The 56,137-nt window shown below is 59.6% G+C and carries 57 protein-coding genes (2 of these 57 running past the window's edge); 27 read left to right on the forward strand and 30 right to left on the reverse strand.

Annotation, left to right across the window (positions count from 1 at the left end; all coding sequences use genetic code 11):
* The 3 genes from M0412_RS23285 to M0412_RS23295 all read right to left on the reverse strand — a co-directional run.
* Window positions 1-1,014, reverse strand: the 5' portion of a protein-coding gene (locus M0412_RS23285) for an alpha-N-arabinofuranosidase (RefSeq protein WP_269702763.1). The gene continues 498 nt to the left of window position 1, outside the view; only the first 1,014 of its 1,512 coding nucleotides appear in the window; it begins with the start codon at window positions 1,012-1,014; its stop codon lies off the left edge, out of view.
* A gap of 120 nt (window positions 1,015-1,134) precedes the next feature.
* Window positions 1,135-2,064, reverse strand: a complete 930-nt coding sequence (locus tag M0412_RS23290; RefSeq protein WP_174029566.1) for a transcriptional regulator — start codon at window positions 2,062-2,064, stop codon at window positions 1,135-1,137.
* Between the two features lie 157 nt (window positions 2,065-2,221).
* Entirely contained in the window at window positions 2,222-3,514 is a 1,293-nt protein-coding gene (locus tag M0412_RS23295; RefSeq protein ID WP_269702759.1) for an ABC transporter substrate-binding protein, read from the reverse strand.
* Window positions 3,515-3,625: 111 nt separating this feature from the next.
* On the opposite strand from M0412_RS23295, the gene M0412_RS23300 reads away from it, so the two are divergent.
* The 4 genes from M0412_RS23300 to M0412_RS23315 are packed head-to-tail and all read left to right on the forward strand — an operon-like array spanning window position 3,626 to window position 8,352.
* Window positions 3,626-4,690: a LacI family DNA-binding transcriptional regulator gene (locus M0412_RS23300; RefSeq protein WP_269702757.1), complete on the forward strand. Its 1,065-nt coding sequence runs from the start codon at window positions 3,626-3,628 to the stop codon at window positions 4,688-4,690.
* The gene (locus M0412_RS23305) at window positions 4,683-6,560 is read left to right on the forward strand and encodes a DUF2264 domain-containing protein (protein WP_269702755.1); all 1,878 of its coding nucleotides are present in this window, start codon (window positions 4,683-4,685) and stop codon (window positions 6,558-6,560) included. The genes M0412_RS23300 and M0412_RS23305 overlap by 8 nt, the downstream gene beginning before the upstream one ends.
* Window positions 6,557-7,573, forward strand: coding sequence for a hydroxyacid dehydrogenase (locus M0412_RS23310; protein WP_269702753.1), 1,017 nt, complete (start codon window positions 6,557-6,559; stop codon window positions 7,571-7,573). Before M0412_RS23305 ends, M0412_RS23310 begins: the two co-directional genes overlap by 4 nt.
* On the forward strand, window positions 7,570-8,352 hold the full coding sequence (locus M0412_RS23315) for a sugar phosphate isomerase/epimerase (RefSeq protein WP_269702751.1): 783 nt from the start codon (window positions 7,570-7,572) through the stop codon (window positions 8,350-8,352). The genes M0412_RS23310 and M0412_RS23315 overlap by 4 nt, the downstream gene beginning before the upstream one ends.
* A 173-nt stretch (window positions 8,353-8,525) precedes the next feature.
* Here M0412_RS23315 and M0412_RS23320 read toward each other — a convergent pair whose 3' ends face one another.
* The 4 genes from M0412_RS23320 to M0412_RS23335 all read right to left on the reverse strand — a co-directional run bounded on the left by M0412_RS23320 (window position 8,526) and on the right by M0412_RS23335 (window position 12,794).
* Entirely contained in the window at window positions 8,526-9,599 is a 1,074-nt protein-coding gene (locus M0412_RS23320) for an ABC transporter ATP-binding protein (protein WP_065116511.1), read from the reverse strand.
* Window positions 9,600-9,676: 77 nt separating this feature from the next.
* A complete protein-coding gene (locus M0412_RS23325) occupies window positions 9,677-10,552 on the reverse strand; it encodes a carbohydrate ABC transporter permease (protein ID WP_142843209.1) in 876 nt (291 codons plus the stop codon).
* Window positions 10,545-11,423, reverse strand: a complete 879-nt coding sequence (locus tag M0412_RS23330; RefSeq protein ID WP_225245840.1) for a carbohydrate ABC transporter permease — start codon at window positions 11,421-11,423, stop codon at window positions 10,545-10,547. The genes M0412_RS23325 and M0412_RS23330 overlap by 8 nt, the downstream gene beginning before the upstream one ends.
* Before the next feature lie 81 nt (window positions 11,424-11,504).
* The gene (locus M0412_RS23335; RefSeq protein ID WP_137454782.1) at window positions 11,505-12,794 is read right to left on the reverse strand and encodes an ABC transporter substrate-binding protein; all 1,290 of its coding nucleotides are present in this window, start codon (window positions 12,792-12,794) and stop codon (window positions 11,505-11,507) included.
* A gap of 117 nt (window positions 12,795-12,911) precedes the next feature.
* Between M0412_RS23335 and M0412_RS23340 the strand changes: the two genes are divergently transcribed.
* From M0412_RS23340 to M0412_RS23395, 12 genes are all read left to right on the forward strand, one after another.
* Window positions 12,912-13,610: a TetR/AcrR family transcriptional regulator gene (locus tag M0412_RS23340; RefSeq protein WP_110760058.1), complete on the forward strand. Its 699-nt coding sequence runs from the start codon at window positions 12,912-12,914 to the stop codon at window positions 13,608-13,610.
* 244 nt (window positions 13,611-13,854) lie between these two features.
* Window positions 13,855-14,997 (forward strand): Gfo/Idh/MocA family protein, encoded by a 1,143-nt coding sequence (locus M0412_RS23345; protein WP_269702747.1) that lies wholly within the window; start codon window positions 13,855-13,857, stop codon window positions 14,995-14,997.
* Between the two features lie 10 nt (window positions 14,998-15,007).
* Window positions 15,008-16,171 carry a dihydrodipicolinate synthase family protein gene (locus M0412_RS23350; protein WP_269702745.1) on the forward strand — a complete coding sequence of 388 codons (1,164 nt, stop codon included), beginning with the start codon at window positions 15,008-15,010 and terminating at the stop codon, window positions 16,169-16,171.
* Between the two features lie 27 nt (window positions 16,172-16,198).
* Window positions 16,199-17,020 carry a sugar phosphate isomerase/epimerase gene (locus M0412_RS23355; protein WP_065116518.1) on the forward strand — a complete coding sequence of 274 codons (822 nt, stop codon included), beginning with the start codon at window positions 16,199-16,201 and terminating at the stop codon, window positions 17,018-17,020.
* A 19-nt stretch (window positions 17,021-17,039) separates the two neighbouring features.
* Window positions 17,040-18,275 (forward strand): Gfo/Idh/MocA family protein, encoded by a 1,236-nt coding sequence (locus M0412_RS23360; protein WP_142843213.1) that lies wholly within the window; start codon window positions 17,040-17,042, stop codon window positions 18,273-18,275.
* 333 nt (window positions 18,276-18,608) lie between these two features.
* On the forward strand, window positions 18,609-18,782 hold the full coding sequence (locus tag M0412_RS23365) for a hypothetical protein (RefSeq protein ID WP_269702742.1): 174 nt from the start codon (window positions 18,609-18,611) through the stop codon (window positions 18,780-18,782).
* Window positions 18,783-19,048: 266 nt separating this feature from the next.
* Complete coding sequence (locus M0412_RS23370; RefSeq protein WP_046800412.1) at window positions 19,049-19,258, forward strand: cold-shock protein; 210 nt, start codon at window positions 19,049-19,051, stop codon at window positions 19,256-19,258.
* Window positions 19,259-19,361: 103 nt separating this feature from the next.
* Window positions 19,362-19,649: a cold-shock protein gene (locus tag M0412_RS23375; protein ID WP_142843214.1), complete on the forward strand. Its 288-nt coding sequence runs from the start codon at window positions 19,362-19,364 to the stop codon at window positions 19,647-19,649.
* 28 nt (window positions 19,650-19,677) lie between these two features.
* Window positions 19,678-19,914 (forward strand): 30S ribosomal protein S21, encoded by a 237-nt coding sequence (rpsU, locus tag M0412_RS23380; RefSeq protein WP_046800410.1) that lies wholly within the window; start codon window positions 19,678-19,680, stop codon window positions 19,912-19,914.
* 34 nt (window positions 19,915-19,948) lie between these two features.
* Window positions 19,949-20,164 carry a hypothetical protein gene (locus M0412_RS23385; RefSeq protein WP_269702737.1) on the forward strand — a complete coding sequence of 72 codons (216 nt, stop codon included), beginning with the start codon at window positions 19,949-19,951 and terminating at the stop codon, window positions 20,162-20,164.
* 146 nt (window positions 20,165-20,310) lie between these two features.
* A complete protein-coding gene (locus M0412_RS23390) occupies window positions 20,311-20,583 on the forward strand; it encodes a hypothetical protein (protein ID WP_269702735.1) in 273 nt (90 codons plus the stop codon).
* A gap of 87 nt (window positions 20,584-20,670) precedes the next feature.
* Window positions 20,671-20,808: a hypothetical protein gene (locus M0412_RS23395; RefSeq protein ID WP_167379179.1), complete on the forward strand. Its 138-nt coding sequence runs from the start codon at window positions 20,671-20,673 to the stop codon at window positions 20,806-20,808.
* A 51-nt stretch (window positions 20,809-20,859) separates the two neighbouring features.
* Here the strand turns inward: M0412_RS23395 and M0412_RS23400 are convergent, their stop codons facing one another.
* Complete coding sequence (locus M0412_RS23400) at window positions 20,860-21,267, reverse strand: hypothetical protein (protein WP_269702732.1); 408 nt, start codon at window positions 21,265-21,267, stop codon at window positions 20,860-20,862.
* Window positions 21,268-21,408: 141 nt separating this feature from the next.
* Here M0412_RS23400 and M0412_RS23405 point away from each other — a divergent pair, with 141 nt between their 5' ends.
* Entirely contained in the window at window positions 21,409-21,696 is a 288-nt protein-coding gene (locus M0412_RS23405) for a hypothetical protein (RefSeq protein ID WP_269702730.1), read from the forward strand.
* 371 nt (window positions 21,697-22,067) lie between these two features.
* Here the strand turns inward: M0412_RS23405 and M0412_RS23410 are convergent, their stop codons facing one another.
* On the reverse strand, window positions 22,068-23,177 hold the full coding sequence (locus tag M0412_RS23410; protein WP_269702729.1) for an acyltransferase: 1,110 nt from the start codon (window positions 23,175-23,177) through the stop codon (window positions 22,068-22,070).
* Between the two features lie 312 nt (window positions 23,178-23,489).
* Here M0412_RS23410 and M0412_RS23415 point away from each other — a divergent pair, with 312 nt between their 5' ends.
* From M0412_RS23415 to M0412_RS23430, 4 genes are all read left to right on the forward strand, one after another.
* Window positions 23,490-23,726, forward strand: a complete 237-nt coding sequence (locus M0412_RS23415) for an acyl carrier protein (protein ID WP_046800405.1) — start codon at window positions 23,490-23,492, stop codon at window positions 23,724-23,726.
* Between the two features lie 278 nt (window positions 23,727-24,004).
* Window positions 24,005-24,529, forward strand: a complete 525-nt coding sequence (locus tag M0412_RS23420; RefSeq protein WP_046800404.1) for an RNA polymerase sigma factor — start codon at window positions 24,005-24,007, stop codon at window positions 24,527-24,529.
* Complete coding sequence (locus tag M0412_RS23425; protein ID WP_269702725.1) at window positions 24,526-25,476, forward strand: FecR family protein; 951 nt, start codon at window positions 24,526-24,528, stop codon at window positions 25,474-25,476. Before M0412_RS23420 ends, M0412_RS23425 begins: the two co-directional genes overlap by 4 nt.
* A 91-nt stretch (window positions 25,477-25,567) precedes the next feature.
* Entirely contained in the window at window positions 25,568-28,072 is a 2,505-nt protein-coding gene (locus M0412_RS23430; RefSeq protein WP_269702723.1) for a TonB-dependent receptor, read from the forward strand.
* A gap of 51 nt (window positions 28,073-28,123) precedes the next feature.
* Here M0412_RS23430 and M0412_RS23435 read toward each other — a convergent pair whose 3' ends face one another.
* The 6 genes from M0412_RS23435 to kduI all read right to left on the reverse strand — a co-directional run bounded on the left by M0412_RS23435 (window position 28,124) and on the right by kduI (window position 33,944).
* On the reverse strand, window positions 28,124-29,218 hold the full coding sequence (locus M0412_RS23435) for a glycoside hydrolase family 105 protein (RefSeq protein ID WP_269702721.1): 1,095 nt from the start codon (window positions 29,216-29,218) through the stop codon (window positions 28,124-28,126).
* A gap of 99 nt (window positions 29,219-29,317) precedes the next feature.
* Window positions 29,318-30,196 (reverse strand): amidohydrolase family protein, encoded by an 879-nt coding sequence (locus M0412_RS23440; RefSeq protein ID WP_269702719.1) that lies wholly within the window; start codon window positions 30,194-30,196, stop codon window positions 29,318-29,320.
* On the reverse strand, window positions 30,193-31,329 hold the full coding sequence (locus M0412_RS23445; protein WP_269702717.1) for a D-galactarolactone cycloisomerase: 1,137 nt from the start codon (window positions 31,327-31,329) through the stop codon (window positions 30,193-30,195). Before M0412_RS23445 ends, M0412_RS23440 begins: the two co-directional genes overlap by 4 nt.
* A gap of 24 nt (window positions 31,330-31,353) precedes the next feature.
* Complete coding sequence (gene kdgD, locus M0412_RS23450) at window positions 31,354-32,265, reverse strand: 5-dehydro-4-deoxyglucarate dehydratase (RefSeq protein ID WP_269702715.1); 912 nt, start codon at window positions 32,263-32,265, stop codon at window positions 31,354-31,356.
* 114 nt (window positions 32,266-32,379) lie between these two features.
* Window positions 32,380-33,123, reverse strand: a complete 744-nt coding sequence (gene kduD / locus M0412_RS23455; protein ID WP_269702713.1) for a 2-dehydro-3-deoxy-D-gluconate 5-dehydrogenase KduD — start codon at window positions 33,121-33,123, stop codon at window positions 32,380-32,382.
* A complete protein-coding gene (gene kduI / locus M0412_RS23460) occupies window positions 33,120-33,944 on the reverse strand; it encodes a 5-dehydro-4-deoxy-D-glucuronate isomerase (RefSeq protein WP_269702711.1) in 825 nt (274 codons plus the stop codon). The genes kduD and kduI overlap by 4 nt, the downstream gene beginning before the upstream one ends.
* 137 nt (window positions 33,945-34,081) lie before the next feature.
* On the opposite strand from kduI, the gene M0412_RS23465 reads away from it, so the two are divergent.
* The 3 genes from M0412_RS23465 to M0412_RS23475 all read left to right on the forward strand — a co-directional run bounded on the left by M0412_RS23465 (window position 34,082) and on the right by M0412_RS23475 (window position 36,055).
* Window positions 34,082-34,879, forward strand: a complete 798-nt coding sequence (locus M0412_RS23465) for an NAD(P)-dependent oxidoreductase (RefSeq protein ID WP_269702709.1) — start codon at window positions 34,082-34,084, stop codon at window positions 34,877-34,879.
* Window positions 34,880-34,968: 89 nt separating this feature from the next.
* Entirely contained in the window at window positions 34,969-35,706 is a 738-nt protein-coding gene (locus M0412_RS23470) for a FadR/GntR family transcriptional regulator (protein ID WP_142843225.1), read from the forward strand.
* Between the two features lie 31 nt (window positions 35,707-35,737).
* Window positions 35,738-36,055 carry a cupin domain-containing protein gene (locus M0412_RS23475; RefSeq protein WP_110760129.1) on the forward strand — a complete coding sequence of 106 codons (318 nt, stop codon included), beginning with the start codon at window positions 35,738-35,740 and terminating at the stop codon, window positions 36,053-36,055.
* A 22-nt stretch (window positions 36,056-36,077) separates the two neighbouring features.
* On the opposite strand, the gene M0412_RS23480 is transcribed toward M0412_RS23475, so the two are convergent.
* The 6 genes from M0412_RS23480 to M0412_RS23505 all read right to left on the reverse strand — a co-directional run bounded on the left by M0412_RS23480 (window position 36,078) and on the right by M0412_RS23505 (window position 43,995).
* Window positions 36,078-37,310, reverse strand: coding sequence for a Xaa-Pro peptidase family protein (locus tag M0412_RS23480; RefSeq protein ID WP_269702705.1), 1,233 nt, complete (start codon window positions 37,308-37,310; stop codon window positions 36,078-36,080).
* A 316-nt stretch (window positions 37,311-37,626) separates the two neighbouring features.
* Window positions 37,627-39,630, reverse strand: coding sequence for an aldo/keto reductase (locus M0412_RS23485; RefSeq protein WP_269702703.1), 2,004 nt, complete (start codon window positions 39,628-39,630; stop codon window positions 37,627-37,629).
* Between the two features lie 45 nt (window positions 39,631-39,675).
* Window positions 39,676-40,761: an ABC transporter ATP-binding protein gene (locus M0412_RS23490; RefSeq protein WP_137454760.1), complete on the reverse strand. Its 1,086-nt coding sequence runs from the start codon at window positions 40,759-40,761 to the stop codon at window positions 39,676-39,678.
* A gap of 9 nt (window positions 40,762-40,770) precedes the next feature.
* Window positions 40,771-41,607: a carbohydrate ABC transporter permease gene (locus M0412_RS23495; RefSeq protein WP_046800394.1), complete on the reverse strand. Its 837-nt coding sequence runs from the start codon at window positions 41,605-41,607 to the stop codon at window positions 40,771-40,773.
* Window positions 41,604-42,464 carry a carbohydrate ABC transporter permease gene (locus M0412_RS23500; RefSeq protein WP_003523586.1) on the reverse strand — a complete coding sequence of 287 codons (861 nt, stop codon included), beginning with the start codon at window positions 42,462-42,464 and terminating at the stop codon, window positions 41,604-41,606. Before M0412_RS23500 ends, M0412_RS23495 begins: the two co-directional genes overlap by 4 nt.
* Before the next feature lie 259 nt (window positions 42,465-42,723).
* Entirely contained in the window at window positions 42,724-43,995 is a 1,272-nt protein-coding gene (locus M0412_RS23505) for a sugar ABC transporter substrate-binding protein (protein ID WP_110760037.1), read from the reverse strand.
* 92 nt (window positions 43,996-44,087) lie between these two features.
* On the opposite strand from M0412_RS23505, the gene M0412_RS23510 reads away from it, so the two are divergent.
* Complete coding sequence (locus tag M0412_RS23510; protein WP_080820769.1) at window positions 44,088-44,978, forward strand: helix-turn-helix domain-containing protein; 891 nt, start codon at window positions 44,088-44,090, stop codon at window positions 44,976-44,978.
* Here the strand turns inward: M0412_RS23510 and M0412_RS23515 are convergent.
* Window positions 44,975-45,829: a helix-turn-helix domain-containing protein gene (locus M0412_RS23515; RefSeq protein WP_107327276.1), complete on the reverse strand. Its 855-nt coding sequence runs from the start codon at window positions 45,827-45,829 to the stop codon at window positions 44,975-44,977. The genes M0412_RS23510 and M0412_RS23515 overlap by 4 nt on opposite strands.
* A gap of 123 nt (window positions 45,830-45,952) precedes the next feature.
* Between M0412_RS23515 and M0412_RS23520 the strand changes: the two genes are divergently transcribed.
* Window positions 45,953-47,155 carry an MFS transporter gene (locus M0412_RS23520; protein ID WP_269702682.1) on the forward strand — a complete coding sequence of 401 codons (1,203 nt, stop codon included), beginning with the start codon at window positions 45,953-45,955 and terminating at the stop codon, window positions 47,153-47,155.
* A gap of 85 nt (window positions 47,156-47,240) precedes the next feature.
* A complete protein-coding gene (locus M0412_RS23525; protein ID WP_065116543.1) occupies window positions 47,241-48,137 on the forward strand; it encodes a LysR substrate-binding domain-containing protein in 897 nt (298 codons plus the stop codon).
* A 24-nt stretch (window positions 48,138-48,161) separates the two neighbouring features.
* Here M0412_RS23525 and M0412_RS23530 read toward each other — a convergent pair whose 3' ends face one another.
* From M0412_RS23530 to M0412_RS23565, 8 genes are all read right to left on the reverse strand, one after another.
* The gene (locus M0412_RS23530; protein WP_269702679.1) at window positions 48,162-49,442 is read right to left on the reverse strand and encodes a TRAP transporter large permease; all 1,281 of its coding nucleotides are present in this window, start codon (window positions 49,440-49,442) and stop codon (window positions 48,162-48,164) included.
* Window positions 49,443-49,445: 3 nt separating this feature from the next.
* Entirely contained in the window at window positions 49,446-49,997 is a 552-nt protein-coding gene (locus M0412_RS23535; protein ID WP_003522700.1) for a TRAP transporter small permease, read from the reverse strand.
* Window positions 49,998-50,139: 142 nt separating this feature from the next.
* Window positions 50,140-51,135, reverse strand: coding sequence for a DctP family TRAP transporter solute-binding subunit (locus M0412_RS23540; RefSeq protein ID WP_080820762.1), 996 nt, complete (start codon window positions 51,133-51,135; stop codon window positions 50,140-50,142).
* 100 nt (window positions 51,136-51,235) lie between these two features.
* Window positions 51,236-52,162: an NAD(P)-dependent oxidoreductase gene (locus M0412_RS23545; RefSeq protein ID WP_269702677.1), complete on the reverse strand. Its 927-nt coding sequence runs from the start codon at window positions 52,160-52,162 to the stop codon at window positions 51,236-51,238.
* A gap of 12 nt (window positions 52,163-52,174) precedes the next feature.
* Window positions 52,175-52,477 carry a putative quinol monooxygenase gene (locus tag M0412_RS23550; protein ID WP_127757480.1) on the reverse strand — a complete coding sequence of 101 codons (303 nt, stop codon included), beginning with the start codon at window positions 52,475-52,477 and terminating at the stop codon, window positions 52,175-52,177.
* 17 nt (window positions 52,478-52,494) lie between these two features.
* Entirely contained in the window at window positions 52,495-53,853 is a 1,359-nt protein-coding gene (locus M0412_RS23555) for an NAD(P)H-dependent oxidoreductase (RefSeq protein WP_269702673.1), read from the reverse strand.
* A 261-nt stretch (window positions 53,854-54,114) separates the two neighbouring features.
* Window positions 54,115-55,128: a LacI family DNA-binding transcriptional regulator gene (locus M0412_RS23560; protein WP_127757551.1), complete on the reverse strand. Its 1,014-nt coding sequence runs from the start codon at window positions 55,126-55,128 to the stop codon at window positions 54,115-54,117.
* 114 nt (window positions 55,129-55,242) lie between these two features.
* Window positions 55,243-56,137 carry the 3' portion of a D-altritol 5-dehydrogenase gene (locus M0412_RS23565; RefSeq protein WP_269702671.1) on the reverse strand. The gene runs 116 nt beyond the window's last position, so only the last 895 of its 1,011 coding nucleotides appear in the window; the start codon falls outside the window, past its right edge; the stop codon is at window positions 55,243-55,245.

The raw sequence follows: 56,137 nt of genomic DNA on the forward strand, positions 1-56,137 counted from the left end.
AATGAACTCATTCAGCAGACCGGCAACGAAAAGCGCATCCTCGAAATTATAGGTCTCTTCCAGCAGGGCCGGCGCTTCCGGCCAGTCCCAGCTCTTGATGCGTTTGCTGTCGTCTTCGCGGATGTGATACCAGACGTTCCATTCGTCAAAGCAGATGGAAACATCATTCTTGGCGCGCTTCTTGGCTTTCACATAATCGATGACGCCGGCAATCGTCTGGATATAACGGCCGGTCTCTTCGATCTTGCCGAAATAATTCAGCGTGTCGCGGCTGTTATTGCCGAAATATTTGTGCAGCGAGATATGATCGACATTCTCGTAGCATTCCTCCAGCACTTCGCGTTCCCATTCGGGATAGGTCGGCATGCCGTCATTCGAACTGCCGCAGACGATCGCTTCAATTGTCGGGTCGAAGCCTTTGAAAGCCTTGGCGGTTTCATTGGCGAGCCGGCCATATTCCACCGCCGTCTTGTGGCCGATCTGCCAGGGGCCGTCCATCTCGTTGCCGAGGCACCACATCTTGACGCCATGCGGTTTCTCGGTGCCGTGGCTGCGGCGCAGATCACTAAGCTCGGTGCCGCCAGGGAAATTCACATATTCAAGGAAGTTGCGGGCATCATCCAGACCACGGGAGCCGAGATTGACCGCAAGCATCATCTCGATGCCGGCCATAGAGGCCCAGTCTGCGAATTCATTGATGCCGATCTGGTTGGTTTCCTTCGACCGCCAGGCAAGGTCCAGACGAATAGGCCGCTTGTCGCGCGGGCCGATACCGTCTTCCCAGCGATAGGCCGAAACGAAATTGCCGCCGGGATAACGGATGGCGGGAATTTTCAGGTCCTGCACGAATTTCAGGACATCCCTGCGAAAGCCGTTCTCATCCGCCTGCGGATGGCCGGGCTCGTAAATCCCGCCATAGATCGCACGCCCCATATGTTCGATGAAGGCGGAATATAGGCGATCGTCGATACGCCCAATCCGGAAGTCCCGGTGGACTGAAACCCGCGCTTTCATAGGCTCTCCTCCCTGCGCATTTATATCATAAAATATGGTATAAACCATATTTGATAATATAGTTGCCGAGGGAATCCGCGCCTGTCAACCGCGAAAATCATACTTTTAAAATTTGAAGGCTCAGTCTGCCGTGCGCAGGCGCAGGACAATGTCCTGATCGTAATTTCCGAAACCCCGGCCGAAGATATTCAGCCCGCCCGGATGTTTCGCATCGGCCTTGACCTCGATGCGCAGACGGATGGAACGATGGCTCACCAGATCGATATCCGCCAGCGTCACATCCGAAATGCGGGTGCCATCGACATAGGTCCCCTGCGCCGTGATGCGCCAGGTTTTGAGCATGCCATATTGCGAACCGGAAAGTTTCCACCAATCGGGCGTAAACACACCCCGCTTGTCCCCGAAGTCGCCCGGAGAGGTCCACACGCCGATCTCCCTGCCGTTGACGGAAAGGGTTATGTCCGACGGCCAGTTGCTGTGCGTTCCCGGCACCTCGGAACTGACCTCCATGGAAAACTCGATTTCCTCGACGTTTCGGCCCTGAATCTTGGCATTATTGGGGAATTGATATTCCACGAAGCCCGACGTCAACCACAAGAGCGCCGTCTTCATGCGGTCAGGATCCATGAAGGTATCGGGCACATCCAGAAGCCCGATAATACCCTCAGGCGAACAGATGCCGCAGGGTGCCGTTACCGAACTCTGGGTATAAAGGCCAAGCGGCATGGCCACCGCAATGTAATTGGAGGCCGCCGGCGTCTCGGGTTTTCGGAAGGAAACGATGAGTTCGTCGCAGGTGGCAAAGCAGATTTTCTGGCTGCCCTTGCGCGCCTTGCGCGTCTCGGTTCGCAGCAGCCCCGCCTCTTCAAGAACAGCCACACCGGCGGATACCGTGGACTGAGGCAGATCAAGCCGCTGCGCGATCTCGTTGACATTCAGACCGCTCGTCTCATGCAGCAGCTTCAATATCTGCACGCGGATCAAAGATGCGGCCGCTTTCAGGACATCGAATTCTTTTTCAGCATCAACCAGGAGGAAATTGGGGGCCATTCTCTAATCTTCAGATTTATCGATCCAGATCAGGATTTCTGGCTTAAATACCCTATACTTGTCCAGTGTTGTTTATCGTTCGGGCATATCTGAAGGTTAAAGACATGAAAAAGGCATCGCCACGCAGCCTTGGCCACGTGGCGATGCCCCTTTGTCGTCAACCGCGCTTGCGCAGGGTCCGCGTGCCGGTGTCGACAAGATTCTGCGCCGCTTCATCCACGCTGGCGCGACCGAAGGCGAGCGAATCGGCAATCGGACGCATCACGCCGCGGTCGAACTCATTGGCGCCGATGGGGGCGGGCTCCGGATAGGGATCGAGTTTGCCGGACAGGCTCTCGATATAATCCACCGTCTTGCGTTCGGTCTCGTTGAGGCTTGGCAACACCGCCTCACGCACCTTCTTTGCCGGCGGCACGCCGCGCTCGACACCCAGCACCTTGCCGGCATCGAGATCATTGACGAAGAAGTTGATAAACTTCGCTGCTGCTTCCGGATTGGTGGAGGTGGACGAAATGCACCAGATGAGCCCCGGCCGGTAATAATGCCCGGTCGGCTTGCCAGCCCCCTCACCCGGCAGCATGCCGATGGACAGTGTCTTCTTGTTCAGCGCCTGATAACCCACAAGCTGGTTGGAATAGGCAAAACCGATGGCAGAATTGCCAAGCGTCAAGGCGTTGGATTCGATGGTGTTGTCATCACGCGTCTGGATATCGGCGGAAACGCAGAGCTTGTCCTCGCGCAGCTTCTCCCAATAGGCGAACCATTCCTTGGCGTCTTCCTTGTTGAAACCGATGGTGCCATCCTGAAACAAAAGCTTGCCGCGCTGGCGAAGCCAGACATCGAAGACATAGTGGTAACGCGCACCATAGGGCACCGCCCAGTAATTGCGCCGCGCCGGGCCGTTCTTCTTGAAATCGCGCGCCAGTTCCGCCAGCGCCGTCCAGGTGATCTGCCCTTCCGGCATGGAAACGCCGGCTTCCTTCACCGCTTCAGCATCATACATCATGCAGAAGGAATTGAGCCCGAGACCGACGCCGTAAAGCTTGCCGTCAATGCGGCAAAGATCGATCTCGCTCTTGCCGAAGCTGGAAAGATCAAGCGTCGAGCCGACGAACTTGTCCAGTTCCATGCAGGCGCCACGGCCGGAATAATCGGCGATGGTGGATGGTTCCAGCTGGAAGATATCGGCGACATTGCGTCCGGCCATCGAGGTCGCAAGCTTGGTCCAGTAGTCGGAGCCGGCGATCATTTCGCCGCTGACCACCGTTTGCGGATCGGCCTTCTGGTAAAGGGCGATAACGTCATTGGTGCGCTTGTTGCGATCGGCTGATCCCCACCACACGCAACGAAGCCGGGTCTCGGCCGCCAGCGCGCGAAAACCGCCCGCCGCAACCCCAAGACCGGCCAGCGCCGCCGTTACCAAAAATCCACGTCTGTCGATAGTTTGCATCTGCTCCTCCCGCGTTTTGCAAATTTTTCACTGACTACTTAATTCTTGCAAATTTTCTATATTTGCAATATTTGCATCATAATAGATTTTTTTGCAAGCGCAGGAGACGACATGAACGATACGCCCGACATCAGCCGCCCGCGCCAGTCGGATATCGCCCAGCGCGCCGGTGTTTCCATCAGCACCGTCTCTCGTGTTCTCGCCGGGGAAAAAGGCATCAGCGCTTCGATCCAGACCAAGGTTCTGGGGGTTGCGGCGGAACTTGGCTATCCGCTGCGGCCGGTCACCAGCCAGGCCGGCGGCGTGCCGCTGGAAGGCAAAAAGGTTCTCGCCTTGATGTCCGCCGAAAGGGCAACCGGCGATATCGGCGCTTTTTATCACGATATTTTCGACATGCTGCGCAGCCTCGCCCAGACGGACGGGTTTGAACTCGATATCCGGCTGCTGCACCAGAAACAGGTGGATGACGCGCTGACACAGCGGGTCTGCGAGGCGGACGGCCTTCTTGCCATCGGCCTCGACCCTGAAGAGGAGATCATCCACCGCATCACGCAGGGAGTGCTTCAGCCGGTTCTGGTCAACAGCGCCGACCCCTCGATGACGCTGGATTGTGTTTCGCCCTCCAATTTTTACGGCGGTGCGATGGCGGCGCGGCGGCTTCTGGAACTCGGCCACCGCAAGGTCGCCTATATCGGCCCGCACCACCGCCACACCATACGCGAGCGCATGCGCGGCTTCCGCCACACCATCCTCGAACAGGAGGGAGCCATTTATGAGGAATTCCTGCTGACGACGGTGGATAGCGGCTTTGGACAGGCGGGCGATGCGGTTCGCCAGCTGCTGGCCAAAAACCCTGACCTGACAGGCATTTTCTGCATGAATGATGCGATTGCGCTCGGCGCGCTGGGGGCAGCACAGGAGCTTGGCCTTGGCGTACCGGATGATCTTTCCATCATCGGCTTCGATGATCTGCCCTTTGCCGAACTCTCCACCCCTCGCCTCAGCACCATCCGCGTCGACCGCCGCGAAATTGCCCGCGAGGCCGTGGAACTGATGCGCCGCCGGCTGACGGAACCTTCCGCCAACGCCCGGCAGGTGCAGCTGGGCGTGCAGCTGGTGGAAGGAGAGACCGCCGGACAGGCGAAAAAGACGGGAAAGGCGATACGTAATGCATGATGCGGCAAACAATGATCCGATGACCCGTTTCAATCCGCTCTATGGTAATCCGCTCAAAACCCGCGCCGATGTCAGGAAGGCGCTGGATGACAGTTTCGCACCGCTTCTGCCCTATTTTTCGCAAAGCGGCGCAAGGGTGACACTTAGCGGCACTGCCGCGCATTTTGACCGGGCAGCGGCCGATCTGGAAGGATTTGCCCGGCCGCTCTGGGGCATCGCGCCGCTGGCGCTCAGCGGCGACAGCTTTGAGCATTGGCCGCTTCTGGCAAGAGGCATCACCAACGGCACCGATCCCGCCCATCCCGATTATTGGGGCGACGTGCGCCAGAAGGATCAGCGGCTGGTAGAACTTGCAGCTCTGGGCTTCGCGCTTCGGCTTGCGCCACAACATCTTTGGGAACCCCTCTCCGACACGCAGAAAGACAATGTCCGCCGCTATCTGCTGACGGCGCGCGAGCGCAATTATGCCGATAATAACTGGAAGTTCTTCCGGGTGATGGTCGACATGGCGCTCGATCATCTCGGCATAGATTTCGACCACAGCCTGACGGAAACTTTCAAGGCGGAGCTGGACGGCTTCTACATTGCCGACGGCTGGTATCGGGACGGCGATTATCGCCGCATCGACCACTATATCGCCTTCGCCATGCATTTTTACGGCCTGATCTACGCGAAACTCAGCAAGCCTGACGATGCTTATGCCGAACGTTACCGTGAACGCGCCCGCCTGTTTGCCGGCGATTTTGCCGGCTGGTTCGATGAGGATGGCGGGGCGCTCGCCTTCGGCCGGTCCATGACCTATCGTTTCGCCTGTGGCGGCTTCTGGGCAGGCCTTGCCTTTGCCGATGAAGAAGCCCTGCCCTGGGGCGAGATCAAGGGGCTTTATCTGCAGCATCTGCGCTGGTGGGCGCAAAAGCCGATCGCCGACCGCGACGGCGTTCTCTCCATCGGCTACGCCTATCCGCAGCTGACCATGTCGGAAAGTTACAATTCGGCCGGTTCGCCCTATTGGGCCTTCAAGGCCTTCCTGCCGCTCGCGCTGCCGGAAAGCCACCCCTTCTGGCAGGCGGAAGAAAAGCTGCCCGAAACCTCCACCAAACCACGGCCGCTCATTCATCCCGGCATGGTGATAATGCGGACCAAAGGCAACGTCACGGCACTTTGCAGCGGGCAGGAAACCCTCTCCATGCGCGGCGGGTCGGAAAAATATGCCAAATTCGCCTATTCATCCCGTTATGGTTTTGGTGTGGAAGTGGATGAGCGCGGCTTCAAGACCAATGGTTTTGATAATATGCTGGCCTTCTCTGACGACGGCCTGCATTACCGCGTGCGCGAAACCAACGAAAAGGTTCTGCTGGCCGGGGACAATCTGCGGGCGACATGGAAACCCTTCCCCGATGTCGCGGTTGAAACGACGCTGGTTGCCGCCGGCGACTGGCACATCCGGCTGCATCGGATCACCAGCGCCCGGCCACTTTCCGTCACCGAAGGCGGCTTCGCCATCAATCGCAACGACGGCGACAGCGATGCCGTAACCGAGACAGCCGGCCATGCATCGGCTGATTGCGGCACCGACATTTCCGCGATCATCGATCTCGGCTCCGTCATATCCCGTCAGGGCATCGCACTGAAGGCGCTACCCAATACCAATCTCATCAATGCCAAAACCACGGTGCCGCAATTGCGCGGAGACATTCCAGCCGGCGAAGCTCTGCTTGCCTGCGCCGTCTTTGTGGGGCTGGCCGGGCCAGAAAGCAAAAAAGCCCTGGCAGCTGTTCCAGCGCTCCCGGATATCAAGGCGCTCGACCGCCTGTTTGCAGAGCACGGCGTCCCGGTCAGCAGCATGGCGGCGACGGGAGAGCCACGATGACGAGCCCGCTTCCGCGTCTCAGCCTTGCCATGGACCCGGAGCGGACGCAGCATGTGCTGACACCACAGGCGCTCGAAAGGCTGTCGCAGAGCGTCGAAATCATCGATATCAGCCGGATCTGCGACTTTCACGATCCATCGGTAAGAGACCAGCTGGAACGGACGGATATTCTCCTGACCGGCTGGGGCTGTCCCGATATCGGCGCGCGGGAACTGGCGTTGATGCCAAGGCTCAAGCTGATTTCCCATGCTGCCGGCACGGTGAAATATTTCCTCTCGCAGGCGGTCTTTGAGCACGGCATCACGGTGTGCAGCGCGGCGGAAGCCAATGCGCAGCCGGTCGCCGAATTTACGCAGGCGATGATCCTGCTTGCCGGCAAGCGCGTATTCAGCTTCCGACGGTTTTATGGAAACGATCGCGGGCGGGAAAACGTCGATCACCTGCAATCGCAGGCCATCGGCAATCTCGGCCTGACGGTCGGGGTGGTCGGCGCGTCGCGCATCGGGCGTCGGGTCATCAATCTGCTGAAACCCTTCGATCTCGACATCATCCTTTTCGACCCGTTTTTAAGCGCAGCCGAGGCGGAGCGCCTTGGCGTGCGGCTGGTAACGCTTGATGCGCTGATGGCAATGAGCGACGTCATTTCGCTGCATGCGCCGTCGCTGCCGCAGACCCGGCATATGATCGGCGCAGAAGCGCTTGCCCGGATGAAGGACGGCGCAACCCTGATCAACACGGCGCGCGGTGCGCTCGTCGATGAAGAGGCGCTGCTGGCGGAACTGAAAACCGGGCGTATCGAAGCCGTCATCGATGTGACCGATCCGGAAGTGCCGCCGCCCGATTCCGCCTTCTACAGCCTGCCCAACGTCTTCCTGACACCGCACATCGCCGGCGCCGTAGGCCTCGAACGCGCCAGGCTGGGCGACATGGCAATCGCGGAAATCGAACGCTTTTGCCAGGGCGCGGCACTTGAACAGCAGGTGCGGCCGGAACATCTGGAACTGATCGCATGAGAATTTTCGAGCCGGGCCTCTGCTCCGTCACCTTCCGCTCCCTGTCGCCGCAGGCCGTCATCGACCTTGCCGTCGCGAACGGCATCAAGGCAATCGAGTGGGGCGCGGATATCCATGTGCCGTCAGGCGATCTCGAAAACGCAAGGGATGTGGTCGAGCGGACGGCCAAAGCGGGCCTGACCGTCTCTTCCTACGGTTCCTACATCTTCGCGCCGGATTTTACGCGGCAAGATTTGACCGCCGTTCTCGAAACTGCCAAAGCGCTCGGCACCGGCCATATCCGTATCTGGCCGGGCCAACGCAAAAGGCCCTCCACCGACTACTCTCCCGCCGAGCGCCGCAGGGCCACCGAGGCACTGGCAGAGATCGCCCGCCATGCGCAAGATTACGGCATGACGATTGGCCTCGAATATCACCCCAATTCACTGACGGACACCCTGCCTTCGGCCCTGCAACTGGCGCAGGATTTGGCCATGCCCAACCTCTTTTTCTACTGGCAGCCGGCACCCGGCCTGCCGCTCGAAAAGGCTCTCGCTGAAATATCGGAAATCGGCTCACGCATCTGCCATCTGCACGTCTTTGCATGGCTTGCCGACACCAGCCGCCTGCCGCTTGCCGACCGCGCGGATTATTGGCGGTCGTGTGTCGAGGCGTTACCCCAAAGCGACTGGACGAAACCGGCTTATGCGATGCTGGAATTCGTCAAAGGTGACGATGTCGGCCAGTTTGCGGAAGATGCGGTGGCGCTACGCGAGATCCTCGCCGGTCATACCGATTAGTGCACGATTGCAACCTCACACGCGACGTCATTCTCGGCCCTGTGCCGGGAATCTAATCACGTTGAACAAAATCAACATGTTGCAGATCCTCGGGACAGGCCCGAGGATGATAACGCAAGCTTTGCGGACTTCGTTAGCCGCCCTGTGGTGAGACAGCTCTCACCCACCCACTCTCATATCCGCCGCCCATCCGCCCCGAACAGATGGGTCTTGGCCAGATCGAATGCAAAGGGAATGGTCTCGCCGATGCGGATTGGGCGCTGGCCGTCCAGCAGCACGGTGGCCGGTTGGCCGTCCGGGGTGTTGGTGTAAACCACCGTCGAGCCGCCCAGATGTTCCACGAGCTGGATGGAAGCTTCGCCGAGCGAGGATTGCGCCTGCGGGTTGACGTGTTCGGGGCGCACGCCGAAGGTCAGCGGTTCGCCTTCGCCGGCCGCAACCGGCTTTTCCAGCACGATGCGCTGGCCGGCCACCTCGATGGTGCGGTTGGAGCTGTCGCCTGAAACCACCTTGGCGGAGAGGAAGTTCATCTTCGGCGAGCCGATGAAGCCGGCCACGAACTGGTTGGCGGGATTATTGTAAAGATCGAGCGGGCGGCCGACCTGCATGATGCGGCCGTCACGCAGCACGACGATCTTGTCGGCCATTGTCATGGCTTCCACCTGGTCATGCGTCACATAGATCATGGTGCTGCCGAGCGTCTGGTGCAGCTTGGCGATTTCGACGCGCATCTGCACGCGCAGTTCGGCATCGAGGTTGGACAGAGGCTCATCGAAGAGGAAGATTTTCGGCTCGCGCACGATGGCCCGGCCGATGGCGACACGCTGGCGCTGGCCGCCCGAAAGCGCCTTCGGCTTGCGCTGCAACAGCGGGCCGATCTGCAGGATATCGGCGGCCTTCTGCACCCGCGCCTCGACCTCCGGTTTTTTGTAACCCGCGGTTTCCAGACCGAAGGCGAGGTTCTTGTAGACGCTCATATGCGGATAAAGCGCATAGGACTGGAAAACCATGGCGATGCCGCGTTTGGAGGCGGCTGTTTCGTTGACCCTTTCGCCATCGATGCGAAGATCACCCTCGGAGATTTCCTCCAGCCCGGCAATCATGCGCAAAAGCGTGGATTTACCACAGCCCGAGGGGCCGACAAAAACGGTGAATTCACCCGGCTCGATCTTCAGATCGATACCGTGAACGACCGGAAAAGCGCCGAACCGCTTGACGATTTTTTCCAGAGTAATGCTGCTTGCCATGCTGTTTCTCCCGACTGTCGCGCCGCGCCAAGGGCGGCCGCGACAGTGTTGATGGTCTTATAAAATGTTTTCTCGGTTCAGCGTTTCATTCCCGTCGTGGCGATGCCTTCGATCAGCAGCCGCTGGAAAAACAGGAAGAACAGGAAGACCGGCACCAGCGACAGGTTGGACATGGCGAAAAGCGAGGTCCAGTCCGAGCTGCCGGTGGAATCCACAAAGGATCTGAGGCCGAGCTGCACGGTGTAGGTGTTGATGTCGTTCAGATAGATCAGCGGACCGAAGAAATCGTCCCAGGTCCAGATGAAGGAAAAGATGGCAGCCGTCGCCAGCACCGGCATCGACAGGGGCAACATGATCTTCCAGTAGATGCGGAAGGGCGAGCAGCCATCCATGACAGCAGCCTCGTCCAGTTCACGCGGGATACCGCGGAAGAACTGCACCATCAGGAAGATGAAGAAGGCATCCGTCGCCAGATATTTCGGCACGATCAGCGGCAGCGAGGTGTTCACCCAGCCCATTTCCAGAAACAGGATATATTGCGGGATGAGCACGACATGATAGGGCAACATCAAGGTGCCGAGCATCAGCGCGAACCAGAAATTGCGCCCACCGAACCGCAGCCTTGCAAAAGCGAAGGCGGTGAGCGAGCAGCCGACCACATTGCCGATGGTGGCGAGCACCGAGATGAAGAAGGAGTTCCAGAAAAACTGCCCGAAACTCACCTGCAGCCCGGTCCAGCCGCGGATATAACCGCCGATATCGACCGACGAGGGAATGAGCGAGGAAGAACCGAACAGCTCATCCTGCGGCCGGAACGAACCTGAAATCATCCACAGAATTGGATAGAGCATCGCAAAGGAAGCAATGATCAGCGCGGTGTGGAGCATCACCGATTTCAGCGGTGTGCGTTGCGGGCCTTGTCCGGGCCGGGGAGCGGTAACAGCGTCAGTCATCGTAATGCACCCAGTATTTCGCGCTGAGGAACGAGAAGGCCGTGAACAGCGAGATGATGATCACCAAAATCCAGGCAAGCGCCGAGGCATAGCCCATGCGGAAGAAACCAAAGGCTTCCTGATAGAGGTAGAGCGTGTAGAACAGCGTCGAGTTGATCGGCCCGCCGGTGCCTTCGGAAATGATGAAGGCGGGCGTGAAGGCCTTGAAGGCATCGATCGTCTGGATCACGGCGTTGAAGAATATCACCGGTGTCAGGAGCGGCAGGGTAATGCGGAAGAACTGCCGCACCTTGCTTGCTCCGTCGATTTCGGCGGCTTCATACATATCCTGCGGGATTTGTCTCAGACCCGCGAGGAAGATGATCATCGGCGAACCGAACTGCCAGACGGACAGGATGACCAGCGTGTAGATCGAATAATCCGGATTGGAAATCCAGCTTGGTCCTTCATAACCGAAAGCCTGCCACAGGATCATGTTGACGAGGCCGTCAGAGGCGAAAAGCTGGCGCCAGAGCACGGCAATGGCCACGCTGGAACCCAGCAGCGACGGCAGATAGAAGATCGCCCGGTAGAGCGTCAAACCCTTGATGCCGCGATTGAAGGCGAGCGCCACCAGCAGAGCGAAGATGAGCTTCAGCGGCACCGACAGCAGCACATAGGTAAACGTCACCTGCATGGCCGCTGCAAATTTCGGATCATCGGTGGCGATGCGCACATAGTTTGCCGCCCCCACCCAGTCCGGCGACTGCAACAGGTCATAATTGGTGAAAGACAGGTAAAGCGACGCGAGCGCCGGGCCCAGCGTGAGGCCGAAGAAGCCTATCAGCCAGGGCAGGAGAAACAGGTAGGCGTGAATATTGCGGTCGAACATCCGCTTCACGCTGCCCCGCTTCGGGAGAGCCGCGCCACGGCTCTCCCCCACAAGAGTTTCAGATCGAAATGCCATACGCAATCACTTCCGTTTGATAACGGTTTCAGATTCCTTGACGAGGCGGTCACCGCCCTCTTCAGGCGAAATCTTGCCGAAGCCAACTTCCTCCGCCGTGCGTTTCAGGACAAAGGCGAACTCGCCTGCACCCGGGGGTGGCGCCGGCGGCAGATCGCCGACGCCGGGAGTAATCTCGGCGATATATTCCACCATGCTCTTGCTGACCTCATCGAGCTTGGGAGTAAGCGCGTTACGCATGGATTCCGAAGCGGGAACGCCGCGTTCAACGCCCAGAATATCGATGCCCTGCGGGTCGGCGACCAGGAAGTTGATGAACCCAACCGCCTGCTCGATGCCGGCGCTGCCATTGGCGACGCTGATGAGCATGGAAGGTTTGAGATAGTGGCCGGAAGGGCCATCCTTCGTGCTCTTCGGATAGGAGCTTATGGCAAGCTTGGCCTTGTTGAGCTTCTGATAACCGACGAACTGGTTGGAATGGGCGAATGCGGTTGCCGCCTTGCCCGTCGTCAGCGGGTTGGTTTCGATATTGAGCTGGTCGAGCGCCTGCACATCGGCCGGCACACAGGCGCCGCTCTTGCGCAGATCCGCCCACAGGGTGAACCACTTGGTCGCATCAGCAGGATCAAAGCCGATGCCGCCATCCTGCGTGTAGAGCGATTTGCCGTTCTGGCGCAGCCAGTTCTCAAAGCTCGGCTCCACGCCACTGGCATCGGCCGTGGCGTAATAACCGGGTTTCGGCTTGTTCTTGCTGAGCTTGGCGGCGTTTTCGGCAAACTCTTCCCAGGTCTGGCCGATGGACGGCGGTGTCGCGCCGGATTTTTCCCAGGCGGCCTGATCGAAGAAAACGGCGCTGGAATTGACGCCGAGATTAATGCCGTAAAGCTTGCCATCGACCCGGCCGGAATCGATGTTCATCTTGCCGAAATCTTCGATCTTCAGGCCCTTGCCGATATATTCATCGAGCGGCGCAAGCGCGCCGCGACGGCCATATTCGAAGATGTAACGATAATCCATCTGGATCAGGTCAGGCGCGTTGCGACCCGCCACCTGCGTGGCAAGGCGCGGCCAGTAATCACTCCAGCCGGCAAACTCACCGGCAATATCGAGATCCGGCTTGACCTGCTTGTAGGCCGATATCGCCTTGTTGGTGCGATCGGCGCGTTCCTGCGACCCCCACCACAACATGCGAAGGCGCGCGGCCTGCGCCTGCGCCGACCCTCCTCCCAATGTTGCAAGCGACAGGGCCGCAAGCCCTGCTGAAAGCACACCTCTCCTGTGAAGCATCATGGGCATTGGCAACTCCTCCCTATTGACTGCCAATTGATGATGAACGTAAACGACACTTGCCGTTTTATAACTAATTGGTTACATGGGAACACTGATCGCAAACATTGTCAAGCGGGTGCTGAAATGGAAGAAACGACAAAAAACCAGCCACTCGATCCGGCTTCGGAAAAAGCGCCTGCCCCCAAGCGCAAACGCGCTACCGCACAGGTGCGAAACCCTGAAAGAACCCGGGCCGCCATCCTTGAAGCCGCCCGCCGCGAGGTGGCCGCCAAGGGGCTGGCGGGGGCTCGAATCGATGTCGTCGCCCGCCGCGCTGGCACCAACAAGCGGATGATCTACCATTATTTCGGCGATAAGGATGCGCTTTATCTCGCCGTTCTGGAAGATGCCTATCGCCATATTCGCCACACCGAAAGGCGGCTCGACCTTACCCGCAAGCCCCCTTCGGAGGGGTTGCGGGAGCTTGCGCTTTTCACCTGGCATTATTTCCTCGATCACCCCGAATTCCTGAGCATCCTCGCCACCGAAAACCTCAACAAAGCCCGCTATCTCAGGCAATCCCCGACAATTGCCGCCATGCATTCGAATTTCATTTCGGAGCTGGAAGAGGTGCTGCGGCGCGGCAGCGACGCCGGCGAATTCCGCGACGGCCTCGATCCGATCGACGTCTATCTGACCATCGCTTCACTCGGTGCTTTCTATCTGTCGAACCGGTTCACGCTGTCGACGATCTTCCAGCGCGACCTGACCGACCCTGCCGAACTGGAAAGATGGGGCCAGCACATCGTCGACACGCTGCTTGCTGCAGTGCGGCCAGTCTGAGCCGGCAGAACCGAATTCTCGTTTAACAACAGCGACGACGCGCTTTCGCATCCGCGAAGCGCGTCGTTTTCTTTTGCGGCGCGGTGAAGAAGCCAGACGGCGGCCTCTCTCGAAATTTGAATTTTGTCCGCCAAAAACACCTTGACAGATCGCATCCTTCACGACCACAAATAACCAAATGGTTACAAATTGCCATGTTTGACGGAAGCGGCTTTCGGGAAAAGGCCGCCTTGGGAGGAAATTCATGAAACGTATCGGCGTCATCATGCACGGCATCACCGGCCGCATGGGTTACAACCAGCATCTCGTTCGCTCCGTTCTCGCTATTCGCGATCAGGGCGGCGTGCTTTTGAAGAACGGCGAAAGGGTCATGCTTGACCCCATTCTGGTCGGCCGCAACGGCGCAAAGATCGAGGAAATCGCGAAAAAGCATAATGTCGCCCGCTGGACGACCGATATCGATGCGGCGCTTGCAAACCCTGACGATACGCTGTTCTTCGATGCCGGCACGACGCAGATGCGCGGCAGCCTGCTGGAGAAAGCCATCAAGGCCGGCAAGAACGTTTATTGCGAAAAGCCGATTTCCGACACGATGGAAGAGGCGCTGGCGATTGCCCGGCTCGCCGAAAGCGCCGGTATCAAGCACGGCGTGGTGCAGGACAAGCTGTTCCTGCCCGGCCTGCGCAAGCTCGCCATGCTGCGCGACAGCGGATTTTTCGGCAAAATCCTCTCGGTGCGCGGTGAGTTCGGCTACTGGGTATTCGAGGGCGACTGGCAGCCGGCGCAGCGCCCGTCATGGAACTACCGCCTGAAGGATGGCGGCGGCATCATTCTCGATATGCTGTGCCACTGGCGGTATGTGCTCGACAATCTGTTCGGCCCGGTAAAATCGGTGAGCTGCCTTGGCGCCACCCATATTCCGGAACGTTTTGATGAGCAGGGCAAAGCCTATAAGGCGGATGCGGACGATGCGGCCTATGCCACTTTCGAGCTGGAAGGCGGCGCCATCGCCCACATCAACTCTTCATGGGCGGTGCGGGTGCGCCGCGACGATCTCGTCACCTTCCAGGTGGATGGCACCCATGGTTCGGCGGTGGCAGGCCTGACCAAATGCTTCACCCAGCACCGCACCAATACACCGAAACCGGTGTGGAACCCCGACCAGCCGCAGACCATCGATTTCTACAAGACCTGGCAGGAAGTGCCCGACAATGTCGTCTATGACAACGGCTTCAAGGCGCAATGGGAAATGTTCGTGCGCCATCTGGTGGACAATGACCCATGGCCCTACGGGCTGATAGAAGGCGTGAAGGGCGTGCAGCTTGCCGAACTGGGGCTGAGATCGTGGAAGGAACGCCGCTGGCTCGACGTTCCCGCTATTTCCTGAGGAGGCGATGTTGAGCGAACTCAAACTACCGAAGGACGACCGTAGTATCGAGGTCTACAAATTGTCCGGCACGCCCGTCGCGGTTGAAAAACGAAGTGCCGCGGATTTCAACCGCGTCGCTTTCGCCGCCGCCCATGTGGTGGCCGATCCGTTTGCCGATAATGACCCGTGGTTGACCCCCGCCATCGACTGGGACGCGACGCTGCGCTTCCGTCACCGCCTGTGGGACCTTGGCCTCGGTGTCGCCGAGGCGATGGACACGGCGCAGCGCGGCATGGGGCTCGCTTGGCCGCAGGCGCAGGAACTCATCTCCCGTTCGCTGAGGGAAGCAGCCAGCCGCAAGGATGCGCTGATTGCCTGCGGCGTGGGCACAGACCATCTCGATAGTGGCGGTTATGATCTAAACCAGATTATCGACTCTTATCTGGAACAGCTTGATTTTGTTCAGGGAGAAGGCGGACGCGTTATCCTTATGGCAAGCCGCGCGCTGGCCGCTGCTGCCCGCTCGCCGGATGATTATCTCAAGGCTTATGCCAGGGTGCTTTCCCGCGCCGAGCAGAAAGTGGTGATCCACTGGCTGGGTGAAATGTTCGATCCCGCACTCGAGGGTTACTGGGGTTCCGGTGACCACATGCAGGCCATGGAAACCTGCCTTGCCATGATCGAGGAGAATGCCGACAAGATCGACGGCATCAAGATTTCGCTTCTTTCCAAGGAAAAGGAAATCGTCATGCGCCGCCGCCTGCCGGCTGGTGTGCGCATGTATACCGGCGACGACTTCAACTATGCCGAATTGATCGCCGGTGACGAACAGGGGTACTCGGACGCCCTGCTCGGCATTTTCGACGCCATTGCGCCGGCCGCCTCCAAAGCTCTCGCCAGCCTGAAGCGTGGCGCGGACAATGAGTTCTTCGATATTCTGGAGCCGACGGTGGCGCTGTCGCGCCATATCTTCAAGGCGCCCACCCGCTTCTACAAGACCGGCGTGGTGTTCCTCGCCTATCTCAACGGGTTGCAGGAGCATTTCACCATGGTTGGCGGGCAGGAAAGCACTCGCTCCACGCAGCATTTCGCCGAGCTTTTCCGGCTGGCGGACAAGGCCAATGTGCTTGCCGAACCGGATCTCGCAACGCACCGCATGAAGGCGTTTCTTTCGGTCCGGGGCATTGGCTGAGGCAGCAGAACCAGGGGAGATATCGATATGAGCCTTGAGGGCCTTTCCATCAATTTCGCCACCGTGCGCCAGGGCGGTGCTTTTGGCGCCATCGTTGATGCCTGCCTTGCCCATGGCATCACCGCCATTTCACCCTGGCGCGAACAGGTGCACGGCGTCGGGCTCGCGGAAGCCGCCCGCATTGTCGAACAGAACGGCCTGCGCCTCAGCGGCCATTGCCGGGGCGGTTTTTTCCCCGCCCCCGATGCGGAAGGCCGCCGCCGCGCCATCGAGGATAATAAACGCGCCGTCGATGAAGCGGCTGCCATGAAGGCCGATTGCCTCGTGCTTGTTGTCGGTGGCCTGCCCGCCGGCTCCCGCGATCTGAAAGGCGCGCGGCAGATGGTGGAAGACGGCATGGCCGAACTTCTGCCCTATGCACGGGACGCCGGCGTGCCGCTGGCCATCGAACCGCTTCACCCCTTTTACGCCGCCGAGCGCGCCTGCTTCAACACACTGAAACAGTCGCTCGATCTCTGCGACCGGCTGGGGGCCGGCACCGGCGTCGCCATCGACGTCTACCACGTCTGGTGGGACCCGGAACTGGAGGAACAGGTGGCGCGGGCCGGCAGGAACGGGCAAATCCTTGCCCACCACATCTGCGACTGGCTGGTGCCGACCACCGATCCGCTCAATGATCGCGGCATGATGGGCGACGGCGTGATTGACCTGAAGGCATTTCGCGCCATGATCGAGGCTGCCGGCTTCCACGGCCCGCAGGAAGTGGAAATCTTTTCGCATCGCTGGCAGGCGCGGCCAATGGACGAGGTTCTGTCCACCGTGGTCGAGCGTTTCAAGACTGTTTGTTGAGATATCCGGGAGAGAGACAATGCCTGAAAGGGTGAAACGCAAACGCTATGCGCTGGTCGGCACCGGCAATCGCGGCACCACCATGTGGGGTCGCGAACTTCTGGCCGGCTGGAGCGATTATGTCGAGCTGGTCGGCATTTGCGACCTGAACCTGATGCGCGCCGAACGCGCCCGCGCCATGATGGGTTCGAACGCACCGCTTTATGACGATTTCGACCGGATGATGCTGGAGCAGCGCCCGGAACTGGTGATCGTCTGCACGCCTGACGATACACATGACGACATCATCATCCGCGCGCTGGAAGGCGGAGCCGATGTCATCAGTGAAAAACCCATGACCACCACCCCGGAAAAGATCGACCGCATTCGCGCCGCGGAGGCCAAAAGCGGCCGCCGGGTCGATGTGTCCTTCAATTACCGTTTCTCTCCCACCGCCGCACGAATCAAGGAACTGATCGACGACGGGGCCATCGGCACCGTCACCTCGGTCGATTTCCACTGGTATCTCGACAACCAGCACGGTGCGGACTATTTCCGCCGCTGGCACGCCTTCACCGAACATTCCGGCAGCCTGTTCGTGCACAAGGCCACCCACCATTTCGATCTCTTGAACTGGTATCTCGATTCCGATCCCGTCGAAGTGAAGGGTTTCGGACAGCTGCTGCATTACGGCAAGAACGGCCCGTTCCGCGGAACGCGCTGTCGCACCTGTCCGCACAAGGATGAGTGCGATTATTTCATGGATCTCGGCGCCGATCCTTTCCTCGATGCACTCTATGAAGATCCGTCGAGCATTGACGGTTATATGCGCGATGCCTGCGTCTTCCGCGAAGAGATCGACATCCCCGATACGATGAGCGCCTCGATCCGTTATGCCAGCGGCGTGCAGGTTTCCTATTCGCTCAATACCTATATGCCGATCGAGGGTCATCACATTGCCTTCAACGGCCATAAGGGCCGCATCGAGATGCGCCAATATGAAAAGCAGCCCTGGACGGAGCCGCCGGCCGATGAAATCCTGCTGGTCAAAAGCTTCGGCGGCGGTGTCGAGCATATCTGGGTGCCGCATGAGCCGGGCGGCCATTATGGCGGCGACAACCGCATGCGCGACATGATCTTCAAACCGGGCTCGAATGACCGGCTGCGCCAGCGGGCAGGTTCACGCGCCGGCGCCATGTCGGTTCTGTGTGGCGTGGCGGCGCTGAAGAGCGCCCGCGAGGGCGGCTCCGAAGCGGTGAAATCACTGCCGCTCTAGAATCTTCGGCGCGCGGCCGCTTCGACAGCGGGCCGCGCGCTGCAACTGGCAAAAAGAACGGACGATATTCCGCAGATTACGCGCCTCTTCCATCCCGATAATATGATCATCGGGGGAAGAGAGAGTGAATTATGTCCAGTTTTGAAGCCTTCGTTCCGCTTATCATCATCGGTGCCAGCCTGTTTGTTTTCTTCAAATGGGTGGGACGCGATATGAACAGGGACGAGAAAAAACCGCGATCCCGCCGCTGACGTATGAACAGCTGCCATAACCCGGCACAGCTGCGGAACCTCGCGCTTCTGCCGGCGTTTTCCTTCCAAAGGAGAACAGGCCATGATGCAGCAGAAAAAACCGAAGAAAGACGAAAAGAGCCCTTCCAAGGCCAGCGAAATTCCGCCAGCCGGCCCGCACGCCAAACCTTCGCTTACCGATTATGACAAGACGCCGGGCGCAGGCAGCCTGCCGGATGGCGACAACTCGAAGGATGTTTCGCCTGGTGCCGGTTAACACGTATCCCGTGCGGCTGGCAGCTACAGAGCATCGCGGAAAACGTTTTAAAATAATTACTTACAAGAAATACTAAGATAACTTAACGTATTTTCCACCGCGCCCTCGTTGCAAAATTGAAAATTCCGGCTATATTTGCCCAATCGACCATTGCTTGTGACCGACGCTCCAGCCTCCGTGCTCTCGTTGGATTTCCTCTCAAATAATCGATCCAATCCCGCAAGGTATCGCGGGAACCACAACGATTGCTACGAAAGGAAATCGTTATGAACACTGGTACTGTAAAGTGGTTCAACGCCACCAAGGGCTTCGGCTTCATTCAGCCTGACAACGGCGGCACGGACGTTTTCGTTCACATCTCCGCAGTTGAGCGCGCAGGTCTGCGTTCGCTGAATGACGGCCAGAAGGTCACCTACGACATCGTTCAGGACCGTCGCTCGGGCAAAAGCTCCGCCGACAATCTGCGCGCTGCCTGATTTGTCATTCGCGCCGCTGGCGTTAATACGGCAGCGGGCGTAATGATTCTGAGAGGTCGGGTTAAGCCCGGCCTTTTACTTTTTTTGGCCATGGGAGGCTCTCATGCGCAAAAATCTTTACCGCTCCGGCGATGCGATTGTCCTCAAGGCGGGCGTCCTTGGCAGCAATCAGCCCAGCGGTCCTGGCCGGATCACAATGGTTCTGCCGGAAACACAGGGTTTGGTTCGTTTCAGGGTTCGTTTTCAGAACGAGAACTTCGAACGGAACATTGCGTCCGATGAAATCGATACCGCTTCGTCCTCATCGAGAGGAATGGATGCGGAAAGTTTAGCACCCCGTGCTTCGGGATCCAGCTGGATCAACTCGAGCACGATCAAAGTCAGAAAATAGCAGCGACGGCTGCTTTTAAGGAGATATTTTGCAGGTCATCGTCAGAGACAACAATGTCGAGCAAGCGCTTCGCGTCTTGAAGAAGAGAATGCAGCGCGAGGGTATTTTCCGCGAAATGCGTGCTCGTGAAGCTTACGAAAAGCCCTCGGCAAAGCGCGTTCGTGAAGAAGCCGAAGCCGTGCGCCGCCACCGCAAGCTGGCGAGAAAAAAGATGCAGCGCGAGGGACTGCTGCCGGCTCCTAAAAAGGCTGCCCGCACCCGCTAATTGCTAATCCTGCCTTCCCGCAAAGGAGAACGTCATGACCGAACCAAAAGAGGCTGTTTTCAAACCCGAAAAACTGTCCTCTCAGGATAAGGCCTCGATGACGGACAAAGCGGCAAGACAGATTATCACTGCCGAATCCGACCAGCGTACGCGCAAGACGGAACGGCTTCGCCAGCTTCGCGAAGCGCAGGAGGCGGCAACCGCCGCCACTCCGCACCCACCTGCCAAAAGGCCATCCGGTAAAAAATAGCGCCGTTGCGCATTTTGCCGTCGTCTACTCGAAAAACCTCTTGAACCTTATACGCAACAGGCGCACCTTTCGCCTGTCAGCAACCTGTTGAAGGGCGCTGGTGATTGAGGACAGACAGTCCTCGCCCCAAGCGAAAGGAGGACGTAATGTCTTCCGAGTTTTATTCACCAAGTCTTTCACGCAACCTCGTCCGCACCGGCGGCGCGGGGTATCGGGAAAATGCGTCGCTGCGCCTGCTTCTGAACGCAGCCGAAGAAACGGCCATCCGCCAGGATCGCGACGCTTATTTTGCAGCCTTTCCGGATTTCGGCGTCCAGACCGACGTGTCGAAGAGAACCGTTCCAGCGGGCCGCATCCGCCTGTCCAAGCCGACCCTGTCCTTCGGGAAACAGTCACTGCCGGGACCATCCTTGTCCTGACGGTGAAACCGCTTCCCACCCCTGCCCGCCTTGAGCGACGATGCTCAAGCGTCACATCAGATACTGCTTCAACATGAGGAGAACACCATGGCCAAGGGTCAATTGCGCAGCAACAAGGAAGTCCGCAAACCGAAGAAGGACAAGACCAAGGCTGCAGCCGCAGCGCCGACCGGTTCGCAGGTCAAGTTCGCAAACGCCACGACGGCGGACGGCAAGAAGAAATAACGGGGGCGTCTCAAGTGGCCGCCGGCAAATTATGGAGGGTAAAACATCCTTTTAATTGCCGGACTTGTTTTGGCCACATTGCCCATCTATATAGCTCATATGGCAACTGCTGGTGAGCGCGAATGAAATTGTCGTTCGCAGTTGTTTTAGTCGCTTTAGACTTTTGACCACGGATGTACTGGCACTGGTGTTGAAAGCGATATGAGGAAGGTCGGTGCAATATTGCCCCGGCCTTTTTTGTTGCCTGCGATGCAGCGGATGACAGATGCCGCAGATTACAAATATCTCCGAACGTGCGATCGGCAGCCGAATTAACTTGCCTATCAGCCCCAAAGGGCGCACGATTCCCCATCGGTAATTTATGGGCGTTACCGCCGTCAGGCTGATATGCCGTCCCAAAGCCCCCGTCCTGCGCATGTCGTTGACCGACAGGACTTTTCGCAATTTTTTAAACGACATGCACGGCGGCATCGGCCGGGACACCGGAAATGGTTTTCCTTGGTATCGCCCGTCGTTTCAAAACGTTGAAGCGTCCTTGCATGGCGTCCGGAAGGACGCGTGACGCTCCGGCTTTGTGTACTCCACAGAAAGGAGGACGTCATGCCTTCCACTTGCGACAATTGCATCATTTCATCACAAGACCTGAAAATGCTTCAATCGGTGCTCGAAGGTCTGGGTTATGACCACCACCTCGTTGATGACGAGGCTCTTCTTTACAACAATGCGGCCCGCAAGGTGATCCAGCTGTTTCAGGACGGGTTGACCGACCCGGACGATCTTTCGGGCGAAATGCTTTTTCTGTTCGGCGCTCACAAACATGAACGCGTGAAGGCCTGGAAGCCGCTGCCGCGTTACGCGATCCAGGGCCTGCCGCCGCTTTATCGATGATGGAAATGCCCTCGTGCCTTGCGTGAAGGGCAACCTTCAAAATCACCGATGAAAATAACGGCTTGGCAAATGCCGTATATCAGGCAAGACTGAAATGGAGCGTCCTGCACGCGTTCACGCGCAACACGGGACGCTTCCCGTATGGAATTTGCAGCATCGGACATTGCAGAACCGCGACTGGCTTGCGGCAATGTCCTGACCGGGTTTCATATCGGCAAGTTTTGCGTCTGCGTGGAGGGTGGAGTATGACGTATGACTGGAGCGGCCGCAGGATGCGGCGTATGCGAGCGGCGAAACTGACGATCATCAGCCTCGTCGCGGCTTTCGTGCTGACGGCTCCGATCTTTGCGCATTACTGAAGCCACGCAAATTTAACGTCCGATCAAACCGTCTGGCTGATTTTGGCCGGCTTTTTTCAGGCGGTTCTTCACCCATTTCTGAACGGGCTGATCATAATGCACCGTCAGCCACCATGACAGGCAGGTCGTCCCGACCAGGAAAACGATGCCGGCCGGCAAAGCCATGTTCGTCCCATCAACCGTGGGTATCAGAAGCTCCGTCCAGGCCAGAAGCGGAATATGCAGGACATACACCGCATAGGACGCCGTACCCAGGAACGCCGACACGACTGCCGTCCTGCGGCCCGGAACCGTCTGGCTTGCGACGAACAATAACAGCGGCCAGATGAGCAGCACGACCGCCAGATCGAAGAATGGTCGAAGCTCCCGCGTCATCGGCACGGCGAGGATGAAGCAGACCAGCAGAAGACAAAGAACAGCCTGTACTGGCCGCAGCTGCGTCGCGCGGTTGCGGTAACGATAAATCAGCACGCCGACGAAAAACGAGAAAAATACCCGTCCCATGCCGGCATACATCTCATGCCAGCGAAAACCCGCATGCAAGCGGCCAAACTCAGCGGCGGCCACCATCAGCACAATGGCGCTGACGGCCAGCACCGCAGCCGTCTGTTTCGCCGTCGCCCGCACACCCCAGCGGGCATAAAACACATTCACCACCAGCTCGTTGAACAGCGACCATGCCGGGCTGACGAGAAACAGCGCACCGTTGAGGGTGAGCGTGAAGGGAGCCGGTAGAAAGAGAAGCCCCGTCACCAGAGCGAAAGCCAGCTCGCCCGGCTCGATATGCCGATGAAGATCATCGATCGGCGTTGGCAGGCCCAGTACATAAAGACAGATGAAATAGGCGGCCATCAGGGCCAGCGCCAGGCCGTAAAGCGGATAAAGACGGGCAAAGCGCGCCTTCATGAAAAAGCCGGGGGAAATCGCCCCCTCGAGCAACTTCCTGCTATAGGCATGCGCCAGCACGAAACCGCTCAAGGCAAAGAACAGATCCACCGCGAGATAGCTCGACGCCGTGCTTTTTCCGAAAAGCTGCTCGGCATGACGGTGAACGATGAAGACGGCAGCCACACCCCTTATGCCGTCGAGCAATATGAAGCGTTCCGGGGATGATTGGACCATGATATTGTGGCTCGGTGGGGCTGAACGATATTATTCCGCAAAAACGAGGTTTACCGCGCAGCGGCTCATCGCTTCCAGTCACAAACTGTTTAACGCAGCATACACCGCGCAATATTATGAAACACTTCCCCTTGGCCGACACTCTTCCGCAGACGTGAAAGGCATGCTACGTCCGGATGTCATCGATGCTTTGCCCCTTTGACTTTGCGCATCACGCCCCGCGAAAACCGGCTTCGATTTTTGTGAGGGATACCCCGGGCGCAAATTGGGATCGGGCGGATCGGAGACAGGCAACTTTCGCGGAGTCCCATTATGTCCAGCATTGCAGACCGTATCAGAAAAATCATCGTGGACCAGCTGGGCGTAGACCCCGCCACGGTCGTCGATGACGCCAATTTTGCTGACGATCTCGGTGCTGATTCCCTCGAAGTCGTTCAGGTCGTCATGGAAATCGAAGAGGAATTCGGCGTGGAAATTCCCGATTCCGCCGCAAACACCATCCTGACCGTGGGTGATGCCATCCGCTTCATCGAAAAAAACAAGGCTTGATTTAAGGCTTGATTTTGGGCGTGCCCGGCAGCGGCGGGTTTACCCCCCGCTAACAGCGCCGCAACGGGTCGGGTTTCGACGCAGGCGGCGCGGCCTGTACCAGACCATGATATTCACCAGAGCGACGGCTAGAAAGACGGCCGGGCGTCATCCGCCCGGCGTATCTTTCGCTGGGCGCAAAAGATATATGATAAAATTAGTCATGTTTATTGCCACGGGGTGATTTTTCACCTATGCAGCCCGGGATCGCTCAATCCTTCCGACCGGGAACCCGCCTCATGTGGAGCAAGCCCACGTCCCGCGCGCTTATCGATGATGCCGTACAGCTCTATTATGAGGAACTGTGCAAGGCCATGAACCGGCGCGGACACACGACTGCCATTTCGCAGGAGATCGTCCACGATCTTTACGTGCGGCTGACCGGCAAACCCCGGCTTCCCGAAAATACCTCGCTCATCCGCGCCTTTCTGGTGCGCGCCTGTGCCAATCTCGGCATCGACCGCCGCCGCCGCGAACAATTCGAGCGCAGGCTGTTTTCCGGCAGCATGGAGGAAGCGCTTGCCGCGCCACAGCCGGTTAATGATGCCGATAGCCTCGCCGACCGGGAACATCGCCTGAAAGTGCTGCGCCGCGCCGTCATGTCCATGTCGCTACAGCGCCGGCAGGTCTTCCTTGCCAGCAGCATCGGCAACCTGAATTCGGTCGATATCGCCGCGCGAAGCGGCATCAGCAAAAACATGGTCGATCGTCATCTGCGCAAGGCCTATCTGCATTGCCTTGAGTGCCTGGAGGAAACGCTGTGACGGGATCGGCAAAAAGCGCCTCGACGCTGCGCGAAGAAGCCGTCGACTGGTTCCTGCAACGGCGGGAAAGCCCGGACGACCTCATACTGGCTGCGCATTTCGATGCCTGGATCGCCGGAGATGAACGACATGCAAAGGCTTATGAGCGTGTCCGATGTCTTATGGGCGACGCCGGCGCCCTTCTGGCGGGTGATCAGGCGTTTCTGGCAAAGGCAACGCGCAGACGCGGCGGCGGCAAAGCCAAAGCGGCGGCGGCCACCATTGCCGGCGTCTCGCTGCTTTCCGCCTTTTACCTCACCGACATGCCCATGCGTCTGCGTTCCGACCATATGTCCGGCACGGCGGAGCAACAGGTCGTTACGACGCCGGATGGTTCGACCATCACCCTGAATGCCCATTCCGCGATTGCACTGCGTTTCTCGAAAGAGGAGCGGCGCGTTGTGCTGCTGCGCGGGGAAATTTTCGTTGAAGTCGCCCCCGATGCGGCGCGGCCTTTTTCAGTCGAGGCGGCAGGCGGCACGACAACCGCGCTCGGGACAGCCTTCGATGTCGATATGCGCAACGAAGCAACGAGCGTGACGGTGCTGGAACACAGCGTGCAGGTGGAAACCGGCAAGCAGGGCCAGAATGGCCGGGTTCATGAAAACCAGCGCGTCGATTATTCGCCCAACGGCCAGCTTGGCAGCATCGAAACGGTCGATCCCTCCTCCGTCGCCGCCTGGCGCAACGGTCGCTTCATCTTCGAAGACAGGCCGCTTGCCGAAGTGGCGGAAACCTTCGAGCGTTATCTTCCCGGCCGCATCGTCGTGACGCGGGAGGGCCTGCGGCAAAAGCGGCTGTCGGGCAATTTCGACCTTTCCAACCCGAATGCCGCTCTTGCGGATCTGGCCGCCGCGCTGGAAATCCGCCTCATCAAAGCCGGCCCTTATCTGACGGTTCTTTATTGAGTGAAATTTTTTCGCCGGGGGTGTCCTTAAAAAACGGGCCCATTCGTTCGTGGAGCAGAACAATATCTGCCGCCCCGGAGAGGTGCCCGAAATGACCAGACCAGAACCCGCTTTCCGCCACGGGACACGCGCCCGCGCATCGTTATTTTCCCTTTTGCTTGCCAGTGCGGCCATGGCGGCTATTCCCGCACAGGTCTTAGCGCAGCAGACCCAGAAGGTGGCGATCAACCTGCCCGCCGGCAACATGGCGACCGCGCTCAATCGTCTCGCCAGCCAGTCCGGCCTGCAGATGGTCTATGACGCCTCCGTTGCCAGGGGTCTGAAAAGCGCTTCCGTATCGGGAACCATGACGCCGGCCGAGGCGCTGGAGCGGCTGCTTTCGGGAACCGGCATTCGTTACCAGTTCATCGGCGAAAAAACCGTCCGCATGGAAATGGCCAACCGTTCCGCCACCGCCTCCGAGGGTGGTGAAAGCACCGTGCTCCAGCCGATTACGCTCAAGGGCGGACGCGTCTTCAACGGCGATGCCCCAAGTGTGGTCGAGATCGATCAGGCCGCCATCGAGGCCGCACAGTCCAACTCCCTGCCGCAACTTCTTCAGAAAACCCCGGGCGTCAGCGCCAGCGGCGGCGTGCGCTCGCAAGGGCAGTCCACCTCCATTCGCGGCTTTGCCCGGCAGTCCGACGTGCGGCTGCTGCTGGATGGCGCACCGAAGAATTTCGAGCGTTACGACCAGGGTACCGTCTTCATCGATCCGGAACTGCTCAAGCGCGTGGAAATCCAGAAAGGCGCGACATCCGTCCGTTATGGCAATGGCGGCTTCGGCGGCACCGTCATCATGGAAAGCAAGACGGCTTCCGACATGCTGAAACCGGGCCAGAGCTTCGGCGCATGGGGCAAGACCAGCTTCCAGTCGGCCAACAAGCAGAAGCTCGGATCGGCGGCGATCTACGGCAAATCCGATTTCGGCGGCCCCGTGACCTATGACGGGCTTGCCTCGATCATCTGGCGCAAGAGCGACAATATGCGCGTCGGCGGCGGTCAGGTCTATGACGCGTCCAACGACAAGATCACCTCTTTCTCCGCCAATGCCGGTGCCGCCTATGACGGCCACGAGCTGCGCGCTTCGGTCATCTACGGCAAATCTGGCGATTACGGCCCGCTTGCCGCCAATCGCGGTGATCTCGGTCTGACGGCCTACTCCATCAAGACCTATGGTTATGATCTCGCGCGGCTGAGGGCACTGGCCTGGCGCGACATGGAGGATTTTTCCTCGACGCTGAAATATTCCTATGACGGTGACAGCGACCTTGTGAATTTCAAGGCGATGGCGAGTTTTTCCGCCACCAGCCTCGACATGACCCGTCCGGCCATTCCGGGTTTCGTTCCGACAGGCTCGCTCGGCGGCATGCAGGACGACACGAAATATACCGACTTCAAGCTTGAGGCGGAAAACACATCCAATTTCGAGCTCGGCGGCGTGTCCCATGTCGCCAATTATGGCGTGCAATATATGCGCCATGAGCGGGACTCGTGGATGTACGACATCGCCAACCGCACCAGCGCTCAATATAATTACGGCCGTTATGCCTCATGGATCAAACCGGAAGGCAAGCAGGAAACCATCGCCGCCTTCTTCCGCGACGAGATCAGCCTGACCGACACGTTCAAGGTGACGCCGGGCATCAGGTTCGACCATATCCGCTCGCAAGGCGTGCCCAATGCCGCGCCGCGTTACAACACACCGGCCGCCGGTCACGATTATTCTGCCGTGTCTCACAGCGGCGCGACGCCGGCTCTCAGCATGCGCTGGGAAGCGGTGCCCGGCACAACCTTCTTTGCCGACTGGGCCTATGCCATGCGCGCGCCGGTCATTGACGAACTCTATTCAAGCCAGAGCCTGGCAACCACGGCGTCGGGAACCTCGCGTAACCTGAAGGTCGAGCGCAACAACAACTTCAATCTGGGTGTTTCCCAGCGTTTCGATGATGTATTCCAGAACGGCGACAGCCTGACGGCGTCGATCGGCGGCTTTTACAACAACGTCACCAATCCCATCACCCGGCGGTTCGGCAGCGCCAACCTTGCCCGCGTCAAGAATGTGCCCTTCTACTGGAACACACCGTCCTACAAGATTTACGGCCTCGATGTCTCGGCGAGCTATGATTCCGATTACATCTTCGGAAATCTCGGGGTTTCCTGGATGAACGGTTCCCGCAACGGCGCGGTCAACGATGTCTATGGTCCCGATACCTATATGAACGACCTGTCGCCGCTGACCGCCAACCTTCAACTGGGTTACAAGCTGCCGGACTGGGATCTGGCGCTCAGCTGGAACGGCCAGTTCGTGGCCCATCAGGAGCGCACGCCCGTCAATCAGGGTACCGGATATTTCTACGCGCGGCCCGAAAGCCTGGGTTACGCCGTGCACGGCATCGCTCTCGACTGGACACCGAAGGAAGGCATGTTGGCCGGGCTGGAAGTGCATGCCGCAGTCGAAAATCTGTTCGACAAATATTACTTCCCCTATCTCAGCGATGGTATCGCCGCCCAGCCGGGCCGTAATTTCAAGCTGTCGATCAGCCGCAAATTCTGATCCCGGAAAACCAAAGGGGCGGAACCGTTTCCGCCCCCCTTCGCCCTTTTTTCACCCCGCAAGCAGATTTTCGGCATAGGCCATCATCAGCGGCCCGACGCCTTTGGCGTCATCGGAGACAACCGGCTCGGTCAGGTAATAGTCCGGAGAGCCATCACGATAATTGCCCTCGAAGCCGCCAAGCCCGGCAACATGGACGATGCCGGTTAGGCGGACGACACCCTCTTCATCAGCCTTGAGCCGCGTTTCCAGCAATGCATCAAGCGCCCGGCGGCCAGCCGCGCGGGCAACATCCGCCTCTTTACCTGATAAGAGCCGCAACCGGCTCGCCCGCAGCAGGGCGTAAGCGAACATGGCCGAGGCGGAGGTTTCCTCGTAATTGCCGGCAAGTGCCGGATTATCGAGCACCTGCATCCACAAACCGTTTGGCGTCTGCCGTGCAACAAGTCCGGCCAGAAGCAGACGCGTCTTTTCCCGAAGCTGCGCCGTCCTGTCATCATCCGGCAGGATGACCAGTGCATCCACCAGCGCCATCGCAAGCCAGCCCACCGCACGCGCCCAGATGGCCGGCGATTTGCCGCTTGCAGGATCGGCCCAGCGCTGCTCGCGGCTTTCATCATAGCCATGGACATAAAGTCCGCCGGCATCCGCCGTCAGTGCAAGCGCGGTTGCGAATTGCCGAAGTGCATCGTCGATCAGTTCAGCGCGACCGGTCGCCTGCGCATATTCGATCTGGAAAGGCAGCCCCATATAGAGCCCATCCAGCCAGACCTGATGCGGGTAACGCTTCTTGTGCCAATAATTGCCCGCCTTGATGCGCGGATGGCTGTGGAGTTGGCCCGTCAGATGTTCCGCGGCGGCCAGATAACGCGCCTCACCCGTTTCCGCCGCCAGCGGAAAGAGGACGCGCCCGGCGAGAACATGATCGATATTATATTCTTCCGGCGCATAACCGGTAAGCACTCCACCGGCCGATATCTGCGCATCAGCCAGACGATGAAGATGTTCGCTCCAGCGCCGGTCTCCGTTCGCCTGGAACAGAAGCTGCAGCCCCCGATAGATACATCCATCCTCATAACACCAGCTGCCACCCTTGTAGTGCCGGTATCTTTTTGAGAATTGATCAAAATAATCAGTGGCTTTCATGAGTTTCCTCAACAAGATTACGACGCCTGCCAGCCCGACTTGCCAAGACCCTTCAGTCAGGGATGATGGGTTTGCCTTGTCCCATCGTCTCGACGGAAATTATGCCGCAGCTGATGGTGGCAGCTTGAACAGCGCCTCAGGATTATCCACCAAAGCACGTTGGCGCGCAGCGTCATCCGGCAGCCAGCCCAGAACCAGTTCCGCAAGCCTTGCATCATCGGGATAGGCTGCGGTCTCCCTGATGGAATTATGCGGCCAATTGGTGCCCCAGACGATGCGTTCCGGCGCATGGGCCGCAATCACCCGCGAAAAGGCGGCGACGTCTTCATAGGGCCAGTTGTCACGCGAACTTTCATAGACGCCAGCAAACTTGAACCAGAGATTGCCACGGTCGACGAGCTTCAGGAGTGCTGCCATCTCCGGGCCGTCGGTCTTGATGCCCTTGAAGAACTTGCCGTGGTGATCGAACACCCAGCGCGAGCGGATTTTCTCAAGACGCGGCAGGTGATCGAGCAACGTATTGCCATCAAACTGCACCGCCACCATCCAGTCGGCCGCATGCGCCCGCTCATCCACGGCTTCCAGCTCGGACAGGTTCACCGCACCGCCCGGCAGGTCCATGATACGTGCACCGACGGTACCGGCAGCGGTGAGGCTTTCCATGTCCTTTTCGGTGGTGCTCGCATCAATGATGACAACCGCGCGGGCCGCTTCGCCGATTTCAGCAACGCAGGCAAGCGTATTGGCATTGTCGCGCTGGTGCGCATTGCCTTGGGTGATGATGACCCGGTCGATACCGAGCCATTGCATCAGCTTCCGATAATCGGCGGGACCGGGAAGCGAGCCCGGCGGCAGGCCCGGCCCGCCCGGCAAGGCGGGGTAGCCGGGCAGATAAAGATGCATCTGCGTATCGACAGCGCCTTTCGGAAAAGCAGGGTTCGGCGCTTCACCCGTCAGCTGGCGTTCAAGCTCACTCATGCGTCCGGCATCCTGAATTCGACAAGGGCATCCCGGTTGATTTCGATGCCAAGACCCGGACCATCGGGAATGGCGACAACGCCATTGACCGCTTCGATCGGCTTGCTCAGAACCGCCTGCCGGAACGGATTATAGGTGCGGTCGAATTCCATGATCGGCTCTATCGGATTGACGCGAACGGGATCTGGCGTCATCGCCGCCATGAATTGCAGCGCGGCGGCGATCTGCACGCCGGTGCCCCAGACATGCGGCACGATGCGCACGCCATGTAACGTGGCAAGCGTGGCGATCTTCTGCGTTTCGGAAAAACCACCGCAGCCGCAGAGATCGGGCTGGAGAATATCCACGGCTCCGGCGGAAAGCGCCTGCCACATGCCGTAACGCCCATGCCAGGTCTCACCGCCCGCAACCGGGATCGGCTGGCCGGCTCGCACGTGGGCATAGGCATCCAGCTGTTCGGGAACAACAGGCTCTTCGAACCAGTCGATGCCATAGTCGGCAGCGCGGTTGCCGAGCATGATGGCTTCGGTGATGGTATAACCGTGATTGGCGTCGATCATCAGCCGCATATCCGGCCCGATCACCTCGCGCACGGCGGCGATGACCCTGAGGTCTTCTTCAATGCCGAAACCGATCTTGATCTTGCAGGCGTGAAAGCCTTCAGCCCGGCGCTGCGCCATCTCGGACGCATTATCGGACACGCGGTCGACACCATCGCGCTTGAAGCTGCCGGTGGCATAAGCGCGCACGCTTTCGCGCCAGCGCCCGCCAAGCAGCATTGAGATGGAAGCACCGTAATGCTTGCCCTTGATATCCCAGAGCGCGATATCGATGCCGGAAAGCGCCGTGAGGCTGAGGCCGCGCTGGCCCTGATCGCGCAGGGCATTATAAAGCACGGCCCACAGCTTTTCGGTCTGGCGCGGGTCCTGGCCGATAAGCCAGCCAGCATAAGCCTGAACCACGGCGGCGTTCGGTCTGGCCGGGCCAAGGCATTCGCCCCAGCCGACCGTTCCGTCATCGCATTCGATCTCCACCAGAATATGGGCGCGTCGATCAAAGCGCATGGAAGCGCTTTCAAACGGCGTGTCCAGCCGGTGTTCGAGCAGATGCGTGCGCACCGCAGTGATTTTCATGGCTCCCCTCCCGTTATGCCGTGATCAGGCTTTACGCTTGTGCGTGCCAATCAGGGCTTCGAGCATGCCGATTTCCTCATTGGTCAGGTCTTTCAGCGGCGCACGCACCGGCCCGGCGTTGAAGCCCTGCAGGCGCACACCGGCCTTGACGGCGGAGACGGCATAACCCTTGGCGCGGTTGCGGATCGCCATGAACGGATAGAAGAAATCCGTCAGGATGCGTTCGCAGGTGGCGCGTTCGCCGGCACGCAGCGCCGCATAGAACTCGTTGGCAAGGCCAGGTACGAAGTTGAAGACGGCCGAGGAATAAGTGGTGAAACCGGCGCCGAGATAGGCTTCGGCAAACAGTTCCGCCGTCGGCATGCCGCCGAGATACATCAGGCGGTCGCCCATCTTGGCGGTGATCTGGCGCACGAGGCCGATATCGCCGGTGCCATCCTTGAAACCGACAAGGTTTGGGCACTCGTCACAAAGACGCGCCAGCGTATCGGCCTGCAGCACGGAATTGTCGCGGTTATAAACCATGACGCCGATGCCGACCGACTGACACACCTTCTTGATATGGGCGTAAAGGCCTTCCTGCGGCGCATCGATAAGGTAATGCGGCAGAAGCAGAATGCCATCGGCACCGACCTTTTCGACCGAGCGGGCAATGTCGACGGCAATCTCGGTGCCGTAACCGCATCCGGATACGATGGCGGTTTCGCCGGCCACTTCCTTGGCGGCGGAAACGATGGTGGGGATTTCATCCGGCTTCAGCGAGAAGAACTCGCCCGTGCCGCCGGCGGCAAACAGCACCGGCGCTTTATAACCGGCGAGCCATTCGACATGCGCCCTGTAGCTATCGGCCGCAAAACGACCCTCGGCATTGAAATGGGTGACCGGGAAGGACAACAGACCGGAGCCGAGCGCCGTCTTTATTTGTTCAGGGTTCATCATCGAAATTCCTCTGCAAGTTCACTGACTGAAAGCCACCTAAGCCGCTTGCCGCATCTTTGTCAACAACTCATCATACATCTTGTATGATGAATTTCGAAAATCTGTGACAGATTAACGCGCCAGCCAGCCGCCATCGACATTGAGAATGGCGCCATGCACGTAATCCGCCGCCGGCGACGCCAGAAATACCGCCGCGCCGGCAATATCCTGCGAGTGCCCCCAGCGACCTGCCGGAATACGCTCGAGGATGGCCTTGTTGCGGGCGGCATCCGCACGCAGCGCCTCGGTATTGTTGGTTTCGATATAACCGGGCGCAATGGCATTCACGTTGACGCCCCTGGCGGCCCACTCATTGGCCAGAAGCTTGGTGAGACCGGCAACGCCATGTTTCGCCGCCGTGTAGGACGGCACGCGGATGCCACCCTGGAACGACAGAAGCGAGGCGATATTGACCACCTTGCCGGAGCGGCCTTTCGCCAGCAGCTCTTTCGCGAAAGCCTGCGTGGTGAAAAACAGCGCTTTCAGATTGACGTCCATCACCTCATCCCAATCGAGTTCGGAAAACTCGACGGAATCGGCGCGGCGGATGATGCCGGCATTGTTGATGAGAATATCGAAACCGGCGTCAGCGAAACTGTCCTTCGCCGCCAGCGGATCGGCGAAATCGATGAGCAGTGCGCTCGCCTTGCCGCCTTCTTTTGCGATTATATCAAGAGTTTCATCCGGCGCGCGGCGGGCGGCGCAGACCACCTCTGCGCCAGCGGCGGCAAGACCAACAGCAATCGCCTGGCCAAGACCGGTATTTGCGCCCGTCACAAGCGCCTTGCGCCCTTCAAGCGAAAAGGGGTTCCTCATTTCAGATCCCCCGGCTGGATGAAGTCCATGTCGGTGTAATCGACATTGTCGCCGGCCATTGCCCAGATGAAGGTGTAAGAGCCGATGCCGGCGCCGGAATGGATGGACCAGGGCGGCGAAATGGCGCCTTCTTCGTTGGAAATGAACAGATGGCGGGTCTCCTGCGGCTCACCCATCAGATGCAGCACACGCGACTTCTCATCCATGCCGAAATAGAGATAGGCCTCCATGCGGCGATCATGAATATGCGAGGGAATCGTATTCCAGACCGAGCCGTCCTCCAGCATGGTATAGCCCAGCACCAGCTGGCAGCTTTCCATGACCAGCGGGTGAATGAACTGGTTGATGGTGCGCTTGTTGGAGGTTTCCGTCGCGCCGAGCTTGACTTCCTTGCTGTTGGCAAGCGTGACGAGCTTGGCCGGCAGGCTGCGATGCGCCGGGCAGGAAGTGATGTAGAACCGGCCAGCGCCATCAAAGGTGACAGCACCGCTGCCCGCGCCGAGGTAAAGCACATCGCCGCGATTGAGCGTGTAGGTCTGCCCGCCCGCGCTGACGGTGCCGCTCTCGCCGATATTGACGATGCCCATTTCGCGACGATCGAGGAAGGACGGCGTCTTGGTTTCTTCCACCTTGTCCAGCGTCAGCGGCGCACCACCAGGCACCGCGCCACCCATGACGAACCGGTCATAATGGGTATAAATCAGCCTGATTTCACCGGAACGGAACATGTCGTTGGCGAGGAAATGCCGGCGGAGCCCTTCGGTATCCAGTGTTTTTGCATATTCCGGGTTCACGGCCTGCCTTGTTTCGACGGTCAACATCAAACTCATCCTTCATGATTGTTGCGTATGGCACATAATATATGTTATCCGCTTTTTGTACGATCTGTATGACAAGGTCAAGAGGCGCCGCCATATCTCGACTGCGTCGGAGACGGCAAAGCTGAGGGAGAATGGCAATGAAACGGCTTCTTGTTACCGGTGCGGCGGGCCAGCTTGGCCGCGTCATGCGTGAACGTCTCGCACCGATGGCCGAGATATTGCGTCTTGCCGATCTCTCCCCGCTCGATGCGGCCGGTCCGAACGAGGAATGTGTGCAATGCGACCTTGCCGATGCGGATGCCGTGAATGCCATGGTTGCCGGTTGCGACGGCATCGTTCATCTGGGTGGCATATCGGTGGAGAAGCCCTTCGAGCAGATCCTTCAGGGCAACATCATCGGGCTTTATAATCTCTACGAGGCCGCTCGCGCCCACGGCCAGCCGCGGATAGTCTTTGCCAGCTCCAACCATACGATCGGTTATTATCCCCAGACCGAGCGGCTCGGCCCCGACGTTCCGGTGCGTCCGGACGGGCTTTATGGCGTCTCCAAATGTTTCGGCGAGAACCTCGCCCGCATGTATTTCGATAAATTCGGACAGGAGACGGCGCTGGTGCGCATCGGCTCCTGCACGCCGGTGCCCAGTAATTACCGCATGTTGTCTACCTGGTTTTCATACGATGATTTCGTGTCGCTGATCGAGGCGGTGTTTCGAGCACCAGTGCTCGGCTGCCCGGTTGTCTGGGGGGCCTCGGCCAATGAAGCCGGCTGGTGGGACAATTCGCATCTCGGTTTCCTGGGCTGGAAACCGAAGGACAATGCCGAGGCCTTCCGGCAGCATATAGCCGAGACCACACCGATGCCGGACCCGAAGGATGCGTTGGTGCGGTTCCAGGGCGGCACGTTTGTCGACAACCCGATCTTCAAGCAAGGCTGAGTGATCAGCGGGATTGCAAGCCGGGCAGCGAATAACGTATCGAGGACATCCGGACGCAACCCCGCACCCTTTTTAGAACGGCGACACAGATGACAAAAGCGACAACCTCCGAACCGGCAGCTCCACAGGGCAGAACGCTTGTGGTGAAGGTTTCGGAGGAACTCCGCAGCCAGATCGCCAAGGGCCGTTACAAGACCGGCGACCGCCTGCCATCGGAAGCGCAGCTGACGCAGGAATTCGGCGTGAGTCGCACCGTGGTGCGCGAGGCGATTGCCTCGCTGCGCTCCGACGGTCTGGTGGAGCCGCGTCAGGGCGCTGGCGTCTTCGTGCTGGAGCCCGCGCCCACCGAGCGGCGGCCTTTCCACAATATAGATCTCGCCCGCGTCTCGTCGCTGATCGAGATGCTGGAATTGCGCACTGCCGTGGAAGGCGATGCCGCCGGCCTTGCCGCCATTCGCCGCTCGCCGGCGCAGGAAGAAAAGATCATCGAGGCCTTCGACGCCTTCCGCGCCAGCGCCGCCAGGGGCATTCCGACGGCCGAGGCCGATTTTGCCTTTCATCTCGCCGTGGCCGAAGCGACCAACAATCCCCGCTTCAGCGAGTTTCTGCAGGTGCTTGGCCCAACCGTCATTCCGCGCCGCGCCGTGGCTGATAATGGCGCAGAAACCGTGCTTTCACCCGCCGATCTCAGCCGTCTCGTCGGCGAGCATGAAGCGATCCTGATCGCCATACAGGATGGCAACGAGGATGCGGCGCGCAGCGCCATGCGCAACCACCTGAAAAGCAGCCAGACGCGTTATCGCGCCATGCTGCGTGCGCCGCGCTGAAAATCGACATTACAAGACTGAGGAGAACGACATGCAGCAGCTTCCCAAATTCCCCACCGTTTCACCCGATGACGGCGTGGAACGCACCGTGCTTTCCGAAGCACCGGAGCTGATGGTCGTGTCCTTCCGGTTCAAGACCGGCGCAGAAGGCAAGCTGCACAGCCATCCGCATGTGCAGTCCACCTATGTCGCCAGCGGCAGCTTCCGCTTTTACCGCGATGGTGAGGCCTATGACCTGCAGAAAGGCGACAGCCTCGTCGTTCCCGGCCATATCGAACATGGCTGCCTGTGTCTGGAAGAGGGTGAGCTGATCGACTGCTTCACCCCACGTCGCGACGACTTTCTCTAAAGGCAGGAACGGCGGCAGGCCGTCACTGCCGTGACAGATCCCTGAGAGGGCGTGGCAGGCTGTTCATGCATTCCGCACCTGACGATGTGACGAGGAACTGATCCTCGATCATCAGCGCGCCCAGCCCTTCGCCATAGAAGGGCGCTTCGAGTGCGACCACCATGCCGGGAAGGATGATTTCCGGATTGTCATGGGAAAAGAACGGCCATTCCTCGATACCCATGCCACCGCCGACGGAATGGCCAAAATGACCGCGATAATATTCGCCGAAACCTTGCCTGCGCATCGAGGCCAGCATGGCCGCGTGCACCGCGCCAAAGCTGTTGCCGGGGCGGATCGCTTCCAGCCCGCAGGCGAAGGCTGCCTCCAGCGCCTTGAAAATCTCGGACGCCAGAGGCGACACAGGTCCCCATGAAAAAGTTCTTGCGCCATCGGACGAGTAACCGTCGACCAGCGTGCCGACATCGGCCTTGATCAGCGCGCCCGGTGTGACCGCTGCCGTCATATCCGACAGGGCTGGACCGACGGAAATATAGTCCCAATGCCCGCTCAGCGAAAAACCGGATGTCGCGGCATATGTCTGCGCACCGGATTTCCAGGCGGCGGAGAGCTGACCAAGGGCTGCTCCCGGTCGGACGGCGGCCGCCATCTCGACCAACCCTGCCTCGGCGGCTGCTGCCGCCTGCCTGAGAAGTTTGATCTCGCGTTCTGACTTCACCGCCCTCAGGCGTTTCAGCACCGTCGAACCATCAACCCAGTTCACCTCGGGCAGCGCCTGCCGCAGCGCTGAAAAATCGGCGGCGGGCATGAATTCAAGGTCGGCACCAATGCGCGCCGAAGCCAGCCCGCGCTCACGGAGCAAATCGGAGAGCAAGCCGAAACAGGCGGTGCGATCAAACGTCTCCGGCCGCGGCCCACCGGAATGGTTGCGGCGATAGGCGTCGTCCACCTGCGCGACGGTTTCCACACCCGAAAGATCGACCATATCGATCCAGATGCGATGGCAGCGCAGATCGACATCAGGTGCCGCCTTCCTGATGAGCGGGGCGGCGTGATCACTGACGACGGCAGCGAGCCCTGCCCCGGCATCGGCCGGCACCAGCGCAATCGCGGAACCCGCCTTGCCCCACATCGTCGCCACGCCGGCAGGAGCACCGAGCGCATAACGGAAGGCTTCGGGCTGGAACAGTACCAGCGCATCAATCTCCGCCTCCCGCATCAGCTGCTGCGCACGGCTTCGGTCGATATCGCTCATGGGAACCCCGGTGATTGTTTGGCGGCAGGTTTGTGAACCTACGCTTTAGCAGTCGCCGGGAGAGGAAAGAAGGTGGAAGATGATGTCTCCACCCTGAGATTCGTCAGTGGGAGCGAGCGGATGCCCCTTGTTTCTTCTCCCCGCCGGGGAGAAGTCCGCGGCAGCGGGATGAGGGGGCGAGCTCGCCGTAATCCGGCAACGTTACCCCCTCATCCGACCCTTCGGGCCACCTTCTCCCCGGCGGGGAGAAGAAACAAGCGGCAACGCTCTGCCCAATTTCAATAAGGCGGCGGATAAATCCGCCGCTCATTGTCTTTCACGCCTCCAGCCACTTCACCTGCTCGGGCGTCAGCGCGATATCCAGCGCCGAAAGACTGTCTTCCAGCTCCGCAACCGTGCGCGGCCCGATCAGCGGGATGACCGGGAAAGGCTGGGCGATGACATAAGCGAGCGCGATATGGATCGGGTGGCGGCCGAGTTTTTGCGCAAGCTCGATTGCCCGGTCGCGGCGTACGAAGTTGCGGTCGGAATACCAGACGCGGACGATTTCCTCATCGTCATGCTTGTCGCGCCCTGCCCGGTCGGTGAAGAAACCGCGCCCCTGGCTGGACCAGGCGAAATTGGGGATCTGGCGCGATTGCAGCCATGCCTTCCACTCATCGTCTGATGCCGCAACGCAGCCTGCCCAGATGGGATCGAGCATTTCGGCAAGCGAGAAATTGTTGGAAAGCGCGCCGGGGGCCTGTTTGCCGTTCTTCTGCGCGTAAGCCGCGGCCTCATCCATTCGCTCACGCGTCCAGTTCGAGCCGCCGAAAATGCCGCGAATGCGGCCGCGCCGGACTTCGGCATCCATGGCATCGACAAATTCACCGACCGGCACGTCGGGATTATCGCGATGCATGAAATAGGCATCGACATAATCCGTCTTCAGCCGCTCCAGCGACTGATCGAGCTGTTTGGTAATCATATCGGGATAGCAGAGCGGCGAATGCGCGCCCTTGCCGATCAGCACGATCTCCTCACGCGGCACATTGCGGCTGGTGTGCCAGTCGCCGAAAATCGCTTCGGTCCTGCCTGCGCCGTAGACATAAGCCGTATCGAAAAGATTGCCGCCGGCCTCGTAAAAGGCATCGAGCGTCAGGGATGCAGAGGCGAAATTGGGGAAGAATTCGAAACCGAGCGCGACCACGGATGCCGGCTTGGCAAGGCCCGGTATCTGCCGCTTGGGAACCGAATTTCCGGCGACGACCTTGCCACCGGCGATATTTCCGATGCGCGATGTCGCCTTTTCGATGCTGTATTCCAGCCCTACGGAAGCCCGCCACTGGTCCATGACACGCAGATTGCCGAGGCTGTCGGCCCAGGCCATGCCGGGTGCCGCGAATTCGTGTCTGCCCTGGCGAATTGCCTCGCCGGCGGCATCCACCTCGAAGGAATAAAGCCAGCGATCCTCGGGCAATTCGATGGTTTCGACCTTGTCGCCCCTGATGATATCGATCCGGCCGGTGCCGCCCTTGTGGCCGGCGGCGAACCAGAAATCCTTGACCTCGATGCGCCCTTCCGAGCCGATGATGCGCAGCACATTGTCCTGCGCCGCCATGATCGAGCACGAGACTTCGGCGACGATGCCGTTTGCGAATTTCAACACGGCCGAGGCCCATTCATCAACGCCCGACTGGCCGAGATGCGCCGCACCCGAGACCTTTTCCGGTTCGGCAAAGGGTTTTCCGTCCACGGCACCGGCAATCATCCGCACCATGGAAACCGGATAACCGCCGACATCCAGAATGCCGCCGCCCGCCGTTTCATTGGCGAAAAGCCGGTGATCGGCCCGGAAAGACCCCATGTTGAAACCGAAGCTGGAGCGGATGATGCGGATATCGCCCACCGCGCGGGCCTTCACCAGTTCCAGCAATTTCGCCGTCTGCGGATGCAGGCGGTACATATAGGCCTCGCCGGCGAAAACGCCGGCCTTTTTCGCCTCGTGGAAAATGGCGTCGGCATCATAGGCCGAGAGCGCGATGGGTTTTTCCACCAGCACGTGTCTGCCGGCCCGGATAGCCTTGATCGCCCATTCGGCATGGCCGGTATGGGGTGTGGCGATATAGACCGCATCGATAGCGGGATCGGCAAGCAGGGCATCGTAACCCTTGATAATGCGCGCGCCGGCAAAAGCTTCGGCAAGGCCGGGCTTGTCCGGATTGCGGGTGGCGATGGCCTCTAACCTGCCGGTGCGGGAATGGGCGATACCGTCAGCAAAGGTTCTGGCAATGGTACCCGGGCCGATGATGCCCCAGCGGATCGGTTGTACGGTCGTCATGAAATCCTCGTCTTTCATATCAGTCTTGGGTGCTTGGGAAAGGGTTCAGCGCAGGCGTTCGCCCTTGCTGTCGAAAAGGAAAGCCCGGCGGGCGGAAAGGCCGACCGTCAGCCGGTCGCGATTGCCGACATCGCGCGATTCCGGCCGCTCGATGATCAGCTGCTCGCCGCCTTCGGTTCGGGCATAGACATAGCTGGTATTGCCGAGATGTTCGGCGACATCGACATGCACGGTGAGATCGGCATCGCCCCCGCCCGCATCGGCAAAATGCTCCGGCCGGATGCCAAGCGAGACCTTGGCCCCCTCGTTGACGCGTTCCTTTATCGGCAAAGTCAGCCGCACCGCAGGATCGCTGTCGAGAGCGAGCGTGACGCTGTCGGCGCCGCTGCCGATGATGGTGGCGTCGAGAAAATTCATCTTCGGCGAACCGACGAAACCGGCAACGAAGCGGTTGGCGGGATCATCGTAGAGATCAAGCGGCGCGCCGACCTGCTCGATATTGCCCGCCCGCAGCACGACGATCTTGTCGGCCAGCGTCATCGCCTCGGTCTGGTCATGCGTCACATAGATCATCGTGGTGCCGAGCTGCTTGTGCAGGCGGGAGATTTCCACGCGCATCTGCACCCGCAGTTCCGCATCGAGATTGGACAGCGGCTCGTCGAACAGGAAGACCTGCGGTTCGCGCACGATGGCGCGGCCGATGGCGACGCGCTGGCGCTGGCCGCCGGACAGCTGTTTCGGCCGGCGCTGCATCAACTCGTTGATCTGCAGAATTTCGGCGGCGCGGTTGACCCGCTTTTGCGTATCGGCCTTGGGGTTACCGTTCATTCTAAGGCCGAAGGAGAGGTTTTCGGCCACCGTCATATGCGGATAAAGAGCATAGGACTGGAACACCATGGCAATGCCGCGATCTGCCGGATCGGCGTCGCTGACAGTCCTGCCGCCAATCACGATATCGCCACCGGAAATATCTTCCAGCCCGGCGATCATTCTGAGAAGCGTGGACTTGCCGCAGCCGGAGGGGCCGACGAAAACGACGAACTCCCCGTCCTTTACCTCCAGATTTGCGCCATGGATCACTTCCAGCGCGCCGTAACGCTTGACCACGTTGTTGAGCGAAAGTTCCGCCATGCGGCCCCCTTACTTGACTGCCCCGGCGGAAATGCCGGCGATGAAGTGACGCTGCAAAGCCACGAAAACCACGAGGATGGGTGCGGTGAGCAGCACCGCGCCGGCCATGATGCCGCCCCATGACACTTTGGTGAGCCCGATGAGGGTGCCAAGCGCCACGGGTGCGGTCATCATTCCTGGGCGGGAATTGATGAGAAGCGGCCAGAGGTAATTGTTCCACGAGGCCAGGAAGAGAATGATCGACAGCGCCGCCATGGTGGGCCGGGCCAATGGCAGGGCGATGCGCAGGAAGATCTGCCATTCCTTTACGCCCTCCACCCGTGCCGCATCGAAAAGCTCGGTCGGCATCATCGAGAAGGATTGCCGCATGAACAGCACGCCAAGCGAGTTGAACAGCGGCGGCACGATCAGCGCCACCCAGGTGTTGGCGAGCTTGAATTCCCGCGCCACCATGATGAATTGCGGAATGACAACGACGGCAAAAGGCAAAGTGATGGTGCCGAGAATGATGGCGATCACCACCCCGCGTCCGGCAAAGCGGTAACGCGCCAGCGCCCAGCCGGCCATCGACGTCAGGAACACCGAAAGCACGGTGTAGATGACGGCGACGGTGATCGAGATGAACATGGCCCTGAGGAAATTGGTATCCGCCTGCAGATTGTTGAAATTCTCGACGAAATTGGTGGATGGCACCAGAACAATGTCCGGGCTGAAAATGCCGTAATCCGGCATGGTCGAGAACACGAACATCATCCACAGCGGAAACAGCCAGATGATGGCAAGCGGCGTCAGCGCCGCATGCAATGCGATCTTCTGCCAGAAAAGCGATCTCGATTTCGATCTCATTTCGGCTCCCTCCCGACCCAGAGATTAAGCAGCGAAATGGCGATGGCGAGCGCCGCCATGGTGTACGCAATGGCCGAGGCATAACCGAAATTGAGCGAGGTGAAGCCCTGGCGATAAAGGAACAGCCCCAGCGTCTCCGTGCCGCCGCCCGGCCCGCCCCTGTTGGTGATGAGGAAGGGTTCGGCAAACAGCTGCATTGTGCCGATGACCGACAGGACAACGCAGAACAGGATGATGGGTTTGAGGAGCGGCAGGGTGATATAAAAGAACTGCTGGCGCTTGCTCACCTTGTCCAGCGTCGCCGCTTCATAGACATCGCCGGGGATCGATTGCAACCCGGCGAGGATGATGATGGCGTTATACCCCGCCCAGCGCCATGTCACGGCAATGATGACCAGCGCCATGGCCGCATTGGCATTGTCGAACCACGAGATGGGCGAAAGGCCGACGGAGGTGATGAGCTTGTTGATGATGCCGAAGTCGGCGCTGAACATCAGCCGGAAGACAGCCGCATAGGCCACCTCGCCAACGACGACAGGCGCAAAAAAGGCAAAACGATAAAGCGGCCGCGCCTTCAGGAGCGGCGAATTCAACAGCACCGCCATGACGGTGGCGAGCGCGATCATCACGGGCACCTGAATGACCAGAATGATCAGCGTATTATAAAGCGCATTATAAAAGGCCGGATCGGAAACCAGCCGCCCCCAGTTCATGGAAGGCGCAAACCGCCACGGATTGATCCGCGTGTTCTGGAACGACAGCATGAACGAGCTGATGATCGGCCAGACCCAGAAGGTGGCGAAAATCAGGAGATAGGGCGCAAGGAACGCATAAGCGATCCTGTTCCTGGACGGCATGACGACCTCCATATGCCGGGCGATGGCCGGATAAATGGAAAAGCTTGGAGGCCTGCCCCCGTTTGAGGGCGAGACCATTGCAAAACGGTGCGGCCTATTTCTTCTCCCCGAGGGGGAGAAGGTGGCCCGAAGGGTCGGATGAGGGGGCTGGCTCTCCGGATATCGCTACCCTCGCCCCCTCATCCCGCTGCCGCGGACTTCTCCCCCTCGGGGAGAAGAAAAGTGCAGCACCCTCTCGGTCCATAAAACAGCCACCGGCTTACTGCGCGACGGGCAGCCCCGTCGCCGTTTCGATCTGCTTGGCCGCATCATCAAGCGCTGCTTTCGCATCGGGATACCCGCCGGCGAAATATTTCGTCTGCGTCGCCTTGTAGATCGCATCCGCATCCGACTGGAACGCCGTGCCGCGGCTCGGCACGATCTTCGGCAGGGTGGCCAGAATATCGGTCCACACCGCCTGCCCGCCCCAATAGGCCTGCTTTTCCTTGACGAAAGGATCATCGATGGCGGACAGCAGTGAGGGAACGAGGCCGAAGGATTTCAGCATCGTCACCTGGCCTTCATTGGTGGTCAGCGCGTAATCGATATATTTCCACGCCGCTTCCTTGTGTTCGGATGTCGAGCTGATCGCCAGCGACGAGCCACCGAGATTGGCCGCATGCGGACCATCAGCCGTCAGGCTCGGCATCAGATAGACGCCCCATTTGCCGGAAAGATCAGGAGAGCCGGAACGAACCGTACCTTCATACCAGGCGCCATACATCTGGCTGGCGGCCTTGCCGGCGGTATTGGCCTGGATTTTCTCATCCCAGATCGCCGCCGTGATGATGCCGGCGTCCTTCATTTCCTTGACCTTTTCAAGGGTCGCGACACAGGCGGGCTGGTTGATGGTGATGTTCTGGCCATCGGTCGAAAAGTAACCGCATCCCTGCTCATTGGCGATCATGCGAAACCATTCGCTATCGCCATTGAAATCGGCCTGCGCCATCACGGTGCCGGGATTGGCGGCCATGACCTTCTTGCCGGCGGCGATGAAATCATCCCAGCTTTTGATGGTGGCCGGATCGACGCCTGCCTTCTCATAGAAGTCGCGGCGATAAAATACCGCCACCGGACCGGAATCCCACGGAACCGCATAGGCGACGCCGTCAACCTCCAGTTCCGTGCGCTTGAAATCAGGGAAAAGCGCCTGTTTCTCAGGCGTATAGCCAAGCTCGGTCAGATTGGCGAAACAATCGGGAAAACGACTCCAGAACAGTTCCGCCTCGAAATTTTCAATGGTGACGATATCAGGAAGACCGTCGCCCCCGGCTGCGCAGGCAGCCAGCGTCTTGTCAAAAACCTGATTGTTTCCAAGGTCTTCAACGACGATCTTGATATCCGGATTCTGCTTGTTGAAGCCCTCTACCGTGGATTTCAGCGCGGAAGCCGCGACGTTCCAGCTCCAGATGGTGACGGTTTCTGTTTGCGCGAAAGCCGGGGCTGCGAGAAGCAGCATGGCCGTAGACGCGCCAAGAAATTTCAAGCACATTGAAAACCTCCCTTTTTCAATTGCCGTTCTTCAGCGAACATGGGCACATTAGCGGCGGCAGGAAATCTGTCTCGTAAAAAAGGAACATCGATTTGGCGGAAAGTAAGATTGCTGAAAGAGCCTTCTACCAGCCGGGTGCAAGCAGCATCGAAGGCATGCCGACAACGCTGCAGCTTTTTCACAATCATCCGCCCATCATGCTCAGGCCCCACTGGCACGCGCAGGTGGAAGTGAATTACGTGATGTCGGGATCGGTGCATTATCGCATGGGCGATCACGACCTGACGCTCGATGCCGGCCAGATGTGCATCTTCTGGGGTGGCCAGCCGCACCAGATGGATCACTCCTCCGACGATTCGTTTTACGCCGGCGCGCATCTGCCGCTGGTGCACTTCTTCCGCATGCGGCTGCCCGCCACCGTCTCCAGCCTGCTGATGGGTGGTGCTACGATGGTGAGCGCTGAGACCGACCGGGCAGATGCGGAAAACTTCGGCCGCTGGTTCCGTTACGTCACTTCGGGCGAACAGGCGAAAGCCCAGCACGCGGTGGAGGAATTGCTGCTCAGGGTCGAGCGGATGTTCCTTGAGCCCTACTCCGTCATATCATCCGCCGCCAATGGCAAACGCAGGGAGGATGACGAGGGCATGGCGCCCTCCATCGGCGTGGTGCGCATGTGCGACTTCATCGCCGCCAATTTTCTCGACGATATCGACGCGACAGAGATTGCCCGTGCCGCATCGCTGCATCCGAAATATGCGATGAACCTGTTCCGCAAATCCACCGGCATGACGCTGATCAAATATCTGACCCTGCTGCGGCTTTCGCGCGCGCAGGCGATGCTGATGACCGGCAAGGACAATATCCTGCAGATCGCCATGGAAAGCGGCTTCGGCTCCGTCAGCGCCTTCAACAAGGCGTTCCGCCAAATCGCCGGCATGTCGCCTTCCGATTTCCGCCGCGACATGCGGGCGACTGCGGCTTAACCTTCGATCTCTTCGAAATCGGAAAAAGCAGCGCTGCGCTGCCGCGCCGCCTGCCGATAGGCCCTTGGTGAACTGCCCAGCATTCGCCGGAACATGGTGGTGAAAGCCGGGATATTTTCATAACCGGCATCCAGCGCCACATTCGTCACCGCTTCGCCGGCCGCCAGTCTCGGCAGGGAGGCGAATATACAGGCCTGCTGGCGCCAGGTGACGAAACTCACCCCCAGCTCGTTGCGGAACAGCCGTGTGAACGAGCGTCGGCTGATGCCCATGGCCGCCGCCCAGTCATCGATCTCCACTCGCGCCACCGGCTTTTTCAGGAAATCGCGGCACAGCGCCGCCAGACGCTGATTATCTGGAAAAGGCAGTCCGAGCGGCCTTTCCGGCAGGCGGTTGACCTCGTCCAGCAACAGCGCCCGCACAAGGCCCTGCCGGTGAAAAGCCGTCGGCTGGTGTTCCTCACCCAGCAATTCCGAAATCAGGCTGGAGGCGAGATCGGTTATTTCCACCACGCGCGGTGCGCCCGCATGAAACAGGTCCGGATGGACGTAGATCGAATGCATCTCCACCGTCGAGATGGTTTCCGCCTCATGTTGCAGCCCGGCGGGAATGAGCAATCCATGACCGGGCGGTATCATCCAGCGACCATCCGCAGTGCTGACAAGCACGACGCCCTGACGGGCGCACCAGATCTGCACGCGGCTATGGCTGTGGGGCGGCGTCCGGTGCCCGGTGGGGTAAACGCGGCAAAGCGCCAGCACCGGCTCATTGGTGCCGTCGATCAATTTCAGACTGCGTTCATGCTCGTCATGCGTCAGTCCTGAAGGCTGCCGCGATTTGATTTTTGCCATTTGGCCCACTCACAAAGAAAATCGTCCAGAACACAAATGCAGGCCAGAAACAATATGAATAAAAGCGGGAAGAAATAAAGACATGTTTCCCGTCTTCCGCCGGGAACCCGAGAGGACTTCATCATGGCCACTGTTACCAGCGCCGGCAACAGCTTCAATCCGCAACGCACGGCGTTTTCGATCATCGCAGCCGCCAGCTTCTGCCACATGCTGAACGACATCATGCAATCCCTGCTGACGTCGCTTTATCCGCTGCTGAAGGCGAATTACGCGCTCGATTTCATGCAGATCGGCCTGCTTACCTTCGCCTTTCAGGTCACCGCCTCGCTGCTGCAGCCGGTTGTCGGCATGGTGACAGACCGCTGGCCCATGCCGTTCTCCCTGCCCATCGCCATGCTGTCCACCTGCGCCGGCCTCATCACGCTTGCTTTTGCCCATAGTTTCGAGGTTCTGGTGATCGGCGCCTGCCTCATCGGCATCGGTTCGGCGATCTTCCATCCGGAAGCCTCCCGCGTTGCGCGTCTCGCATCCGGCGGCCGTCATGGTCTGGCGCAGTCCTTCTTCCAGGTGGGCGGCAATACCGGCACGGCCATCGGCCCGCTGCTCGCCGCCTTCATCGTCATCCCGCTCGGCCAGACGAGCCTCAGCTGGTTCTCGCTGATCGCGCTCGTCGGTTTTGGCGTGCTTTCCTGGGTTGGCGTCTGGTACACCCGCCACCGCCGCGCAACGGTCGGCAAGGCGCCGGCCAGCCGCACGCTTCCCCTTGCGCGTGGCACTGTCATGATGACGCTTCTGGTGCTGGTGGTTCTGACCGCCACCAAGAATGCCTATCTCGCCAGCCTGTCCAGCTACTTCACCTTCTACACCATCGACAAGTTCGGTCTTGGTGTTCAGGACGCGCAGGTTCTGCTGTTCCTCTTCCTCGGCGCTTCGGCACTGGGCGTGTTCTTTGGTGGCCCGATCGGCGACCGTTTCGGCTCGCGCGTCGTCATCTGGTTCTCGATTCTCGGCGTCATTCCCTTCGCGCTGCTGCTGCCCTATGCGAACCTGTTCTGGACGGCCATTCTCGTCGTCGTCATCGGCTTCGTGTTCTCCTCCGCTTTCTCGGCCATCGTCGTGTTCGCGCAGGAACTGGTGCCGGGCCGCGTCGGCCTCATCGCCGGCATGTTCTTCGGTTTCGCCTTCGGTTTCGGCGGCATCGGCGCTGCGGTTCTGGGTGTTTATGCGGATAAGGAAGGCATAGAATTCGTCTATCGCATCTGCTCCTACATGCCGCTGCTCGGCCTGCTCACGGTGTTCCTGCCGAAACTGCCGAGCCACCGCTAAAAGCCTCGCGTTCAACGCTTTTCAACACGGCGGTCACCTGTGATACTCAGGTGACCGCCGTATTCCGTTGAGCAAAGCCCTGCCCATGCAAATCCCGATAAAATCGATCCTTGTTTTCCACGCCGCGGCAAGGGCGGGCAGCATTTCCCGGGCGGCGGAGGAACTGAGCGTCACACCATCGGCCGTTTCCCAGCAAATCCAGTTGCTGGAAGGCCAGCTCGGCACGACGCTGATGGCGCGAACCGGCCGCAAGGTGACGCTGACGGAAGCCGGCGAGCGCTATTTCTCGATGATCACCGCCCAGATCGAGCAGATATCGGACGCCACCGACAGTATTCGCGGCTTCCGCTCGGTCACCACGCTGACGATCCGGGCGACGCCGACAATCTCCAACAAATGGCTGCTGCCGCGTCTCGGCTCGTTTCTGGAGGAGCACCCCGAACTTGAAGTGCGCCTCGACGGCACCAACGAGCCGACGGATTTTTCGCAGGAGCTTGTCGATATAGAGCTACGCCATGGCGATGGCCGCTGGCCGGGCCTCTTCGTGGAAGGGCTGGTGGAGGAGGAATTCCTGCCGGTCTGTTCGCCGAATTATCAGGGTGCGGGTAAATTTCTGCCCGAGGAATTGCAGAACCAGCGGCTGATCCATTCGGTCAAGGCGCAGGCGCAATGGAACCACTGGTTCCCTCTGGCCGGTGTCACGGCTGAGAAGCGCTGGCGGCGAGTCCTGTTCGACCGCAGCCACATGGCCATCGATGCAGCCGTTCTCGGCATTGGCGTGGCGCTGGAAAGCACCTTGATGATGGAGCGGGAGCTGCAGGACAAGATGCTGGTGCCGGCCGTGACGGACGCGCCGCGCATCAAGCTCGTCACCCAATGGATCGTTTGCCCGCATTCCCATCTGCGGCAGAGAAAAGTCATGCTGTTTCTGGAGTGGATGCGAAAACAACGCGACGAGTGGCAAGCCCGTCGCGTTGTCTGATGGTTCAGGCAATCCGTTTTCGCGTCAATAAAGCCCCATCAGCCGGATTGGCCCGAGCGTCAGCACCGGGAACAGCACCAGCGCGAAGATGGCAAGCGTCAGCACCGTCATCGGCGCCAGCGAACCCCGAATGACATCCTCGATCTTCATATTCGCCACCTGTGCTGCCGCAAACAGGCAGACCCCCACCGGCGGCGTCACCAGCCCGAGCGTCAGCGTCATGACAGTCACGATCAGGAAATGGATCGGATCGATGCCCAGTGCCTCGACCGGCGGCATCAGCACGGGGATGAGGATGAACATCGCCGGGATCGCTTCCATGAAGATGCCGATGATCAGCAGGAAGACGAAGATGACGAGCATGCCGGTCATGGGGCCGAGGTTCATGGCCTGCAAAAGCTCGGCCACCTGTTCGGGCAACCCATCGAAGGTGAAGACCCAGGCGGCAAGCTGCGAGGTAGCGGCGATGAACAGGATGGTGCCGGAAATGCGCGCCGTCGAGATCAATATTTCCGGCAGTTCCCGCACCGGCAGCGTGCGATAGACGATGACGCCAAGCACCGCGACATAAACCACCGCGATGGCTGCGGCTTCCGTTGGCGTGAACAGGCCGCTGGCAATGCCGATGATCAGGATCAGCGGTGTCAGCATCGGCAGGATGGCGCGCAGACCCGTGACGACCACCAGACGGAAATTGAACGGTGTCGGCGGATTGTAACCATAATGCACCGAATAGAAGTGGTTGAAGACCAGAAAGGCGAAGGCGATGAAGAGGCCGGGCACCAGACCGGCGATCAGCAGCGTGCCGATCGACACGTTGGCGATGGAACCGGCAATCACGATCAGGATCGACGGCGGAATGATCGAGGAGAGCGTCGAGGTGCAGAGCGTCATGCCGACGGCATAACCCTTTGGAAATCCATGCCGCTCCATGGCCTTGATCTCGATGGCGCCGACCGAGGCGATATCGGCGACGGACGAGCCGGAGACGCCGGAAAAGATCACCGATGAGATGACGTTGACGTGGCCGAGCCCGCCCGGAAGCCAGCCGACCATGGCCTCGGCGAAATCAAAGATGCGCTCCGCCACCCGCCCCCGCTCCATGACCGTGCCGACCAGAATGAAAAGCGGCACGGCGACAAGAAGGAAGGAGTTCATCGACGAGAACATCGTCTGCGACAGCAGGTCCATGGGCATGGAGGTGAAGAGCCACAGCGTGCCGACACTGGCGAGCGCCAGCGCGATGGCAAGCGGCACGCCAAGCATGCTGAGACCGAAAAAGGCGATGAGAAGAAAGACCGACATGGCTCAATGTCCTGCTGAAATGGAGATATCGGCATGGGCGATCTCGTCCGCCGGCAGGCCAAGCTCGGGAAGCGCGATGAGCTCCCGGCGGCTGCGCAGCGATTCGATGATGGCGAGCACGGCGATGATGGCGGAAACGGGCAAAACCATGCCGATGGCCCACATCGGGATCGGCAGGGTGGCGGCGGTCTCGTTCATCATGATCTGCTGGCGCACCAGGGTGAAACCCGTCCAGCCCATCATGCCGAAGAAGAACACCGATGAACCGACATAGATCGGCACCGCCAGCCGCCGGAAGAAGCGGTGGAACAGCACCAGAAACACCACGACACGGGCGCTTTCCACGGTGCGGAAACCGGCGGCAAGGCCAAGGAAGACCATCCAGATGAAGAGAAAGCGGGTCGCCTCCTCGGTCCAGGGAAGCGGACTGCCGATGAGGCGGCCGATGACCTGAAGAAGCACGACGATGAGAATGCCGGCGCAGGCTGCCCCCGCGGCTATATCGGCGATGAGTTTTACGATGGTGCCGAGCACCGAAGGTTTCGTATCGCGCATGACAATACCCTTCCACTGCTGAAACCGGATATCCGGTGAAACGAATGTCACCCTGCCGTTCTGGCAAAGCAACGCCTGCTGACGTTTGGGGACGACCGGGCCTGCCAAAAGATGCAGGCCCGGCGTCCAAGTGCGGGAAACGTCAGTTCGTCTTCAGGAAAGCCTGCGTCTTATCGAAGAACGCCTGATCTTTCACCAGCGCCGAGAACTTCGCCGAGAGACCGGCCGCGACCTCTACGAACGCCTTGCGCTCGTCATCGGTCAGCGTGTTGACCTCCATGCCGTTCTTCTTCAGCGTCTCAAGCGACTTGTCGATATCGGCAGCGTCGTTCTGCGCTTTCCAAAGCTCGGTTTCAGTCGCCGCTTCCTTCAGCGCCGTCTTGAAGCCCTCGTCGAGACCTTCGAAGCGGGCCGGGTTCATGCCCAGCACCCAGGCGTCAGCAATGTGGTTGCTGATCGTCAGATACTTCTGCACTTCGTAAAGCTTGGCGCTGACAGGCACGTTGACCGGATTTTCCTGTCCATCAACAACTTTGAGCTGGAGCGCATTGTAAACTTCAGCAAAAGCCATCGGTGTCGGGGCAGCCCCCATGGCGCCGAAGAATTCGACCCAGAGTGGATTGTTCGGCACGCGCAGCTTCATGCCCTTGAGATCGGCCGGCGATTTAATCGGCGCCTTGGAATTGGTGATCTGGCGCAGCGGCCGCGACCAGAGATCGAGCCCGAGAATGCCGATCTTGCTCAGATCGGTGGAAAGCTCCTTGCCGAGATCGCTGTCGAGATAGACCCGGAGCTGGTCGATATCACGGAACTGGTAGGGAATGGCGATGGCCGTGAACTTGGGATTGAAGGTCGCGTAAAGCGAGGTCGAATTCAAAAGCATGTCCAGCGAACCGCCGGCCAGCTGCTTGACGCCCGCCGAAGGGTCGCCGCCATACAGCGTGCCGTTCGGGAATACCTTGATCTTGAGTTTGCCGTCGGTCTTTTTCGAAACGATCTCGGCAAACTTGTTGGCGGCGAGCGTGATTTCGGAATTGTCGGCATCCGGCGTCGAAAGCGTCAGCGTTTCAGCCTGCGCTATGGATGCGACCAGCATGGTGGCGGCGAGAGCCAGCCCGTAAAGTTTCGAAATTTTCATGTGTTCCTCCCTTGTTATCTATGAAGCACGTCCGGTTAAAACGGAATCTTTGGACGTGCTCTATCTCTTTGTTTTAGCGCATTATCCGGACGTAAAACCGCTACGCACTTTTACTGGAAATGCTCTGGACAGTTTCGAGCGTTCCTCCGAACGCATTCATGCGCTTAATCTCAAGGATCACACCGCTGTGATCAAGCTCACCCGCGCCATGCTCGACCATGGAGCGGAACAGCCGGTCAACCTCCTCGCCGACCGGTAATTTCAGGCCACGGCTTTCGGCGAAAGCCAATGCCGTGGACGTATCCTTCACCTGGTATTTCGCCGGGCCGCCGGGGCGGAAATCGCCCTCCACCATGCGTTTGCCGTGCTGGCGGAAGACGGTGGAGTCGGCAAAACCGCCAAGCAAAGCCTGACGCACCTGCGCCGGGTCGGCTCCCCCCGCTTCAACCAGCGTCAAAGCCTCGGCAACGGCGCAGATTGTCGAGGCGACGATCAGCTGGTTGGCAAGCTTGGCCAATGAGCCGCAGCCCACCGGCCCGACATGGGTGACGCGGCCAAGGCAATTGAGGAGTGGCCGCAATGCATCCACATCCCGCTGTTCACCGCCGGCCATGATGGCGAGCGTTCCCTCTATCGCCCCCTTTTCACCGCCGGAAACCGGTGCGTCGACATAAGCGACGCCATAAGCCTTTGCCGCCTCCGCCTGTTCCCGTGCGCTGTCGACCGGGATGGAACTCATCACCAGCAGAATAGCACCGGGCTTCATGGTGGAAACGACACCCGAGGCACCGAACAGAACCTCGTTGCAGACCGACCCGGAACTCAGCATGCAGATGACGACATCGGCTTCGGCCGCAGCTTCGGCAGCCTTGGCCGCCGGCTGCACGCCCTTTGCCGCCAGAACCGCAGCTTTTTCAGCGCTGCGATTCCAGGCTTTGACGGAAAACCCGGCCTCCGCCAGACGCCCCGCCATGGGGGCGCCCATGATACCCGTTCCGATAACGGCGATCCGGCGAATGTCAGCCATCGTTTCCATCCTTCAGAGCCATTGCCGGTTCAGGAAACGCACCGGCAGTTCTTCTTCGATGAGGGCGGGAAATGCTTCCCGAAACCGGTCGAGATGGGGTGTCTTCAGATGGTCGTCGAAAGCCTGCCTGTCGTCATAGACCTCGTAGAACACCACGTTGTTTCCGGTTTCCGGCCGCACCACATCGAATTGCCGGCAGCCCGGTTCATCCTGAACCGAATGCCTGGCGTCATCGCGCGCCGCATCGAGAAAGGCGTCCATCGCGTCGGGCTTCACCCGGAATTCTGCGATCACCACGAAAGCTCCCTTCGACATGTCCTCTCTCCCGTCCATTACGCCGCGGCGTCCTTTTGCGGACGGAACTGGTTTTCCATGTCCTGGCGCAGCTTCACCACATCGAGATCATTGACCAGCTCCACATCGTCGAAGCTGACGATCTGGTCTTTCTTGATGGCGCGCTTCAGCTTGACATTGTGGGCAAGGCCGATCGGCAGTGCCTTGATGTCGAGGCTGCGGGTGGCCGGAATGGCGTTCGCCCAGACCGCGTAACCGCCCTCGCCGTCGAGCATCTCGCCGGGCTGCATGTCCTTCTTCGCGGTCGCCACCGCATCGCCGCGGAACTCCCTGGAGCAACCGGTCGCTTCATTGCGCAGCACGGCGGAAAGCACGCTGATCGAGGTTTCCAGCCCGATGATGTGGAAGGGGCGCCACATGGAGGCGTACCAGCCGGAGGGATCGGTCAGCAGGCCATATTGCTTGAAGCAGGCGCGGGCATATTCATTATGCGCCTTGAAGGTGACGAAAACGCCGTAGCGAATGTTGTTGAACACCTCGCGTCCGTCCGGCTCCTGGCTCGCGGCAATATCGACCAGGCCGGAGCGCGACATACGGCCGCCATCGGCAGCGGGGCGGAAGACGCGGGCGAGATCGTGCAGGCCGGCCGGTGGGAAGGCCAGACCGTCATCCGGGCAATCCAGCCCCGTGCCGTTGGCGACGGCCGCCATTTCGATGGCCGCCTTGGTGCCGTCGGTGAAGGAATTGTACATTTTCGGATTGAAGTCGCCCCTAGCTACTTCCTCGTCCGTCCAGCCGAAATAACCCCAGACCGTGTCCGGCGTCGAATAACGGTAACGCGGCTCGAAATTCATGCCCTTGCCGGCGGAAACGACCTCGAAGCCGGTGGCGCGCGCCCAGTCCACCAGCTCGCAGATCAGCGCCGGCTGGTCGCCGTAAGCCATGGAATAGATCAGGCCCTTGGCCCGGGCCTTCTCAGCAAGGATCGGCCCGACCATGACATCGGCTTCGACATTGACCATGACGACGTGCTTGTTGTGCTCGATGGCGCCCAGGGCATGGCGCGCGCCGGCCAGCGGATGGCCGGTCGCTTCGATCACGCATTCGATCTCGCCGCAGGCGAAAAGCTCGTTCACATCGTCGGTCACATAGGTCTTGCCGCTCTTCAGCGCATCGGCGCAGCTCGCCGCGTCGTAACGCTCCTTCGGCCAGCCGACGCGGTCAAACGATTCCCTTGCCTTGCCGACATTGAGGTCTGCGACGGCGACCATGTGGAAACCGGCGATACGCTGCGCCTGCGCCAACACCATGGAGCCGAACTTGCCGGCACCGATGAGACCGACCCGGACAGGTTTGCCGCCGGCTGCACGCGCTGACAGAAGAGAATAGAGATTCATGTTTTGACATCCTTCGCTGGGGAAATTGCTGGCGAGAGTGTCCAGTCTGCCCGGCGAAGGCCATGCGATACCGAGGCTGCGAAGGTTCACCCCTCGCGGCGCTGGCCACATGACGTTTCTGCGTTCCTCCCGGATCCCGGCACACACTTGCGCCGGCTCTCGCGGTCGCCTCCCAAAGCAACCTTGAGATCAGAGTAGGAGCGTTCAGATATTAGTTCTATTTAGAAAATCAGATTTTTCGTTTAGTTTATCTAACAAGCATCAGGCCGATTTGCGCAGCATCAGATCGGCGCTGAGCAGGATGCGTTCACGCATCCGCGTCGTGTCATCCGTCTCATCATCCAGCTTCTGCAGCAGAAGCTCGATCGACAGCCTGCCGATCTCGTTATAATTCTGCGCCACCGTGGTAATCGGCGGGCAGGCATAACGCGACAGCGGATGGTCGTCATGGCCGGCAACCCTGAGATCGTAATCAGCGCCATGGCCAACCTTGATGCCCTTCTGGAAGGCGGCGGCGATGACGCCGAAGGCGATACGGTCATTGGCGCATAAAATGGTGCGCGATGGCAAATGCCCTGCCCCATCCAGCAGCCTGCTCGCTTCATCAAAGGCGAAACGTTCGAAATCCCAGGTGACGATGCCGGGAACATCGATGACATGCGGCTCGAAGCCCAGACGCTGCATCGCCTCCTCATAGGCCGTGCGGCGTGTCGCAGCGTTGGTATTGACCTGCGGCATATCGAAGAAACAGGGCGGTTCACCCGAACGGCAGAGATAATCCACCATCAGCCCGACACTCTGGCGGTTATCCGTTCCGACAAAGGCCGAGGTCTCATCCAGCGGCGAATCGACATAAACGATCGGAATGCTGGCCGCGAGCTGCTCCAGCGTGGCGCGATGGGACTTGACGCCGAGCGGCGCGATGATGGCGCCCGCCACATTCATCGACTTGAAGGTGCGGATCGCCCGGTCCTCGATTTCCGCCTTGCCATCCGAAGACAGCACGAAGGCAAGGAACCCCGCCTCATTGGCGATGAGTTCGATGCGGCTCGTCAGCGCCATGTAGAACGGATCGGTGGAGTTCGGAATGATGATGCCGATGATATTGGAACGGCGGCGGTTGAGGTTGACGGCGAAGATATTCGGCCGGAAGCCCGATTTCTTCAGCGCATCCTCGATAGTGTCCCGCGTCTTCTTGCGGACCGAGGCCGGATCATTGAAGTATTTCGAAACAGTCGGGCGGGAAAGGCCGACGAATTCCGAAAATTCTTCCATCGTCCTGATAGATTTGGCCAAAGTGCTTGCCCCCATGAAATATTACATGTGGTACTCTATATCGACCGGCCTTCGCACGAAAAGCCGGTCGAATGGTTATCAACGGCCAAACGATCATTCGGCCGCAAACTGCACTTTCATCGTCGCCGGATCAGACGGTTTTTTCGTAAAAAATGGCAGCATTTCCGAAAGCGGCAGCCGGTGCGACACCAGCCGCGCCATGACATCGCCATCCGTCTCCAGAATGGCAAGCGCCTGCGGTATGTTGCGGTTCAGCGAATGGGAGCCGACAAGCTTCAGCTGACGCCGGAAGATTTCGAAAGGCGCCACCGAAATGCGGGCATCCGGCGCGCAGACGCCGAAAAACAGCGCGGTGCCGCCATCCGCGACCAGCGGGATCATCGCTTCGGCAACGGCGGCAATACCCGTCGCATCGGCCACAAAATCGAAAGACTTCTGCTGCCGCAAGAGCGCTTCCGAGCCGGAAACCGCCACCTTGAGTCCGAGGCTTTCTGCAAAGGCCAGTCTGCTTTCATTGATATCGGCCATCGTCACCGCTGCAATGCCGCGGGCTTTCAGCGACAGGGCAAGCAGCAGGCCGATGGGACCGGCGCCGAACACCAGCGCACTCTCCGGCACCACACCATTCTCACTGATGCCAGCGCTCTGCATGCCGTTGACGACGCAGGCGAGTGGTTCGGCCAGTGCCGCGACATGATAGGGCATCGAACCGATGCCGTGCAGGTGATCCGCGCGCACCACACTGAATTCGGCAAAGCCGCCATTGTGGGAAACGCCATAGGCCTTCAGCGTGCTGCAAAGGTTGGTCAGCCCCTTCCTGCAGCTGGCGCAGGTGCCGCAGGGCAGATTGGGATCGACGGCCACACGGTCACCGGCCCTGAAGCCTGTCACATCGGAAGCCACGGCTGCAACTTCACCGGCATATTCATGGCCGGGGATAACGGGAAACGCACCGTCACCATAACGCGCATGCAGCACGTCTATATCG

Source organism: Agrobacterium sp. O3.4 (genome assembly GCF_041414895.1).
Classification (GTDB): domain Bacteria; phylum Pseudomonadota; class Alphaproteobacteria; order Rhizobiales; family Rhizobiaceae; genus Agrobacterium; species Agrobacterium cucumeris.

Excerpts from the sequence above, each read along its gene's own strand:
- M0412_RS23290 (WP_174029566.1), bottom strand. The coding sequence starts at position 2,064 with ATGGCCCCCAATTTCCTCCTGGTTGATGCTGAAAAAGAATTCGATGTC.
- M0412_RS23295 (WP_269702759.1), bottom strand. The coding sequence starts at position 3,514 with ATGCAAACTATCGACAGACGTGGATTTTTGGTAACGGCGGCGCTGGCC.
- M0412_RS23300 (WP_269702757.1), top strand. The coding sequence starts at position 3,626 with ATGAACGATACGCCCGACATCAGCCGCCCGCGCCAGTCGGATATCGCC.
- M0412_RS23305 (WP_269702755.1), top strand. The coding sequence starts at position 4,683 with ATGCATGATGCGGCAAACAATGATCCGATGACCCGTTTCAATCCGCTC.
- M0412_RS23310 (WP_269702753.1), top strand. The coding sequence starts at position 6,557 with ATGACGAGCCCGCTTCCGCGTCTCAGCCTTGCCATGGACCCGGAGCGG.
- M0412_RS23315 (WP_269702751.1), top strand. The coding sequence starts at position 7,570 with ATGAGAATTTTCGAGCCGGGCCTCTGCTCCGTCACCTTCCGCTCCCTG.
- M0412_RS23320 (WP_065116511.1), bottom strand. The coding sequence starts at position 9,599 with ATGGCAAGCAGCATTACTCTGGAAAAAATCGTCAAGCGGTTCGGCGCT.
- M0412_RS23325 (WP_142843209.1), bottom strand. The coding sequence starts at position 10,552 with ATGACTGACGCTGTTACCGCTCCCCGGCCCGGACAAGGCCCGCAACGC.
- M0412_RS23330 (WP_225245840.1), bottom strand. The coding sequence starts at position 11,423 with ATGTTCGACCGCAATATTCACGCCTACCTGTTTCTCCTGCCCTGGCTG.
- M0412_RS23335 (WP_137454782.1), bottom strand. The coding sequence starts at position 12,794 with ATGCCCATGATGCTTCACAGGAGAGGTGTGCTTTCAGCAGGGCTTGCG.
- M0412_RS23340 (WP_110760058.1), top strand. The coding sequence starts at position 12,912 with ATGGAAGAAACGACAAAAAACCAGCCACTCGATCCGGCTTCGGAAAAA.
- M0412_RS23345 (WP_269702747.1), top strand. The coding sequence starts at position 13,855 with ATGAAACGTATCGGCGTCATCATGCACGGCATCACCGGCCGCATGGGT.
- M0412_RS23355 (WP_065116518.1), top strand. The coding sequence starts at position 16,199 with ATGAGCCTTGAGGGCCTTTCCATCAATTTCGCCACCGTGCGCCAGGGC.
- M0412_RS23360 (WP_142843213.1), top strand. The coding sequence starts at position 17,040 with ATGCCTGAAAGGGTGAAACGCAAACGCTATGCGCTGGTCGGCACCGGC.
- M0412_RS23365 (WP_269702742.1), top strand. The coding sequence starts at position 18,609 with ATGATGCAGCAGAAAAAACCGAAGAAAGACGAAAAGAGCCCTTCCAAG.
- M0412_RS23370 (WP_046800412.1), top strand. The coding sequence starts at position 19,049 with ATGAACACTGGTACTGTAAAGTGGTTCAACGCCACCAAGGGCTTCGGC.
- M0412_RS23375 (WP_142843214.1), top strand. The coding sequence starts at position 19,362 with ATGCGCAAAAATCTTTACCGCTCCGGCGATGCGATTGTCCTCAAGGCG.
- M0412_RS23385 (WP_269702737.1), top strand. The coding sequence starts at position 19,949 with ATGACCGAACCAAAAGAGGCTGTTTTCAAACCCGAAAAACTGTCCTCT.
- M0412_RS23390 (WP_269702735.1), top strand. The coding sequence starts at position 20,311 with ATGTCTTCCGAGTTTTATTCACCAAGTCTTTCACGCAACCTCGTCCGC.
- M0412_RS23395 (WP_167379179.1), top strand. The coding sequence starts at position 20,671 with ATGGCCAAGGGTCAATTGCGCAGCAACAAGGAAGTCCGCAAACCGAAG.
- M0412_RS23400 (WP_269702732.1), bottom strand. The coding sequence starts at position 21,267 with ATGTCGTTTAAAAAATTGCGAAAAGTCCTGTCGGTCAACGACATGCGC.
- M0412_RS23405 (WP_269702730.1), top strand. The coding sequence starts at position 21,409 with ATGCCTTCCACTTGCGACAATTGCATCATTTCATCACAAGACCTGAAA.
- M0412_RS23410 (WP_269702729.1), bottom strand. The coding sequence starts at position 23,177 with ATGGTCCAATCATCCCCGGAACGCTTCATATTGCTCGACGGCATAAGG.
- M0412_RS23415 (WP_046800405.1), top strand. The coding sequence starts at position 23,490 with ATGTCCAGCATTGCAGACCGTATCAGAAAAATCATCGTGGACCAGCTG.
- M0412_RS23420 (WP_046800404.1), top strand. The coding sequence starts at position 24,005 with ATGTGGAGCAAGCCCACGTCCCGCGCGCTTATCGATGATGCCGTACAG.
- M0412_RS23430 (WP_269702723.1), top strand. The coding sequence starts at position 25,568 with ATGACCAGACCAGAACCCGCTTTCCGCCACGGGACACGCGCCCGCGCA.
- M0412_RS23435 (WP_269702721.1), bottom strand. The coding sequence starts at position 29,218 with ATGAAAGCCACTGATTATTTTGATCAATTCTCAAAAAGATACCGGCAC.
- M0412_RS23440 (WP_269702719.1), bottom strand. The coding sequence starts at position 30,196 with ATGAGTGAGCTTGAACGCCAGCTGACGGGTGAAGCGCCGAACCCTGCT.
- M0412_RS23445 (WP_269702717.1), bottom strand. The coding sequence starts at position 31,329 with ATGAAAATCACTGCGGTGCGCACGCATCTGCTCGAACACCGGCTGGAC.
- kdgD (WP_269702715.1), bottom strand. The coding sequence starts at position 32,265 with ATGAACCCTGAACAAATAAAGACGGCGCTCGGCTCCGGTCTGTTGTCC.
- kduD (WP_269702713.1), bottom strand. The coding sequence starts at position 33,123 with ATGAGGAACCCCTTTTCGCTTGAAGGGCGCAAGGCGCTTGTGACGGGC.
- kduI (WP_269702711.1), bottom strand. The coding sequence starts at position 33,944 with ATGTTGACCGTCGAAACAAGGCAGGCCGTGAACCCGGAATATGCAAAA.
- M0412_RS23465 (WP_269702709.1), top strand. The coding sequence starts at position 34,082 with ATGAAACGGCTTCTTGTTACCGGTGCGGCGGGCCAGCTTGGCCGCGTC.
- M0412_RS23470 (WP_142843225.1), top strand. The coding sequence starts at position 34,969 with ATGACAAAAGCGACAACCTCCGAACCGGCAGCTCCACAGGGCAGAACG.
- M0412_RS23475 (WP_110760129.1), top strand. The coding sequence starts at position 35,738 with ATGCAGCAGCTTCCCAAATTCCCCACCGTTTCACCCGATGACGGCGTG.
- M0412_RS23480 (WP_269702705.1), bottom strand. The coding sequence starts at position 37,310 with ATGAGCGATATCGACCGAAGCCGTGCGCAGCAGCTGATGCGGGAGGCG.
- M0412_RS23485 (WP_269702703.1), bottom strand. The coding sequence starts at position 39,630 with ATGACGACCGTACAACCGATCCGCTGGGGCATCATCGGCCCGGGTACC.
- M0412_RS23490 (WP_137454760.1), bottom strand. The coding sequence starts at position 40,761 with ATGGCGGAACTTTCGCTCAACAACGTGGTCAAGCGTTACGGCGCGCTG.
- M0412_RS23495 (WP_046800394.1), bottom strand. The coding sequence starts at position 41,607 with ATGAGATCGAAATCGAGATCGCTTTTCTGGCAGAAGATCGCATTGCAT.
- M0412_RS23500 (WP_003523586.1), bottom strand. The coding sequence starts at position 42,464 with ATGCCGTCCAGGAACAGGATCGCTTATGCGTTCCTTGCGCCCTATCTC.
- M0412_RS23505 (WP_110760037.1), bottom strand. The coding sequence starts at position 43,995 with ATGTGCTTGAAATTTCTTGGCGCGTCTACGGCCATGCTGCTTCTCGCA.
- M0412_RS23515 (WP_107327276.1), bottom strand. The coding sequence starts at position 45,829 with ATGGCAAAAATCAAATCGCGGCAGCCTTCAGGACTGACGCATGACGAG.
- M0412_RS23520 (WP_269702682.1), top strand. The coding sequence starts at position 45,953 with ATGGCCACTGTTACCAGCGCCGGCAACAGCTTCAATCCGCAACGCACG.
- M0412_RS23525 (WP_065116543.1), top strand. The coding sequence starts at position 47,241 with ATGCAAATCCCGATAAAATCGATCCTTGTTTTCCACGCCGCGGCAAGG.
- M0412_RS23530 (WP_269702679.1), bottom strand. The coding sequence starts at position 49,442 with ATGTCGGTCTTTCTTCTCATCGCCTTTTTCGGTCTCAGCATGCTTGGC.
- M0412_RS23535 (WP_003522700.1), bottom strand. The coding sequence starts at position 49,997 with ATGCGCGATACGAAACCTTCGGTGCTCGGCACCATCGTAAAACTCATC.
- M0412_RS23540 (WP_080820762.1), bottom strand. The coding sequence starts at position 51,135 with ATGAAAATTTCGAAACTTTACGGGCTGGCTCTCGCCGCCACCATGCTG.
- M0412_RS23545 (WP_269702677.1), bottom strand. The coding sequence starts at position 52,162 with ATGGCTGACATTCGCCGGATCGCCGTTATCGGAACGGGTATCATGGGC.
- M0412_RS23550 (WP_127757480.1), bottom strand. The coding sequence starts at position 52,477 with ATGTCGAAGGGAGCTTTCGTGGTGATCGCAGAATTCCGGGTGAAGCCC.
- M0412_RS23555 (WP_269702673.1), bottom strand. The coding sequence starts at position 53,853 with ATGAATCTCTATTCTCTTCTGTCAGCGCGTGCAGCCGGCGGCAAACCT.
- M0412_RS23560 (WP_127757551.1), bottom strand. The coding sequence starts at position 55,128 with ATGGAAGAATTTTCGGAATTCGTCGGCCTTTCCCGCCCGACTGTTTCG.